General features: G+C 61.5%; 55 protein-coding genes, 1 tRNA gene and 3 pseudogenes. 41 read left to right on the top strand and 18 right to left on the bottom strand.

What is annotated here, in order from left to right; genetic code table 11:
* The 14 genes from A985_RS25960 to tatC form a co-directional block, all read left to right on the top strand.
* Positions 1 to 243: hypothetical protein (locus A985_RS25960; RefSeq protein WP_039830465.1), on the top strand; the 243-nt coding region annotated here is incomplete at its 5' end.
* A gap of 49 nt (positions 244 to 292) precedes the next feature.
* Positions 293 to 1,357: a histidinol-phosphate transaminase gene (hisC, locus tag A985_RS0116975; RefSeq protein ID WP_017234570.1), complete on the top strand. Its 1,065-nt coding sequence runs from the start codon at positions 293 to 295 to the stop codon at positions 1,355 to 1,357.
* Between the two features lie 27 nt (positions 1,358 to 1,384).
* Complete coding sequence (gene hisB, locus A985_RS0116980) at positions 1,385 to 1,972, top strand: imidazoleglycerol-phosphate dehydratase HisB (protein WP_017234571.1); 588 nt, start codon at positions 1,385 to 1,387, stop codon at positions 1,970 to 1,972.
* Between the two features lie 112 nt (positions 1,973 to 2,084).
* The gene (locus A985_RS0116985; protein WP_017234572.1) at positions 2,085 to 2,711 is read left to right on the top strand and encodes a MarC family protein; all 627 of its coding nucleotides are present in this window, start codon (positions 2,085 to 2,087) and stop codon (positions 2,709 to 2,711) included.
* Positions 2,708 to 3,346 (top strand): imidazole glycerol phosphate synthase subunit HisH, encoded by a 639-nt coding sequence (gene hisH / locus A985_RS0116990; RefSeq protein ID WP_017234573.1) that lies wholly within the window; start codon positions 2,708 to 2,710, stop codon positions 3,344 to 3,346. Before A985_RS0116985 ends, hisH begins: the two co-directional genes overlap by 4 nt.
* A gap of 193 nt (positions 3,347 to 3,539) precedes the next feature.
* The gene (hisA, locus tag A985_RS0116995; protein WP_017234574.1) at positions 3,540 to 4,289 is read left to right on the top strand and encodes a 1-(5-phosphoribosyl)-5-[(5-phosphoribosylamino)methylideneamino]imidazole-4-carboxamide isomerase; all 750 of its coding nucleotides are present in this window, start codon (positions 3,540 to 3,542) and stop codon (positions 4,287 to 4,289) included.
* A gap of 38 nt (positions 4,290 to 4,327) precedes the next feature.
* Positions 4,328 to 5,101, top strand: a complete 774-nt coding sequence (gene hisF, locus A985_RS0117000; protein WP_017234575.1) for an imidazole glycerol phosphate synthase subunit HisF — start codon at positions 4,328 to 4,330, stop codon at positions 5,099 to 5,101.
* Between the two features lie 17 nt (positions 5,102 to 5,118).
* A complete protein-coding gene (gene hisI / locus A985_RS0117005) occupies positions 5,119 to 5,517 on the top strand; it encodes a phosphoribosyl-AMP cyclohydrolase (protein ID WP_017234576.1) in 399 nt (132 codons plus the stop codon).
* 5 nt (positions 5,518 to 5,522) lie between these two features.
* Positions 5,523 to 5,879 carry a phosphoribosyl-ATP diphosphatase gene (locus A985_RS0117010; RefSeq protein ID WP_039830469.1) on the top strand — a complete coding sequence of 119 codons (357 nt, stop codon included), beginning with the start codon at positions 5,523 to 5,525 and terminating at the stop codon, positions 5,877 to 5,879.
* Positions 5,880 to 5,944: 65 nt separating this feature from the next.
* Positions 5,945 to 6,367: a hypothetical protein gene (locus tag A985_RS25965; RefSeq protein ID WP_017234578.1), complete on the top strand. Its 423-nt coding sequence runs from the start codon at positions 5,945 to 5,947 to the stop codon at positions 6,365 to 6,367.
* A 55-nt stretch (positions 6,368 to 6,422) separates the two neighbouring features.
* On the top strand, positions 6,423 to 6,797 hold the full coding sequence (locus A985_RS0117020) for a histidine triad nucleotide-binding protein (protein WP_017234579.1): 375 nt from the start codon (positions 6,423 to 6,425) through the stop codon (positions 6,795 to 6,797).
* A 279-nt stretch (positions 6,798 to 7,076) separates the two neighbouring features.
* Positions 7,077 to 7,322, top strand: a complete 246-nt coding sequence (gene tatA, locus A985_RS0117025; protein WP_017234580.1) for a Sec-independent protein translocase subunit TatA — start codon at positions 7,077 to 7,079, stop codon at positions 7,320 to 7,322.
* Positions 7,323 to 7,334: 12 nt separating this feature from the next.
* A complete protein-coding gene (gene tatB, locus A985_RS0117030) occupies positions 7,335 to 7,877 on the top strand; it encodes a Sec-independent protein translocase protein TatB (RefSeq protein ID WP_017234581.1) in 543 nt (180 codons plus the stop codon).
* Positions 7,878 to 7,942: 65 nt separating this feature from the next.
* A complete protein-coding gene (gene tatC / locus A985_RS0117035) occupies positions 7,943 to 8,734 on the top strand; it encodes a twin-arginine translocase subunit TatC (protein ID WP_017234582.1) in 792 nt (263 codons plus the stop codon).
* A gap of 227 nt (positions 8,735 to 8,961) precedes the next feature.
* Here tatC and A985_RS0117040 read toward each other — a convergent pair whose 3' ends face one another.
* A complete protein-coding gene (locus tag A985_RS0117040; RefSeq protein WP_017234583.1) occupies positions 8,962 to 10,206 on the bottom strand; it encodes a Do family serine endopeptidase in 1,245 nt (414 codons plus the stop codon).
* Between the two features lie 18 nt (positions 10,207 to 10,224).
* Between A985_RS0117040 and A985_RS0117045 the strand changes: the two genes are divergently transcribed.
* Positions 10,225 to 10,974 (top strand): Nif3-like dinuclear metal center hexameric protein, encoded by a 750-nt coding sequence (locus A985_RS0117045; protein WP_017234584.1) that lies wholly within the window; start codon positions 10,225 to 10,227, stop codon positions 10,972 to 10,974.
* 45 nt (positions 10,975 to 11,019) lie between these two features.
* On the opposite strand, the gene mscL is transcribed toward A985_RS0117045, so the two are convergent.
* Positions 11,020 to 11,466 (bottom strand): large conductance mechanosensitive channel protein MscL, encoded by a 447-nt coding sequence (gene mscL, locus A985_RS0117050; RefSeq protein ID WP_017234585.1) that lies wholly within the window; start codon positions 11,464 to 11,466, stop codon positions 11,020 to 11,022.
* Positions 11,467 to 11,883: 417 nt separating this feature from the next.
* Between mscL and petA the strand changes: the two genes are divergently transcribed.
* From petA to A985_RS0117080, 6 genes are all read left to right on the top strand, one after another.
* Positions 11,884 to 12,498, top strand: a complete 615-nt coding sequence (petA, locus tag A985_RS0117055; RefSeq protein WP_017234586.1) for a ubiquinol-cytochrome c reductase iron-sulfur subunit — start codon at positions 11,884 to 11,886, stop codon at positions 12,496 to 12,498.
* Between the two features lie 2 nt (positions 12,499 to 12,500).
* The gene (locus tag A985_RS0117060) at positions 12,501 to 13,886 is read left to right on the top strand and encodes a cytochrome bc complex cytochrome b subunit (protein ID WP_017234587.1); all 1,386 of its coding nucleotides are present in this window, start codon (positions 12,501 to 12,503) and stop codon (positions 13,884 to 13,886) included.
* Positions 13,887 to 13,917: 31 nt separating this feature from the next.
* Complete coding sequence (locus tag A985_RS0117065) at positions 13,918 to 14,637, top strand: cytochrome c1 (protein ID WP_026132066.1); 720 nt, start codon at positions 13,918 to 13,920, stop codon at positions 14,635 to 14,637.
* 83 nt (positions 14,638 to 14,720) lie between these two features.
* On the top strand, positions 14,721 to 15,332 hold the full coding sequence (locus A985_RS0117070) for a glutathione S-transferase N-terminal domain-containing protein (RefSeq protein ID WP_023593906.1): 612 nt from the start codon (positions 14,721 to 14,723) through the stop codon (positions 15,330 to 15,332).
* Between the two features lie 76 nt (positions 15,333 to 15,408).
* A complete protein-coding gene (locus A985_RS0117075; protein WP_026132067.1) occupies positions 15,409 to 15,867 on the top strand; it encodes a ClpXP protease specificity-enhancing factor in 459 nt (152 codons plus the stop codon).
* Positions 15,868 to 15,993: 126 nt separating this feature from the next.
* Positions 15,994 to 16,069 (top strand) — tRNA-Thr (locus A985_RS0117080).
* A gap of 218 nt (positions 16,070 to 16,287) precedes the next feature.
* On the opposite strand, the gene A985_RS0117085 is transcribed toward A985_RS0117080, so the two are convergent.
* The 4 genes and pseudogenes from A985_RS0117085 to A985_RS0117090 all read right to left on the bottom strand — a co-directional run bounded on the left by A985_RS0117085 (position 16,288) and on the right by A985_RS0117090 (position 18,113).
* On the bottom strand, positions 16,288 to 17,028 hold the full coding sequence (locus tag A985_RS0117085; RefSeq protein WP_017234591.1) for an IclR family transcriptional regulator: 741 nt from the start codon (positions 17,026 to 17,028) through the stop codon (positions 16,288 to 16,290).
* Positions 17,029 to 17,101: 73 nt separating this feature from the next.
* Complete coding sequence (locus tag A985_RS29415) at positions 17,102 to 17,239, bottom strand: IS4 family transposase (RefSeq protein WP_369751590.1); 138 nt, start codon at positions 17,237 to 17,239, stop codon at positions 17,102 to 17,104.
* A pseudogene (locus A985_RS29865) lies at positions 17,211 to 17,354 on the bottom strand (transposase DNA-binding-containing protein); the annotation flags it as partial. The gene A985_RS29415 and the pseudogene A985_RS29865, both read right to left, overlap by 29 nt.
* Positions 17,355 to 17,549: 195 nt before the next feature.
* Entirely contained in the window at positions 17,550 to 18,113 is a 564-nt protein-coding gene (locus A985_RS0117090; RefSeq protein WP_017234592.1) for a VOC family protein, read from the bottom strand.
* A 481-nt stretch (positions 18,114 to 18,594) separates the two neighbouring features.
* On the opposite strand from A985_RS0117090, the gene A985_RS0117095 reads away from it, so the two are divergent.
* Together A985_RS0117095 and A985_RS0117100 are read left to right on the top strand one after the other, a co-directional pair.
* Entirely contained in the window at positions 18,595 to 20,616 is a 2,022-nt protein-coding gene (locus tag A985_RS0117095) for an NAD(P)/FAD-dependent oxidoreductase (RefSeq protein WP_232424660.1), read from the top strand.
* Between the two features lie 272 nt (positions 20,617 to 20,888).
* On the top strand, positions 20,889 to 21,587 hold the full coding sequence (locus A985_RS0117100) for an alpha/beta hydrolase (protein ID WP_017234594.1): 699 nt from the start codon (positions 20,889 to 20,891) through the stop codon (positions 21,585 to 21,587).
* A gap of 143 nt (positions 21,588 to 21,730) precedes the next feature.
* Here A985_RS0117100 and A985_RS28265 read toward each other — a convergent pair whose 3' ends face one another.
* Positions 21,731 to 21,874 (bottom strand): hypothetical protein, encoded by a 144-nt coding sequence (locus A985_RS28265; protein ID WP_017234595.1) that lies wholly within the window; start codon positions 21,872 to 21,874, stop codon positions 21,731 to 21,733.
* Positions 21,875 to 22,032: 158 nt separating this feature from the next.
* On the opposite strand from A985_RS28265, the gene A985_RS0117110 reads away from it, so the two are divergent.
* Together A985_RS0117110 and A985_RS0117115 are read left to right on the top strand one after the other, a co-directional pair.
* Positions 22,033 to 22,884 (top strand): fumarylacetoacetate hydrolase family protein, encoded by an 852-nt coding sequence (locus A985_RS0117110; protein ID WP_017234596.1) that lies wholly within the window; start codon positions 22,033 to 22,035, stop codon positions 22,882 to 22,884.
* A gap of 275 nt (positions 22,885 to 23,159) precedes the next feature.
* A complete protein-coding gene (locus A985_RS0117115; protein WP_017234597.1) occupies positions 23,160 to 24,626 on the top strand; it encodes a bifunctional 3-(3-hydroxy-phenyl)propionate/3-hydroxycinnamic acid hydroxylase in 1,467 nt (488 codons plus the stop codon).
* A 121-nt stretch (positions 24,627 to 24,747) separates the two neighbouring features.
* Here A985_RS0117115 and A985_RS0117120 read toward each other — a convergent pair whose 3' ends face one another.
* Positions 24,748 to 25,488 carry an SDR family oxidoreductase gene (locus A985_RS0117120; RefSeq protein WP_017234598.1) on the bottom strand — a complete coding sequence of 247 codons (741 nt, stop codon included), beginning with the start codon at positions 25,486 to 25,488 and terminating at the stop codon, positions 24,748 to 24,750.
* A 126-nt stretch (positions 25,489 to 25,614) separates the two neighbouring features.
* On the opposite strand from A985_RS0117120, the gene A985_RS0117125 reads away from it, so the two are divergent.
* The 10 genes and pseudogenes from A985_RS0117125 (at position 25,615) to A985_RS0117170 (ending at position 36,503) form a co-directional block, all read left to right on the top strand.
* Positions 25,615 to 27,000: an MFS transporter gene (locus A985_RS0117125; protein ID WP_017234599.1), complete on the top strand. Its 1,386-nt coding sequence runs from the start codon at positions 25,615 to 25,617 to the stop codon at positions 26,998 to 27,000.
* A gap of 41 nt (positions 27,001 to 27,041) precedes the next feature.
* A complete protein-coding gene (locus A985_RS0117130) occupies positions 27,042 to 27,977 on the top strand; it encodes a 3-carboxyethylcatechol 2,3-dioxygenase (protein ID WP_017234600.1) in 936 nt (311 codons plus the stop codon).
* Positions 27,974 to 28,849, top strand: coding sequence for an alpha/beta fold hydrolase (locus A985_RS0117135; protein WP_026132069.1), 876 nt, complete (start codon positions 27,974 to 27,976; stop codon positions 28,847 to 28,849). Before A985_RS0117130 ends, A985_RS0117135 begins: the two co-directional genes overlap by 4 nt.
* Positions 28,850 to 28,865: 16 nt before the next feature.
* Complete coding sequence (locus tag A985_RS0117140; RefSeq protein WP_232424662.1) at positions 28,866 to 29,660, top strand: 2-keto-4-pentenoate hydratase; 795 nt, start codon at positions 28,866 to 28,868, stop codon at positions 29,658 to 29,660.
* On the top strand, positions 29,657 to 30,145 hold the full coding sequence (locus A985_RS0117145) for a nuclear transport factor 2 family protein (protein WP_017234603.1): 489 nt from the start codon (positions 29,657 to 29,659) through the stop codon (positions 30,143 to 30,145). The genes A985_RS0117140 and A985_RS0117145 overlap by 4 nt, the downstream gene beginning before the upstream one ends.
* Entirely contained in the window at positions 30,142 to 30,912 is a 771-nt protein-coding gene (locus tag A985_RS0117150; protein ID WP_017234604.1) for an HpcH/HpaI aldolase/citrate lyase family protein, read from the top strand. Before A985_RS0117145 ends, A985_RS0117150 begins: the two co-directional genes overlap by 4 nt.
* A complete protein-coding gene (locus A985_RS0117155; protein ID WP_017234605.1) occupies positions 30,909 to 32,534 on the top strand; it encodes a bifunctional 3-(3-hydroxy-phenyl)propionate/3-hydroxycinnamic acid hydroxylase in 1,626 nt (541 codons plus the stop codon). The genes A985_RS0117150 and A985_RS0117155 overlap by 4 nt, the downstream gene beginning before the upstream one ends.
* Positions 32,535 to 32,836: 302 nt before the next feature.
* Positions 32,837 to 33,991: a porin gene (locus tag A985_RS0117160; RefSeq protein WP_017234606.1), complete on the top strand. Its 1,155-nt coding sequence runs from the start codon at positions 32,837 to 32,839 to the stop codon at positions 33,989 to 33,991.
* A 143-nt stretch (positions 33,992 to 34,134) separates the two neighbouring features.
* Positions 34,135 to 34,392, top strand: a pseudogene (locus A985_RS29870) (CoA transferase); the annotation flags it as partial.
* A 101-nt stretch (positions 34,393 to 34,493) separates the two neighbouring features.
* Entirely contained in the window at positions 34,494 to 36,503 is a 2,010-nt protein-coding gene (locus A985_RS0117170; protein ID WP_017234608.1) for a methyl-accepting chemotaxis protein, read from the top strand.
* A gap of 252 nt (positions 36,504 to 36,755) precedes the next feature.
* On the opposite strand, the gene A985_RS0117175 is transcribed toward A985_RS0117170, so the two are convergent.
* From A985_RS0117175 to A985_RS0117190, 4 genes and pseudogenes are all read right to left on the bottom strand, one after another.
* Positions 36,756 to 37,808: a sensor domain-containing diguanylate cyclase gene (locus A985_RS0117175; RefSeq protein WP_017234609.1), complete on the bottom strand. Its 1,053-nt coding sequence runs from the start codon at positions 37,806 to 37,808 to the stop codon at positions 36,756 to 36,758.
* 276 nt (positions 37,809 to 38,084) lie between these two features.
* Positions 38,085 to 38,387, bottom strand: a complete 303-nt coding sequence (locus A985_RS0117185; RefSeq protein WP_017234610.1) for a hypothetical protein — start codon at positions 38,385 to 38,387, stop codon at positions 38,085 to 38,087.
* A gap of 298 nt (positions 38,388 to 38,685) precedes the next feature.
* Positions 38,686 to 38,823: a helix-turn-helix domain-containing protein gene (locus tag A985_RS29875; protein WP_369751594.1), complete on the bottom strand. Its 138-nt coding sequence runs from the start codon at positions 38,821 to 38,823 to the stop codon at positions 38,686 to 38,688.
* Between the two features lie 38 nt (positions 38,824 to 38,861).
* A pseudogene (locus A985_RS0117190) lies at positions 38,862 to 39,996 on the bottom strand (sigma-54 interaction domain-containing protein); the annotation flags it as partial.
* A 216-nt stretch (positions 39,997 to 40,212) separates the two neighbouring features.
* On the opposite strand from A985_RS0117190, the gene A985_RS0117195 reads away from it, so the two are divergent.
* From A985_RS0117195 to A985_RS0117210, 4 genes are all read left to right on the top strand, one after another.
* The gene (locus tag A985_RS0117195; RefSeq protein WP_026132073.1) at positions 40,213 to 41,088 is read left to right on the top strand and encodes an MBL fold metallo-hydrolase; all 876 of its coding nucleotides are present in this window, start codon (positions 40,213 to 40,215) and stop codon (positions 41,086 to 41,088) included.
* Positions 41,089 to 41,105: 17 nt separating this feature from the next.
* Positions 41,106 to 41,300, top strand: coding sequence for a DUF2892 domain-containing protein (locus A985_RS0117200; RefSeq protein ID WP_017234613.1), 195 nt, complete (start codon positions 41,106 to 41,108; stop codon positions 41,298 to 41,300).
* Positions 41,301 to 41,383: 83 nt separating this feature from the next.
* The gene (locus tag A985_RS0117205) at positions 41,384 to 43,051 is read left to right on the top strand and encodes a bifunctional protein tyrosine phosphatase family protein/NAD(P)/FAD-dependent oxidoreductase (protein WP_017234614.1); all 1,668 of its coding nucleotides are present in this window, start codon (positions 41,384 to 41,386) and stop codon (positions 43,049 to 43,051) included.
* Positions 43,052 to 43,091: 40 nt separating this feature from the next.
* On the top strand, positions 43,092 to 43,880 hold the full coding sequence (locus tag A985_RS0117210) for a sulfite exporter TauE/SafE family protein (RefSeq protein WP_017234615.1): 789 nt from the start codon (positions 43,092 to 43,094) through the stop codon (positions 43,878 to 43,880).
* 194 nt (positions 43,881 to 44,074) lie between these two features.
* Here A985_RS0117210 and A985_RS0117215 read toward each other — a convergent pair whose 3' ends face one another.
* Both A985_RS0117215 and A985_RS0117220 read right to left on the bottom strand, forming a co-directional pair.
* Entirely contained in the window at positions 44,075 to 45,391 is a 1,317-nt protein-coding gene (locus A985_RS0117215) for an erythromycin esterase family protein (protein ID WP_026132074.1), read from the bottom strand.
* Positions 45,391 to 46,065 carry a phosphoribosyltransferase gene (locus tag A985_RS0117220; protein ID WP_017234617.1) on the bottom strand — a complete coding sequence of 225 codons (675 nt, stop codon included), beginning with the start codon at positions 46,063 to 46,065 and terminating at the stop codon, positions 45,391 to 45,393. Before A985_RS0117220 ends, A985_RS0117215 begins: the two co-directional genes overlap by 1 nt.
* Before the next feature lie 898 nt (positions 46,066 to 46,963).
* On the opposite strand from A985_RS0117220, the gene A985_RS0117225 reads away from it, so the two are divergent.
* Positions 46,964 to 48,124, top strand: a complete 1,161-nt coding sequence (locus A985_RS0117225) for a methyl-accepting chemotaxis protein (RefSeq protein WP_017234618.1) — start codon at positions 46,964 to 46,966, stop codon at positions 48,122 to 48,124.
* Positions 48,125 to 48,151: 27 nt separating this feature from the next.
* Here A985_RS0117225 and A985_RS0117230 read toward each other — a convergent pair whose 3' ends face one another.
* The 3 genes from A985_RS0117230 to A985_RS0117240 form a co-directional block, all read right to left on the bottom strand.
* Entirely contained in the window at positions 48,152 to 48,568 is a 417-nt protein-coding gene (locus tag A985_RS0117230; RefSeq protein ID WP_017234619.1) for a cupin domain-containing protein, read from the bottom strand.
* Between the two features lie 127 nt (positions 48,569 to 48,695).
* Positions 48,696 to 49,472 (bottom strand): 3-hydroxybutyrate dehydrogenase, encoded by a 777-nt coding sequence (locus A985_RS0117235; protein ID WP_026132076.1) that lies wholly within the window; start codon positions 49,470 to 49,472, stop codon positions 48,696 to 48,698.
* Between the two features lie 12 nt (positions 49,473 to 49,484).
* Positions 49,485 to 50,885 (bottom strand): GntP family permease, encoded by a 1,401-nt coding sequence (locus A985_RS0117240; protein WP_017234621.1) that lies wholly within the window; start codon positions 50,883 to 50,885, stop codon positions 49,485 to 49,487.
* Positions 50,886 to 51,220: 335 nt separating this feature from the next.
* Between A985_RS0117240 and A985_RS0117245 the strand changes: the two genes are divergently transcribed.
* Positions 51,221 to 52,723 carry a sigma-54-dependent Fis family transcriptional regulator gene (locus A985_RS0117245; protein WP_017234622.1) on the top strand — a complete coding sequence of 501 codons (1,503 nt, stop codon included), beginning with the start codon at positions 51,221 to 51,223 and terminating at the stop codon, positions 52,721 to 52,723.
* 109 nt (positions 52,724 to 52,832) lie between these two features.
* On the opposite strand, the gene A985_RS29420 is transcribed toward A985_RS0117245, so the two are convergent.
* Positions 52,833 to 53,528 (bottom strand): porin (locus A985_RS29420; protein WP_232424663.1); only part of this gene is annotated, 696 nt, incomplete at its 5' end.

Here is a 53,528-nt window from a genome sequence, read left to right on the forward strand (position 1 = left end):
ACGGACGACGAAGTGGCCCACGGCGTGTTCGGCCGCGTTGGCAACCGCCTGGTCGCCATGCGTTGCGAGGCCGATGCCGCGCACGCGCGCGTGAGCCCGGCGGTGGCGCAGGCGCTGTCCTGGCAGACCGGCGTGCGGCTGCAGCGCATTACCGATGCGCTCGGCAGTGTGGAAACCGGTCGACGCTGCGTCGTCAAAATCGACGGCGCCGACGCCGGACGGCTGACGTTCGCCTTCAACTGATCCTTTATCAATGATTCCGCGCGATGTCGCGCAACCCGCCTCTACTGCCATGTCCGTCGACTCAGTGATCCGCTCCGATGTGCTCGCCATGAGTTCCTACGCCGTGCCTGACGCGAGCGGTTTCCTCAAGCTCGACGCGATGGAGAATCCGTATGGCCTGCCGCCGGCGTTGCGCAGTGCGCTGGGGCAGCGACTGGCCGACGTGGCGCTCAATCGTTACCCGGCACCGCGTCCTCATGTGCTGCTCGAGACGCTCGCCCGCACGATGGGCGTGCCGGCCGGGGCCAAGCTGCTGCTGGGCAACGGCTCGGACGAGATCATCAGCATGATCGCGATGGCCACCGCTCGGCCGGGGGCCACGGTGATTGCGCCGATGCCGGGCTTCGTCATGTACGAGATGTCGGCGCGCTTGGCGGGCATCGAGTTCGTCGGTGTGCCGCTGCGCGCCGATTTTTCGCTCGACATGCCGGCCATGCTGGGCGCCATTGCGGCGCATCCGGGCGCGGTCGTATACCTGGCCTATCCGAACAATCCGACGGGCAATCTGTTCGCCGACGACGACATCGAGACGCTGGTGCGTGCCGCCAGCCGCGGCCTCGTGGTGATCGACGAGGCGTACCAGCCGTTTGCCGGGAAGACGTGGATGCCGCGTCTGCCGGAGTTCCCTCAACTGCTGGTCATGCGCACCGTCTCGAAGCTCGGGCTGGCGGGCATCCGGCTGGGCTACGTGGCGGGCAGCGCACAATGGCTCGACCAGATCGACAAGGTGCGTCCGCCCTATAACATCAATGTGCTCACGCAGGCATGCGCCGAATTCATGCTCGATCACCTTGGCGTGCTCGACGCCCAGGCGGCCGAATTGCGCGCCGAACGCACGCGGCTGGCCGCCGCCGTGGCGGCGCTGCCCGGGGTGAGTGTGTTCCCGAGCGATGCGAATTTCCTGCTCGTTCGCGTGCCGGATGCCGACAAAACCCACGCGGGTCTGCTCGCACACAAGGTGTTGATCAAAAACGTGGGTAAAATGCACGTATTGCTGGCCAATTGCCTGAGATTGACGGTCGGCACCCCCACGGAGAATGCGGCAATGGTGAAAGCCCTGGCCGCATCACTCTAACAAGCCATACGACGAGAACTCACCACCATGCGCATTGCGGAAGTCGTTCGCGATACCAGCGAAACGCAAATACGCGTCAAGATCGACCTGGACGGCACTGGCCGCAAGGCCCTCGATACCGGCGTGCCGTTCCTGGACCACATGCTCGACCAGATCGCGCGCCATGGCCTTATCGACATGGATGTCGAAGCCCGCGGCGATACCTTCATCGACGATCACCACACGGTGGAAGACGTCGGCATCACGCTGGGCATGGCGGTGGCCAAGGCGATCGGCGATCGTAAGGGCATCGTGCGCTACGGCCACAGCTACGTGCCGCTCGATGAAGCGCTGTCGCGCGTCGTGATCGATTTCTCGGGTCGTCCCGGTCTCGAATTCCATGTGCCGTTCACGCGGGCGCGTGTCGGCAATTTCGACGTGGATCTGACCATCGAGTTTTTCCGTGGCTTCGTCAATCATGCGGGCGTCACGCTGCATATCGACAATCTGCGCGGCATCAACGCCCACCACCAGTGCGAAACGGTGTTCAAGGCGTTCGGTCGCGCGCTGCGCATGGCGGTCGAGATCGATCCGCGCGCAGCGGGTGTCGTGCCGTCCACGAAGGGAAGCCTGTAACGCGAGACGGGTCGGCGCAGCCGGCCCGGTAGCCCGATAGCCCGCCGGCCCGCAAGGCCGGCGCCCCTGCGACGATTCACCGACCGGCCGGCCGCCGGCGCCGCGTGCCCCTATGACGCTCGACGCCTTCAAGTTCTTCATCTCGCTGCTGGCCCTGATCAATCCGCTCGGGGCGATCCCGCTTTTCATCAGCTTGACGTCCTCGCAGACGCGCGAGGAGAAGCGCCGTACGATCAATGTCGCGGCGATTGCGGTCGCCCTGGTGGTCGCGGGCTCGGGGTTGTTCGGTGAAGCCATCATCCGCTTCTTCGGTATTTCGATCGCATCGCTTGAAGTGGGCGGCGGCGTCATCATGTTGCTCATGGCGGTGAACATGATCAACGCACAGACCGGGAACACGCGCTCGACGGCGGAAGAGCGCGACGAAGCGGAGGAGCGGCCGAACATCGCCGTGGTGCCGCTCGCGATTCCGCTGCTCACCGGCCCGGGCACGATCAGTACCGTGATCATCTACTCGGGGCGTGCGCACGGCTGGGCCCAGATTCTGATGCTCCTGGCGATCGGCGTGGGCCTGGGCGCGGTGTGCTGGGTGGCACTGAGCAGCGCCGGGCGCCTCGAAGGCTGGCTCGGGCGTACGGGCATCAATATCGGCACGCGTCTGATGGGGTTGATCCTCTCGGCGCTGGCCGTGGAATTCATTATCGATGGTTTGAAAATACTGCTGCCGGGTTTGAGATGAATAAGATTGCGATTGTCGACTACGGAATGGGCAACCTGCGCTCGGTCTATCAGGCGCTGCGTGCCGCCGCGCCGGAGGCCGATGTGAGCATCAGCAGCGACGCCGCCGAGATTCGCGCCGCCGACCGGGTGGTGCTGCCGGGGCAAGGCGCGATGCGCGACTGCATGGGCTGCCTGAACGAGTCGGGCCTGCGCGACGCGGTCGTCGAGGCCGCCGCGACCAAGCCGATGTTCGGCGTGTGCGTGGGCGAGCAGATGCTGTTCGACATGTCCGACGAGGGCAACACGCCCGCGCTCGGCCTGCTGCCGGGCCGCGTGGTGCGCTTCGACCTCGAGGGCCAGTTGCAGGACGACGGCTCGCGCTTCAAGGTGCCGCAGATGGGCTGGAACCGCGTGCGTGAGACGCGGCCTCACCCGATCTGGGCCGGCGTGCCCGACGACAGCTATTTTTACTTCGTGCACAGCTACTACGTTGTGCCCGCAAGGCCCGAGTTGACCGTCGGCGAGACCGTCTACGGGGTGCCCTTTACCTGTGCGGTGGCCCAAGATAATATCTTTGCCACCCAGTTCCACCCGGAAAAGAGCGCTCAGGCGGGCCTTACCCTTTATCGCAATTTTGCGCAGTGGAAGCCTTGAGCGTGACCCGTCTCGCGTATTCGCGCCCGGATGTCACTCGGAGCATGCCCTGCGTCACGGCTTATACTGTGTGTCATGTTGATGAATCCGATCCCGACGTGCCGATGCCCGGCAAGGCAGGGGTCGGTTTTGTATTGTCCGCGTAATTTGCGAATTTCTTTTACCTCCCTCTAGCGACGTTTCACGATTGCCTATGCTGCTCATTCCGGCCATCGACCTTAAAGACGGTCAGTGTGTTCGCCTCAAACAAGGCGACATGGATCAAGCCACCGTATTCTCGGAGGACCCCGCGGCCATGGCTCGACATTGGGTCGAGCAAGGCGCTCGCCGCCTCCATCTGGTGGACTTGAACGGCGCATTCGTCGGCAAGCCGCGCAACGAAGCGGCCATTCGCGCCATCATTCAGGAAGTCGGGGCCGATATCCCCGTGCAACTGGGCGGCGGCATTCGCGACCTGGCCACCATCGAGCGCTATCTCGACGACGGTTTGTCGTACGTCATCATCGGGACGGCGGCGGTGAAGAATCCCGGGTTCCTCCGGGACGCATGCACCGCATTCGGCGGGCACATCATCGTTGGTCTCGACGCCAAGGATGGCAAGGTCGCCACCGACGGCTGGAGCAAGCTCACCGGCCACGAAGTCGTGGATCTGGCGCGCAAGTTCGAGGACTACGGCGTCGAATCGATCATCTACACCGATATCGGCCGCGACGGCATGCTCCAGGGCATCAATATCGACGCGACCGTGCGCCTCGCGCAGGCCGTGACCGTGCCGGTGATTGCCAGCGGCGGCCTGTCGAACCTGGGCGATATCGACGCGCTGTGCCAGGTTGAGCGGGAAGGCGTCGAAGGCGTCATCTGCGGCCGCGCGATCTACTCGGGCGACTTGAATTTCTCGGCGGCGCAAACGCGTGCGGACGAGCTTTCCGGAGGAGCGGCATAAGCGAGACCACGGCTGCGGCCGCCTCGCCTGCCAACATCATGGCTCTCGCTAAACGCATCATCCCGTGTCTGGACGTAACGGCCGGCCGCGTGGTCAAGGGTGTCAATTTCGTCGAACTTCGCGACGCGGGCGACCCCGTCGAGATCGCCCGCCGCTATGACGAGCAGGGCGCCGACGAATTGACGTTTCTCGACATCACGGCGACCTCCGACGGGCGCGACCTCATTCTGCCGATCATCGAGGCGGTGGCCGCGCAAGTCTTCATTCCGCTGACCGTGGGCGGTGGCGTGCGCGAAGTGGCCGACGTGCGCCGCCTGCTCAACGCCGGTGCCGACAAGGTCAGCATGAACTCGTCGGCCGTGGCCAATCCGCAGTTGGTGGCCGACGCGGCCGCCAAGTACGGCGCGCAGTGCATCGTCGTGGCGATCGACGCCAAGCGCGTCTCCGCCGACGGCGAAACGCCGCGCTGGGAGGTCTTCACGCACGGTGGTCGCAAAGCCACGGGCCTCGACGCCGTGGCCTGGGCCAAGCGGATCGAGGCCTTGGGCGCGGGCGAAATCCTGCTCACCAGCATGGACCGCGACGGCACCAAGAGCGGCTTCGACCTCGCGCTCACGCGCGCAGTGTCCGATGCCGTGAGCATCCCGGTGATCGCCTCGGGCGGCGTGGGGTCGCTGGCCGATCTGGCCAACGGCGTGACTGAAGGCCATGCGGATGCCGTGCTCGCAGCGAGTATCTTCCACTACGGCGAGCACACGGTCGGTGAAGCGAAGCGCTTCATGGCCGACAAGGGCATTTCGGTGCGGCTCTGAACGGAATTCCACGGATCATGACGCAAGATTGGCTGGACAAGGTAGCTTGGGACGCGCAGGGCCTCGTGCCCGTGATTGCGCAGGAACTCGGCAGCAACGATGTGCTGATGTTCGCGTGGATGAACCGCGAGGCGCTCGCGCGTACGGTCGAGACCGGCGAGGCTGTCTATTATTCGCGCTCGCGCAAGCGTCTGTGGCACAAGGGCGAGGAGTCGGGCCACGTGCAGAAGGTGCATGAGATTCGTCTCGATTGCGACGAAGACGTGGTGCTGATCAAGGTCGAGCAGATCGATGGCATTGCCTGCCACACCGGTCGCCATTCCTGTTTCTTCCAGAAGTTCGAGGGCAGCGTCGAGGATGGCCATTGGGCATCCGTCGAACCGGTGCTCAAGGACCCGCACAAGATCTACAAGTGAGCACCATGAACGATACGCTGGAGCGTGTGGCCGAGGTCATCGCCTCGCGCAAGGGAGCCGACCCCGACAAGTCGTACGTTGCCCGTCTGTTCCACAAGGGTGACGACGCCATCTGCAAGAAGATCGGCGAGGAAGCCACCGAAGTGGTGCTCGCGGCGAAGGACATTCGCATTGGCGGGGCCGACAACCTGCGCCAGAAGCTCGTCAACGAGACGGCCGACCTGTGGTTTCATTGCATGGTACTGCTCGCGCATCACGACCTGAGCCCGAACGAAGTGCTCGCCGAACTGGCGCGCCGCGAAGGGTTGTCGGGGCTCGTCGAAAAGGCGCAGCGCGGCGTCCGTGGCGAACACGCGGACTGATTTCCTTTGGCCACGATGGCCGTGATCATCGATATGCCGCGCTGGCTCACGCGAGGAGACGCTTCATGAACGATTCGCAGCCCCCGGGCGCGACCGGATCGCCCGGCAGCCCCGGCAATCCTTACCTCGCGACACCCCCGAATGCGCCGAGCGCCGAGCAGGAGCGCGCGTTGCGCAAGCTCACGCACGTGCTTTATGCGCTCTATGCGCTGTTCTGGCTCACGGGCGGCGTGACCGCCATCGTCGCGATCATCATCAACTACATCAAGCGCGATGACGCCGCCGGCACGCTCTACGCCTCGCATTTCACGTGGCAGATCCGCACGTTCTGGTGGTCGGTGGTCTGGGGGGTACTCGGCGTGGCGCTTGCCATCGTGATGGTCGGCTTCGCGATTCTCTGGGTGCTGGGCATTTGGGCGCTGTATCGGATCGTCAAGGGCTGGCTCTACCTGAACGACAACAAGCCCATGTACGCCGCGCGCGCCTGAACGATACCGAGCGGCACCTAAGCTCCCTACAAGCATTCGAGAGGAAGACACACGCATGACGCACGACAACTGTATCTTCTGCAAGATTATTGCCGGGCAGATCCCGAGCGCGCAGGTCCATGCCGACGACGATGTCGTGGTGTTCAAAGACATCAATCCGGCGGCCGACCTGCACCTGCTCATGGTGCCGCGCAAGCACATCGCCACATTGCAGGACTGCCAGCCGGAAGATCAGGCGCTGTTGGGCAAGATGATGCTGCTCGCGCCGAAGCTGGCCGCCGAGCAAGGCTATCGTTTCGACGGCGATGCGTCGAACATCGAAGGCAACGGATTCCGCGTTGTGATGAACACCGGACCGGGTGGCGGCCAGGAGGTTTATCATCTTCATATGCACATTCTGGCCGGACCGCGGCCGTGGAAGCGCATGTGAGTGTCGCCGGCGGCATGACGCGACGCGTTGCCGCATAGTGCTGTCGGAGCGTGCAAGTGTTCCGCATCGACGACGGTTTCACGAAACATTTATTTCTACCCGGTGTCCGACCCGGTTACGATGCAGGACGTGCCGCGCAATGTGCCACAATGGGGCACGTTGCTGCGGGCACGGCGGCAAACATGGAGCGCTTGTTCCTGGCTGTCACGCCGGGGCAACCGTGCACGACAAGATCCCGTCGCGACGCGGCAGGGGTGGGGAAACGCAAGGAGAGTGGTCATGGGTTCGTTGAGTATTTGGCACTGGCTGATCGTGCTGGTGATCGTGATGATGGTTTTCGGTACCAAGAAGTTGCGCAACATCGGCACCGATCTGGGAGGCGCCGTCAAGGGGTTCAAGGACGGCATGAAGGAGGGCGAAGGTGCCCCGGCCGCCAAGGATGACCCGGCGACTGCCAAGGAACTGCGCGACTCGACCACGATCGACGTGCAGGCCAAGGACACGAGCGATCGCAAGCAAGGCTAAGCCGGCGTCGACATGATCGATCTCGGTCTTTCCAAACTGATGTTGATCGGCGTTGTTGCGCTGGTCGTAATCGGGCCCGAGCGCTTGCCTAAAGTGGCGCGCACGGCGGGCGCGCTCTTTGGCCGCGCACAGCGCTATATCAACGATGTGAAGGCTGAGGTGAGCCGCGAAATGGAACTCGACGAGTTGCGCAATATGCGCACGCAGTTCGAGGACGCGGCCCGCAGCGCACAGAACACCATTCAGAAGCAACTGCACGAGCAGGAGGCGTCGCTCAACGACGCCTGGGCGAGTGCCACGGGCACGTCGTCCGGCGAGATCGCCGGCGGCGGTACGGATGCGGCGACCGGGTATTCCGACAGCTACCTTTCCGAACCCGTCGTGACGTCCGGTATCCGCGCGTCGACCAAGCGCCGCAACTGGCGCGTACGCCGGACTGCTACGCCGATCTGGTTCAAGCAGGCCAGCGCCACGCGCACGCAGGTGCAGTCGGGGGCGGCGCGTGTGGCGCGTCACACACCGGCCAAGTTGCGCCGGCCCGTCAAGTTCTTCTGAGGCGCTTGCGCACCGAACTTCCCGCCATCTGGCACTGTGCCGGCTTCATTCCTGGATAAGTCGACGTGAGCGACGACAAGCAAATCCCCGACGGGGGCTCCGAAGAGACCTTCATCTCGCATCTGATCGAGCTGCGCAATCGCATCATTCGCGCGGGCGCGGCGGTGATCGTGGCGTTCCTCTCGCTGGTCTACTGGGCACCGGACATCTTCCGCCTGCTCTCTCGCCCGCTGATGCAATCGCTGCCCGCGGGCGGCAAGATGATCGTCACCGATATTACCGGCTCGTTCTTCGTGCCGATGAAGGTCACGATGATGGTGGCGTTCGTCATTGCGCTGCCCGTGGTGTTGTACCAGGCCTGGGCGTTCGTGGCGCCAGGGTTGTATCAGCACGAGAAGAAGCTGGTGATGCCGTTGGTCGTGAGCAGCTACACGCTGTTCCTGCTGGGCATGTCGTTCGCCTACTTCCTGGTGTTCCCGACCGTGTTCCACTTCATGGCGCATTACAACGCGCCATTGGGTGCGGAGATGAACACCGATATCGACAATTACCTGAGTTTTGTGCTCACGATGTTCCTATGCTTCGGGGTGACCTTCGAAGTGCCGGTGGTCGTCGTGGTGCTCGCGCGCATGGGCGTGGTGAGCATCGAGAAGCTCAAGCAGATTCGGCCGTACGTGGTGGTGGGTGCCTTTGTGCTGGCTGCCGTCGTGACGCCGCCGGACATGCTCTCGCAACTGATGTTGGCGATCCCGCTCTGTATCCTTTATGAGTTGGGCTTGATCGCGGCGCGGCTGTTCGTCAAACAGGGCCATCGGCAAGACGAAGGCAGCGAGGGGAACGGCGAAGCGACGCCGTAACCTTGGCGTGGCTTGCCGCGGCACAGTCGGCTCGCGACATCGATAATGCCGATACAGAAAAGCACGGGTCTCATGGCCCGTGCTTTTTTTGTAGGCGATCGCCGCAGGCGAGGGCCGAAGATGCACGAGGGCAGGCGTGACAATGGGCGAAGCCCGTCGCGGCGACGCAAATGAAAACGGCCGCGCCCAGGCGCAGCCGTTGTGTCCTTCCGGGCGGTCCGATGCCCTCAGTCGGCGCTGTTCCCGTCGGTGCCATCGCCGCCGTCGGTACCGTCTCCACCGTCCGCACCGTCCTGCGCCGGTCGCTTGGGCGGCGGCGGGCGCTTGCCGATCGTCACGGTAAGATCCATCGCTTTCTTCTTGCGCGTGACGTTCAGCTTGGCCTGCGTGCCCGGCTTGATCTGGGCGATGACGTTGAGCAGTTCGGTGGTGTCGCGAATCGATGCGTCGTTCACCTTTGTCAGGATGTCGCCCGGCTGGACGCCGGCCTTGTCGGCGGGGCCACCCTGCACGACGCCGGCGATGATGACGCCCGAATCCTGCTGCAGGCCAAACGACTCGGCGATATCCGAGGTGATGTCCTGCGGCTCGACCCCGACCCAGCCGCGCGTGACTGAACCGGTGGTGATGATGCTCTCGAGCACCGAGCGCGCCGTCGACACGGGAATCGCGAAGCCGATGCCCATGTTGCCGCCGCTACGCGAGTAGATCGCCGTGTTGATGCCGAGCAGGTTGCCGTTGACGTCGACCAGCGCGCCGCCCGAATTGCCGGGGTTGATGGCGGCGTCCGTCTGGATGAAGTTCTCGAACGTGCTGATATCGAGGTGATTGCGCCCCAGCGCGCTGATGATGCCCATCGTAACCGTCTGGCCGACGCCGAACGGGTTGCCGATGGCGAGGACCACGTCACCCACGCGCACCTGTTCCATGCGGCCCAGCGTGATGGCGGGGAGGTTGTCGAGCGTGATCTTGAGCACCGCGAGGTCGGTTTCGGGGTCGCTGCCGACCAGCTTGGCGCGGGCCTTGCGGCCGTCGGCAAGGGCGACTTCGATCTCGTCGGCCCCGTCCACCACGTGATGATTCGTGAGAATATAGCCTTCGCTGCTCACAATCACGCCCGAGCCGAGGCTCGAGACCGGGTCTTGCCGCATTGTGCCGCCGCCGTCGCCAAAGAAATACCGGAACAACGGATCATCGAGGCGCGGATCGCGATTCTGCTTTTGTTCCTTGCTGGAAAAAATGCTGACGACCGCAGGCATCGCCTTTTGTGCGCCATCGGCGTACGAGCCGGTCGACGGCTTCTCGGACAGACTCGGCGCGACTTCCTGCAGGGCGATGATGGGATTGGCCAGTTGCTTGCCGAACGAACCCTGGCGTTGCAGCCACTGAGGCTTGAGGGTGGCGACGATGAAGAGCAACGCAAGCAGCACGGTGACCGCTTGCGCGAACAGTAGCCAGAAGCGTCTGAGCATGAAAGAGCGAGACCTTATATGAATCGTGTTGAACTCGAATTGTATCTGAACGATACCCTGCAAATCGCGCAATTTCGCGATTACTGCCCGAATGGCCTACAGGTCGAAGGGCGCGGCGAGATTCAGAAAATCGCCAGCGGCGTGACCGCCAGCCTGGCTTTTCTCGAAGCCGCCCGCGACTGGGGCGCCGATGCCGTCCTCGTTCACCATGGTTACTTCTGGAAGAGCGAAGATGCCCGAATTACCGGGATGAAGCGACGTCGTTTGGGGGTGTTGATCGGTCACGACATCAACCTGTTCGCCTACCACCTGCCCCTCGATGCCCATCCCGAACTGGGCAACAACGCGCAACTCGGCAAGTTGCTGGGCTTCTCCGACGACGGCGGCCGTTTTGGCCCGGATCAGCTTGGATGGCTTGGCGCACCCGCCGCGCCGACGACATTGGCGGCGCTTGCGGCCCACGTTGAAGCAAGGCTGGGGCGCGCGCCGCTGTTGTTGGGGGACCCGAATCGCGAGGTGCGCCGTGTTGCGTGGTGCACCGGCGGCGCGCAGGGCTTCTTCGAGGCTGCCATCGGGGCGGGCGCGGATGTGTATATCAGCGGCGAAGTCTCCGAGCCTACCCAGCATCTCGCGCTCGAGAGCGGCGTGGGTTATCTGGCGGCGGGCCATCATGCGACCGAGCGTGGCGGCGCGAAGGCCATTGGCGAGCATGTCGCAGCCCGGTTCGGGCTCACGCATCGATTCTTCGATATGCCGAACCCGGCTTGACCTGAGGCGCCTTTCGGGGGCGGCACGAGGCCGCCCTGCGCAGCTTTACCCGTTCTGCTTCTTGAGGCTGTCGCGGATTTCGCGCAGCAGAACGATGTCTTCCGGCGTGGGCGCGGGGGCTGCCGGGGCTTCCGCCTCCGGACGCTTGAGCCGGTTGATCTGCTTGACCATCAGGAAAATGATCACGGCCAGGATCAGGAAGTTCAGGGCGACGGTGATGAAGTTGCCGTAACCGAAGACGGCCACACCGGCTTTGGTCAGATCGGCGTAGGACGTCGGGTTGCCCTTGAAGTCGGGCGGGATGGTGCCAAGCAGAATGAACTTGCTCGAGAAATCTAGGCCACCGAAGATTGCACCCACGATCGGCATGATCAAGTCTTTGACGACCGAATCAACGATCTTGCCGAAGGCCCCGCCGATGATCACGCCGACGGCCAGATCGATCACATTGCCCTTGACGGCAAATTCCTTGAATTCCGACATGAAGCTCATGCCATTTCTCCCTGTTATGTTGCGTGACCCGGAGGAGCATCGCGCTACACCGGGACTCATGAACTGGCATTGATTGACCGGTAATTCCATGCGGGCCGCACGGCTGCGGCGGGGGGCGCGTCAAATAATGTCACGCGAATGCCACAGGCCGCGCACGATGTCACCGGGACGAGACAGGGAAAATGATGACTAAATGTCGTGCACGCGTCAACGAAAGCGGCGATCATGACGGTTCTCGTGCAGCATCCCAGAAGCGAAACCCCGGGTGAGCGCTGGCCACCCGCAGGGTACGTTAATCCTTTGAAAATACGCGAAAACCACTAGGAGGCTGGGGCGTTTTGCCGTTGTTTCAGGCATTCACGCTCGCGTATGATTTAAGGTTGACGGAAATACCAATTCAACCGTGTGGGGCTTGTGATGAGTGACAATCAAGAAAAGGCCGTCGACAGTAGCCGTCGGAATCTGTTGATTGCAACGTCCGTAGCGGGAGGCGTGGGCGGCGTTGCAACGTTGGTTCCCTTTGTCAGTTCGCTCGAACCCTCGGAGCGCGCCAAGGCAGGCGGGGCGCCCGTCGAGGCAGACATCAGCAATCTCAAGCCAGGCGACAAGATGACCGTGTCCTGGCGCGGCTTGCCCGTGTGGATCGTGCGTCGCACGCCTGACGAGATGGCTTCGCTGTCCAAAGTGACGGCGGAGTTGGCCGATCCGGACTCCAAGGAAACGTTTTCCTACCCGATGCCCGACTATTGCAAGAACGCGTTCCGCGCGCGTGTCGAGCACAAGGATCTGCTCGTGGTCGTCGGCATCTGCACTCACCTTGGTTGCATTCCTTCCGGCCCTTACCAGGCGAACGCCAACGCCGCGCTGGGCCCCGATCCGGGTTTCCTGTGCCCGTGCCACGGGTCGACCTACGATATGTCTGGCCGTGTCTTCAAGAACAAGCCGGCGCCAAAGAATCTCGACGTTCCCCGGTTCATGTTCGTGAACGACACCAAGCTCGTGATCGGTAAAGACGAAAAAGGAGAAGCGTAATCATGGCCGCCGACAAACAGGTCGACACGACGGGCTTGCTGGGCTGGATCGATCGCCGGTTTCCGCTCAGCCAGCTCTGGAGGGAGCACGCGTCCGAGTATTACGCGCCCAAGAATTTCAACTTCTGGTATTTCTTCGGATCGCTGGCCATGCTGGTGCTGGTGATTCAGATTCTCACCGGTATTTTCCTGGTGATGAACTACAAGCCCGACGCCAATCTCGCGTTCGCGTCGGTCGAGTACATCATGCGCGAAGTGCCGTGGGGCTGGCTCATTCGCTATATGCACTCGACGGGCGCATCGATGTTCTTCGTCGTGGTGTATCTGCACATGTTCCGCGGGCTGTTGTACGGTTCCTACCGCAAGCCGCGTGAGCTGGTGTGGGTGTTCGGATGCTTGATCTTTCTGTGCCTGATGGCTGAAGCGTTCATGGGCTATCTGCTGCCGTGGGGGCAGATGTCATACTGGGGCGCGCAGGTGATCGTGAACCTGTTCTCGGCGATTCCGTTCATCGGTCCGGACCTGTCGCTGTGGATTCGCGGCGACTACGTGGTGTCGGATGCCACGCTCAACCGCTTCTTTGCGTTCCACGTGATCGCCGTTCCGCTGGTGCTCATCGGGTTGATCGTCGCGCACATCATCGCGTTGCACGAAGTCGGGTCCAACAACCCTGACGGCATCGAGATCAAGGACAAAAAAGACGCCAACGGCCGGCCGCTCGATGGCATTCCGTTCCATCCGTATTACACGGTGCACGACATCATGGGGGTGGGCGTGTTCCTGATGGTGTTCTCGGCGATCGTGTTCTTTGCGCCGACGATGGGCGGTTACTTCCTGGAAGCGAACAACTTCATTCCGTCCGACTCGCTCAAGACGCCGCCGCACATTGCGCCGGTGTGGTACTTCACGCCGTTCTACTCGATGCTGCGCGCCACGACCGACGACTTCAAGCATTTGTTGATGGGGCTGGCGGTGATCGTTACGGCGATCTGGTGGGTCAAGGGCAAAGCGGCCGCGACCACGAAGGTGGCGGCGTCTGGCGGTGTCGTGTTGCTGCTGCTGGCGATGTATCTGACCGAGGCCAAGTTCTGGGGCGTGGTGGTGATGGGCGGCGCGGTGGTCACGCTGTTCTTCCTGCCGTGGCTGGACCATAGCCCGGTGAAGTCGATTCGTTACCGTCCGGGATTCCACAAAGTGTTGTTGGGTATTCTCGTCGTTGTTTTTGCGGTGCTGGGGTATTTGGGCATTCAGGAACCGACGCCCATGAAGACCGCGATTTCGCAGGTCGGCGCGCTGTACTACTTCGGATTCTTCTGGCTGATGCCGCTGTGGAGCAAACGCGGCACGTTCAAGCCGGTGCCGGATCGCGTGACCTTCGCGGCGCATTGAGCGCACGCCAACGACGACTAGGGATATCACGATGAGAAAACTGTTGCTTGTCCTGGCGCTCCTGAGTGGTTTCGCGGCGCCGGTCTTGGCTGAAGAAAGTATGGCGCTGGATACGGCGCCCAATCGGATCGACGACCTGGCCTCGCTGCAGCGAGGCGCGAAGCTGTTCGTGAACTACTGCCTGAACTGCCATTCGGCGGCGTCGATGCGGTATTCGCGCCTGAAGGATCTGGGATTGTCGGATGCAGAGATCAAGAACAATCTGCTTTTCACGACGGACAAGATTGGCGACACGATGACCGTGGCCATGCGTGCGGCGGATGCCAAGGAGTGGTTTGGTGCACCGCCGCCGGATCTGTCGGTCGAGGCCCGGGCGCGGGGGACGGACTGGCTGTATACCTACTTGCGTACGTTCTATCGCGACGATGCGCGGCCGACGGGGTGGAACAACCTGGTGTTCCCGAATGTGGGCATGCCAAACCCGCTTTGGCAGTTGCAGGGACAGCGGGGATTGAAGCATGGGGAGGGGGCGGAGCATGGTCCGGCCCAGTTCGTGCAGATTACGCAGGGGACGATGAAACCGGTGGAATTCGATGCTGCCGTGGCTGATCTGGTATCTTATCTGGATTGGATGTCGGAACCGGCGCAACGCACACGCCGGCAGTTGGGTGTCTGGGTTTTGTTGTTCTTGGGACTCTTTACGGTACTTGCCTGGCGCCTGAATGCGGCCTATTGGAAGGACGTGAAGTAAAATAACGTCTGTACGACGGGGCCAGGGTATGGGGAGCGTCGATTTCCCGCCCCGGCCCCGTTGGTTTTTAAGGAAGACGCGCTATGATGGTTTTGTACTCGGGCACTACGTGCCCCTTCTCCCAGCGTTGCCGGCTGGTTCTGTTCGAAAAAGGCATGGATTTCGAAATCCGTGACGTCGACCTGTTCAACAAGCCGGAAGACATTGCGGTGATGAATCCGTACGGTCAGGTGCCGATTCTTGTTGAACGCGACTTGATTCTGTACGAATCGAACATCATCAATGAGTACATTGACGAACGATTCCCGCATCCGCAGTTGATGCCGGCCGATCCGGTGCAGCGTGCGCGTGCGCGTTTGTTCCTGTTCAATTTCGAGAAAGAGCTGTTCGTGCATGTGAGCGCGCTCGAGAACGAAAAGGGCAAGGCGGCGGAGAAGACGCATGAGAAGGCGCGTGCGTCGATTCGCGATCGTTTGACGCAGCTTGCGCCGATCTTCGTGAAGAACAAGTACATGTTGGGCGAGGAGTTCTCGATGCTCGACGTGGCGATTGCGCCGTTGTTGTGGCGTCTGGATCACTATGGCATCGAGTTGTCGAAGAATGCCGCGCCGTTGATGAAGTATGCCGAGCGGATTTTCAGCCGTCCGGCCTACATTGAAGCGCTGACGCCGTCCGAAAAGGTCATGCGTCGCTGATGCGTTGATTGAACCGCTGGCGAGGCTGGCCTGCCGAGTGCGGTGGGCGGGTTTCGCGGCGGGATAAGTTGGTCATATGCCTGAAACGTCTACCAAGCCTTACCTTTTGCGCGCGCTGTACGAGTGGTGTACCGACAACGGGTACACACCGTATTTGGCCGTGCATGTCGATGCCAGGACGCGAGTACCGCGCGAGTTTGTGAAAGATGGCGAGATCGTGCTGAACATCAGCTTCGATGCCACGAGCGGATTGCAGATGGGCAACGACTGGATTGAATTCAGCGCCCGCTTCGGCGGCATTTCACAGAAAGTGGAAGTGCAGGTGCCGAACGTGCTGGCGATATATGCTCGCGAGAATGGCCAGGGGATGGCATTCCCGGTCGACAAGCAGGCGTCTGCGGAGGAGGGTGCCGAGTTGGAAGCGGTGCCGTCGGTGCAGGCCGCGAGCGACGACGATTCGGATCCGACGCGCCCAGGTGGCAATGGCGCGGCGGGTGGCAGCACCGGACGGGCTCGCCTGAAGGTGGTGAAGTAATTCGAGAGCGCGGGTGAGCGGGGTGGGCGCTTTGTGCGTGTTTCCCCAAAGGCCTCCGTCGCCGGATGATTTCGCCCTGACAGGGGGTCGTCAGTAACCGATGAATCGGTTACAATACGCGACTTCGCCGGCTTAGCTCATCTGGTAGAGCAGTTGATTTGTAATCATCAGGTGGCGGGTTCGAGTCCTGCAGCCGGCACCAAATACCATGCGGGTCCCAGAAATGGGACCCGTTTTTTTTGTTCTACAAAAGCTTGGTTGTTCTACAATGCGCGCGCTCAGGTCGCTGAGAACGCTAGGTCATTCACAGTAACTCTCTTGCTTCTCGGATGCGCTGAGCGGTCGAAGGAAGGCCACTACGCTCCATCGCTTGAGCAAAATCTTCGACGCTTGATTCAGGTGGCTGGAAAAAATCGAGCGCTACCCCAAGGAAAGACGTATGACGGCGGATGCCTCCTGCAAGCGGCTCAACAGGCGAGCGTTCGAACCGGTATCAAAACGCTGAACGCTGCCTACGAGTGCCAGCGCAGCTACGCAATCACCTTCGGCATTGAAAATTGGAACAGCCACTGCGCCGAGCCCGGATTCCAACTCGCCTTGCGAACGATAAAAGCCATCCTTGCGGATTTTCGTCAGCACGCTCAAAAACTCCCGCCAAGTATCTCCCATGCCATTGAGGCCGATCTCCTTGGCGTGGGTTGCGTAAATCTTCTTGAGCGAGCTGCGCGGCAGGTGCGCTAGCAGAACTTTTGGGGCGGCAGCAAGGAATAAGGGGCGGGGCCGCCCGCGCCCATAAGAAAGTTGAAGATTTTTTTCCGCGCTGACGCGATGGACGTCGATGACCTGCGGCCCGGCAAACATGACACTGAGTGCCGCGTCAAACTTGGTGCTGGCTGCCAGCTTGCGCATGACCGGATCGGCCGCGAACAACACCGGGTCGGTTTGTCGCAACTGATAGTCCAGCGCGATGATGCGCCCGCCGAGAGAGTAGCGCCCCGCCGCGACTTTTTGCAATAACCCCGCCTCGACCAATTCCTTCACATAGCGGTAACCCGTGGGGCGGGAATAGCCCAAAACATCGTTGATTTTGTCCGGTTGCCAGATCGGATTTTCCTCGGTGAATAGATCGAGAATGGCAAGAACCCGGCCGGGGCTGCTCATATTAGATTTAGGTATTGAAGTTCAAAGTGAACATGATAGCGGCCTGTGGCCGCCTCGTTATACACATCTCGGTTCATGCGGCCTCACCCCGAAGCGCACGTAGCGTTTCGGCGGGTATGATAACGCGCTGCAAGCCCTCCCAGATCGTGTTGGCACCAGGCTCGCCTTCGGCCTTGTGCGCAAGGAATGCCCGCCGTCGGCTTCTCTGCAAACCGCATCAGCAGTGTCTTTGCGCGTTCGTTGCGCCTCGCGTCGCCAAGATCCACGCCTTCCAACTCCCTACATGCCCAGCTATCCGATTCTCTCGCGATCTGGTGCCGCCACAATAGGCAAGAGTAAACGCCGATTGGCTTCCGGTTATAACCCCCAAAGCCGGCCTGACATCGCCCGCCATCCCTTGTCCATCAAGGCCTGGCGGACTGCTGTATGACTAGGTGGCGGCTGGTGCGTCGCCCCGCCGTGATTGCGAGACCAGCGAACACTATTCGCGATGAATGGCGCTTGATAGGCCGACTGAGTTCTCATTTCACACCCATGCGCTGCGCCATCTCCGCACGCCAAACCGACCGCGGTCTGAAACCCGGCAGCGTGCGCGCATGCGATTCCAGGCGCTGCATCAGCGTGCTTCGATCCTTTAGATCGATCGCCACGCGCATGGGTTGTGAAACGTACCAAGGCAAATCGAAATAGAGCTCCAGCCGATTGCCCTCTGGGTCGGGAACATAGATGGAAAGTGCATTGCCGTGTGTCACCGGCGTGATATTGGGCAGCTTCTCGGCCAGCAGAGTCTCGTGCATCTCGCACAGCGTATCCAAGCTGTCTGTTTTGAGCGAAATCTGGTTGATGGGATTGAAGGGCATATCGTTGGGGCGCCCCGTCAGAAGCACGATCTGGTGGTGCTCATCCGGGTCTCGACTCAGAAACACGAGGTCCATCACTCCGTTCGGCCCGGGCAACTGGCCTCGGTCCGTCACGGTGAAATCAAGTAGGCGGGTGTAGAAGTCTGTGACCTTCGCAATGTCGGTCACGAACATGCCAAAGTGGCTGAACCTGAAGCCGGGCTGATTCGGGGTTTCCAGTGACATAGGGTTTCTCCGTGGATTGACAGTGATCCATGGTATCAGCTTAAATCTCGATTTATGAGATTTTGTAACTTATAAGGGGGGATTCGATGAATCAGGCGAGCTTCGAGTGGCGCAACATGTGCGCAGTGCCATTTCAGCATTGCGAGCGCGATCGACGGCTACGGATGCCGGCCGTACCCGAAAGCCTTTGCAGTTGTGTTCCCCGGGCTATTCCTTCCTAAGGGGCGCCCGTCTGGTCTGGCGGTCGGGCTGGCACAGTTCTTTGGATCGCCGTGATGGCGATCCTCGCTCCAGCGCCCTGTGCCTGTTCTCCGTGCGCATCAGCGAGACGCTCCCGTTACACATGCGCTGTGAGAGATCGGCCGTAATCAACCAGATATCACGGTCGCAAGTCGCCTTGCTGACCCATTCGGCGACGCGGCCTTCCGCGGCCACTCGCCAGTGTTTGCGAAGTCAATCGGGACAGCAACGAGAAAGAGGCGTGCGCCTGTGCCTCCTGTCCAGCAATGAAAACCTTTCTGCTATGCCTCTAACCACTACTGCCATTGAAACTCCGGGTGTTGACGACGTCTTTTGGCGCGAGGAATACGCGCAGATCGACGAGGACGATGCCTTTCTCGCCGACATCGTGGCGGAAGCCGACCTGCCCACGCTTCTCACTGCGCTTTCCGCCGTCACCGGAGACTTGTCGATGCTCCGTCCGGACCTGCGCGCGCCGTTTCCTCTTGTTGATACGGTTGGGCCTGCCCATGGAGGCATGAGCGAAGCCGCGCAAATCGAAGCCCGCGCACTGGCCCTGGCTGCACTCAAGCGCGTGCGCGACGAAAGCTTGACTCGGCCACGTCCTCTTGAGGATGCCGAGACACGCATCCTGATCGATTTCCTCACGAACGGTGCCGGAGAGGCCGATGCTGAGCTCCTCACCCACGAGATGGATCTCGCCCCGAAAAAGCTCGGCGCGCCTGGTTGGAAATTCGAGAATGTGGCGGGTGATCGCCAGTTCGCTGTCGCGGTCATTGGCACCGGCATGTCGGGCATTGCCGCCATGTATCGGCTCAAGCAGGCAGGCGTGCCCTTCACGGCCTTCGAGAAGAACCCCGACGTTGGCGGCGTGTGGTGGGCGAACACCTACCCGGGCGTGCGGCTCGACACACCGACGTTCGGGTACAGCTTTTCATTTGCTCAGCGCACGGACTGGCCGCATGCGTACGCGACCGGTGGTGAAATTGAAGACTACGCTCGCGAGATCGTAGCGCGTGCCGGGCTTCGCGAGCATATCCATTTCGGAGTCGAGGTTCTCTCGCTCAACTGGGACGAGGCTTCCGGCAATTGGGATGTGATGACTCGCACAGGTAGTGACGAGCCGGTGCACCATCGTTTCAATGCCGTGATTTCGGCGGTGGGCCAGCTCGAGCGACCCAATATCCCTGAGATCGAAGGTCAGAGCGATTTCAAGGGCGTGTGTATGCACTCCGCTCGCTGGAACCACGATGTTGATCTTCACGGAAAGCGCATCGCAGTCGTCGGTACTGGAGCAAGTGCGTACCAGATCGTCCCTAACATCGTTGATAAGGCTGAGCACCTTACTGTGTTCCAGCGCTCTGGTCCGTGGATGGTTCCTGCGCCGAACTACTACGCTGACACTCCGAGGGCGCTGCAGTGGTTAGCTGAGCATGTTCCATGCTACGGTCAATGGTTCCGGCTTTCAGGCTTCTTCCAGTCAGCGACCGGACGTGTGCATACCGTCGTCACCGACCCTGGTTGGACTCGAGAGGATTCGGTATCGGCAAAGAACCTGGAGGTGCGCGAAACGCTGACCGAGATCATTCGCGAACAGTGGAAAAGCCGCCCCGAACTCATCGACAAGATCGTGCCGACATACCCGCCCGGGGGCAAGCGAATGCTGCGCGACAACGGCGTGTGGGCCGCCGCGTTGCAGCGGCCAAATTCCGCGCTTGTCACCAGTCCCATTGCGCGCTTCACGGAAACTGGCCTGGTGACTGAAGATGGCGTCGAGCATCCGGTTGATGTCGTCGTCTATGCAACAGGATTTACCGCTGCCGAGTTTCTCGATCCGATTAAGATTCACGGTGCTTCAGGGCGAACGATCAAGGAGCAATGGCAGGGCAACGCGAAGGCGTGGGGGGGCATTGCCGTGCCTGACTTCCCCAATTTCTTCATGGTGTTGGGCCCGAACACGAATTACGTTGTGCACGGCAGCCAGCACTTCATGATGGAGTGTGCAGCCGAGTTCGCTGTCGAAGCGATCCATCAAGTTCTGCGCCGAGGCATCAAAGGCATCGAAGTAAAGCCAGAGGTTCTTGATGCCTTTGTCGAGCGAGTCGACGCCGAGAATCAGCGCCGCGCTTGGGGCCGGCCGCAGATTCGCTCCTGGTACAAGAATCGCTTTGGTCGGGTTTCTCAGGTGTGGCCGTTCAGTCACCGCGAGTACTGGCAACTTACCCATGACGTCGACTTTGACAGCGACTTCATCTCGCATTGAGCTAACAGGCCTTCGGAGCGTAGAAAACTATGGCTTTGGATAGTGTCTCGCAGGCCCTTTTGCAGTCCTGGGCCGCAGCGGCAGGGGCGAATGCGACTCCACTATGGAAACTCGATGCCGTGCAAGCGCGGGCAGCCGCCGGACGCAGAGTGCTTCAGCGTGACCCAGGGCCAGCGATGGCGCGCAGTGAGGAAGTCGCGATTCCGGTACGAGATGGCTCCTCTATCCCGGCTCGACTGCTGGTGCCTACGGTGCGACCGCGAGGTGTGTTGATGTACGTGCATGGCGGCGGCTGGGTGTTGGGCGAACTGTCCGAATTCGAGGCCATCGGGCGGAAGCTTGCTGCATGCACGGGCGCGGCGGTATTGCTGGTGGGCTACCGCCTTGCGCCGGAACATCGTTTTCCAATCCCGCTGCAAGACACGTGGGACGCTCTGCTATGGGCGAATCAGCACAAAGTGGAGATCGCAGGAGACGACGTCCCGCTGGTCGTCGCTGGGGACAGCGCTGGCGCCAATCTGGCGGCTGTCGTCGCTCGGTGGTCGCGGGAGCGAAACAGCCCAAAGCTGGCGGCGCAAGTGCTGGTGTATCCCGTGACCGATGCAGATTTCACGCGCGCCTCCTATCACGAACCGGAGAACCAGACCTTCCTCTCAACGCCATCCATGGCCTGGTTCTGGGACCAATATGTGGCCGATTCATCTGCACGCATGCATCCCGATGCATCTCCGCTGCGTGCCAAGGACTTGTCGGGCTTGCCTGCGGCATTCGTGGTGACAGGGCAGCACGACATCCTGCGTGATGAAGGACAGGCCTACGCCGCCGCGATGGCTGATGCTGGCGTGGAAGTGGAACAGCATGAAATGGCAGGCCAGATGCACGGATTTTTCACTATGACAGGCATCCTGCCGGCCAGCGATCAGGTGCTGGAAAGAATAGGCGCCTTTCTTGATCGCAAATTGCTCGCATGAAGTCGCGCCATCCAACAGGCTGCCGAGCTACTTTTCAACACGAGTCGTCTACAGGCACTTGATCGAGCGGCGGCCCTAGTTGTTCGGCGTTGCCTGCGCAATCACGTCCCGTGCATAGGCGCGCGTTGATGAGCGCTCTGGCGTCACGGCGCTTGTCCGTACCAGCGTGTGCGGCGCGTGTCGTCGTTGGGTGCCTCGCGCTCGCCATGGCCATCGGCAATGGTGACCGTACTGATGGCGATCTGTCCATCTTCTGAGATCTTGTCTTGCGACTCTCGTGGGATCAACTTACAGCGCCTGTCACGCACCACGCGCCGACCGAAACGAAGTGCTTCGCCAGCTCGCCTAGGGGTGGTTCAGGCTTGCATTCGAATTCTGCATGGCTTGACGATAAAATATAAATCTCGAATAATGAGATATATTAACTTTAATTAAAGGGCATTAAATGAAACTGGTGAGCTTCGAATGGCAAGGCCGTGCAGGTTTTGGTGCGGTGATCGATGCAGGCATCGTGGACTTGGGTCAGGCGTTCAACGGGCGGTATGTCAGCCTGAAGGATTTGCTGGCTGCAGATGCCGTGGGTGAGGCTGCCGAGCTGGTATCGGGGCGCCAGGCAGATTTTCAGATGTCGGACGTGACGCTGCTGCCGGTGATTCCCGACCCCGGCAAGATCTGGTGCTGCGGTCTGAACTACCACGCGCACGTTCAGGAAACCAATCGCGAAGTCACTGAAGAGCCGACCTTCTTCTTGCGCGTGGCAAGTTCACAAGTCGGTCATGAGCAGGCCATCGTGCGGCCCAGGGAATCGACGCAGCTCGACTTTGAGGCGGAAATCGCCGTTGTCATCGGCAAGGGCGGGCGTCGCATCGCCCCAGCAGAGGCGGCCCAGCACATCGCGGGTTATGCCTGCTACAACGATGGCAGCGTGCGCGACTGGCAGCGCCATACCTCGCAGTGGATTCCGGGCAAGAACTTTTGGCGCACCGGCGGATTTGGCCCCTGGATGGTGACCGCAGACGAAATTCCGTTTGACACGCGCCTGAAGATGGTGACGCGCCTCAATGGACAAGAGATGCAGAACACCACCACCGACATGATGATTCATAGCATTGCCAAGCAGATTGCTTACGTGTCCACCATTGCGCCGCTTGAAGCGGGCGACGTCATCGTTACAGGTACGCCGGGTGGCGTCGGTGCACGACGCCACCCACCAGTCTGGATGAAGGCGGGCGACGTGGTGGAGATTGAGGTGGAGCGCATCGGCGTGCTGCGCAATCCGATTGCTGACGAGCAGTGATCCGGCTCCGTACGAATCGCGCATCAGCCTTGGCTTCTTTCATGTTCACGGTCATTCACAGACCGGCATGAAGACCCTATACCGATGCATGGTGGGCTGCGTGCCCATCGCATGGCTTCCTATCCTGAACAGCGCTCAGAACTAGCTGTCCCAAGGTCGCGCAGACCTGATCTGCGGGAGCCTAAATCAACGCAATGGCTTCCAAAAAAGGAAGAGGCGATCCGGGACATCGCCATCAGGCAAACCAGAGCAACGCTCTATCGAAAAAAGAATTTATGCACGACGTTGCGATCATCGGTCTCGGCCCCACGGGGGTAACGCTGGCAACCCTGCTCGCACAGCAAGGCCTTCGGGTGCTGGCGATCGACCGCGAGGCGGGCATCTATCCCCTGCCGCGTGCAGTGCATTTCGATGGTGAGTGCATGCGTGTGTTCCAGAGCATCGGCGTTGCCGATGCCTTGAAATCCCAGGTGCGTCCATCGCCGGGCATGAAGTTCATTGACTCCGACGGGCGGCTGCTGATTGATTGGTCGCGCGATTTGGAAGTCGGGCCCATGGGCTGGTATGCCAGCTACCGTTGTCACCAGCCCTGGCTGGAACAAACGCTGCGGCAAAAACTGGCCGAGCACGCCGGTGCGGACATTCGCGTGAAGCACGAGATGCTCGACTGCACGGTTGCGTCAGACGGCGTTGATCTACGCATTAAGGATCTTTCCACCGGCAAAGCGCTGCAAGAGAAAGCTCGCTACGTCGTCGGTTGCGATGGAGCGCGATCCATCATGCGTGGACTTACCGGAGCGCGCATGGACGATTTGCAGCAGCACGAACAATGGATCGTGGTGGACATCGTTCTGAATCATGAGCGCCCCGATTTAGGCGACTACAGCATCCAGTATTGCGATCCGTCGCGCCCGGGAACTTACGTACGCGGCGTGGGCATGCGCCGGCGCTGGGAGCTGATGTTGGTGCCGGGCGACGATCCAACAATCATTACGCAGCCGGAATCCATCTGGAAACTGCTGTCGCGATGGGTCACGCCACAAGAGGCCACGCTGGAGCGCCCCGCGCTCTATACCTTTCGCGCTGTTGTCGCGCGCGGGTGGCGAAAAGGCCGCTTGCTGCTGGCGGGCGATGCTGCGCATTTGACTCCGCCGTTCATGGGGCAAGGCATGTGTGCGGGTATCCGCGATGCTTCCAACCTCGCATGGAAGTTGGCGGCAGTGATTCGCGGCGAGGCAGGTGAAGACTTGTTGAACACTTATGAATCCGAGCGCGAGCCGCATGTGCGTGAGTTCGTCTCAACGGCGGTGCGCCTGGGACACATCATCCAAACTACCGACCCGGATGTCGTGCGGCGGCGCGACAAGGAGTTTGCACAGCCTGAATTGTTTTCGACTCCGCAACCGTCGCTCGGCCCTGGCGCTCATGTGGGAGGCGCCCTTGGCGGACGCATGATCCCGCAGGCGGTTCGCGCCGACGGATCGCGCACGGACGATGACACGGGCTACGCCTATTCGTTGTTTGTATCGCCCGTCGCGCTAGGTGCGGCGAAGGCCCTGATCAAGGACCGTATGCCCATCGTCGCGGTCACCGAGCCTTCGCTGACGAATTGGATGGAGGCGTCGGGCATCGTTGCCGCGTTGGTACGCCCCGACCGCTATGTCGCGGGGGGCGCCGCGACAGACCGCGAGCTGGAGCAATTGCTACAGGCACGCGGCGCAGATTCCCCGATCTGTGCATGAGCGCCGGCGGCAAGGGCGCCACAAACACTTGAGCAACATTGCGCAGCGCAACCTGCGCAAGTGTTGAAGCGGGCGTGACCCGTAGCGTAGCAGTCTGGACGACCCAATGATCGGTGTTGCGTCAGACCGAGCGGGTTTCCCCGCCGTCGGCGCGCACGTTCTGCCCGGTGATGTACGCGGACTCGTCACTCGCGAGAAAGCGTACGACCCGGGCCAATTCGGCGGTACTTTGCGCGCGGCGCAAGGGGATCTTGCTGGTCCATTCGGGCGGCACTGCAGCGGGATCGTCCTTTGTAAATCCGGGGAGCACGTTGTTCATGCGGATGCCTTGCGGCCCGTACTCATCGGCATAGAGCTTGGTGAACGAACCCAGCGCGGCGCGCAGCGTTGTCGAGATAGAGAACATCCGGTTGGGTTCGAAAGCCCCGGCTGTAGAGATGTTGACGATCGCGCCACCGCCCGACGCAAGAAGGTGCGGGGTAGCGATGCGAGCCATGCGAACTACGCTCAACAAGTACAAATCCACACCGTGCAGCCAGTCGTCATCGCTGATGTCGAGCAGCGTCCCGCGTGCGGCGTGGCCACTGTTGTTGATCACCGCGTCAATGCGACCGAACTTTTCGATTGCGAGATCAACCGTCGCGCGCAGGTCCGCGATGTTGGTGTTGGAGCCATCAACGCCGGCACCGCCTAGTGACTCGGCGAGCATGCGACCGCGGCCGGACGGAGACAAGGCCACGACACGCCAGCCGCAGGCCGCAAGCTCACGCACGCAGGCTGCGCCAATGCCGGAACCTCCGGCGACAACAATGCCGACCTTTTGCTTTTCCGTGCCTCGCGGGCTATCTCCAATCTTGGTCATGCGCTGACTCCTTCGAGTGTGTGGTGTTAACTGCGGCTCCGGGAATGCCCCAATGCCGAAATTGACTTTTTTCTCAATTGTTGAGATAAAATTACAAAATCAATTATACAAAAGAGACAGCGTTTTATGAAAATTTCCGATCACATCGCAGATTCGCCCATGACCGGCTTACAGCTGCGCGTCGTCTTCGTGTCGATCGTGCTCGTCGTGCTCGATGGTTACGACTTGACACTGGCGGCATTCGCCGCGCCGTTCATTGAGCGGGGCTTTGGCGTTTCGAAGACGCAGTTGGGGATGGTGCTGTCGGGCGCCCTCATCGGGATGTTGGTCGGCTCGATCGTCGTCGCACCCATTGCCGACCGAATGGGGCGCCGCCTGACGGGGGTGCTCGCGACGTGCGTGATCGGGATCGGGATGTTGATTGGTCCGTTCGCTTCAGCCGAACGTGGAACCATGCTGTTGGTCATCAGCCGCATCATCACCGGCGTCGGCATTGGTGCCCTTGTCGCCGTGGTCGGCGTGATCCTGTCTGAATACACCGCCAAGCGCGTCTATCCATTGGTGATGGCGATCTACGCGGCCGCGATCAATATCGGCGGATTGCTCGGTGCCATGCTTGTCGGGCCGATGCTGGCCACCCATGGGTGGCAATTCGGCTGGTGGGTCGGGTTTGTCCTCAGCGTGATTGCCGCGATCGGGACCTACTTTTTGCTGCCGGAGTCGCTCGCCTGGTTGGCCGAGGGGCGTCGTCGCGACTCGCTGCTGCAACTGAACAGGATCCTCGCGAAGATGGGGCAGCCCACGTTGACCGCGTTGCCGGAGTCTTCGAATCCCGATGTCAAGGTGACTGGGGCATTGCGCACCATTGCCAGCGCCCCGTTGCTCTGGCAGACGGTGCTGATGATCTTGTCCTACGTTGCCTACATGGTGAGCTTCTACTTCCTGACCACCTGGGCGCCCACCACGGTGGCCAGTATGAACCACAAGCCGTTGCTGGCTCCCCAGCTCGTTGTTGCATTCAGCTTGGGTGGCATCGCCGGGAGCCTCGTCTTCGGCTTCATCGGCAACCGCATCAACTTGCGCATCCTGACGCCCATTTTCCTGGTGATGGCCGCGGCGGCCATGTCGTACTTCGGCATCGCCGGCCCGGCGATGCCCGGTGCGATGTGGACGGTGTTCATCGCGTCGTTCTTCGTCTGTGCCGGAACGGCGGGTTTTTACGGGATCGTTCCGCTCCTGTATCCAACGTTGGCCCGCTCAACGGGCTACGGGGTGGTCATCGGCATGGGTCGCTTTGGCGGCATCGCGGCGCCCATCCTTGGCGGTATGTGCTTCGATGGTGGCATGGACATGGGTACGGCCTTCACACTGTTTTCACTTCCGATGTTGATCGCCGCCGTCGGCCTTTTGGTACTGCACGTTGGACTTAAGTGCTCGGCATCACGTGAGCGCGCAGCCTTGGCTGCGAGATCTGGTGGCACGCAGGCCGACCGCAGTCAGCAAGCCTACTAACAAGAGGGCTGCCCTTCAGGTCGCCTCGAAAAGGAATACACATGTCACTCGCTGTCGCAGCGCTATCCCATGCGCCGTCTTTCGGTAACGTCGATCCAGGCGGTACCACGCTTGCCGAAATCATGGCCGGCATCCAGGAGGTTCGCGCCTTCATTGAGCGTTTCGCCCCCGAGGTCGTCGTCGTTTTCGGGCCCGATCACTTCAATGGCCAGCTGTATTCGTGCATCACGCCGTGGGTGATCGGTGCGCAGGCTGAGGGGGTCGGCGACTACGGCACGACCGAGGGCTTCATCAATGTTGATGGCGAGACCGCGCGGCAGCTGCATGCCGCAGTGCTGGATCAGGGCATAGACATCGCGCGATCGGAGCGAATGATGGTTGATCATGGCGTCATGCAGCCCGTGGACTTCTTGCTTGGCAAGCGTCATACGCGGCCCATCGTCCCGGTGTTCGTCAACGCAATTGCCTTTCCATTGACACCGATGAGGCGTGTGCGCGAGATGGGTGAGGCGTTTGGCAAAGCTGCGCTGCAGCTTGGAAAGCGAGTGCTCTTCATCGCCTCGGGGGGCATTTCGCATTCCCCGCCAATTCCGCGTTGGGAGGGGGCTCCTCCCGAACTGAAAGCACGTTTGGTTTCGTATGCCCCCACGCGCGAAGAGCGCCGCGCACGTGAACAGGCCATCGTGGATGCGATTCAGAGGATCGCGGATGGCAAGGGTTCGAGTGCCCCGCTGAACGAGGCTTGGGATACCTTGCTGCTTGACACCTTCCGATCGGGTGATTTGTCACCGGTTGATACGTGGGACAACGACCAGTTCGTCATTGATGGTGGCTCAGCTGCACATGAGATGCGCAGCTGGATAGCGGCTTATGCCGCGCTCTCAACTGCTGGTAAATACAAGCTGCCTGTCGACCGGTATTGGGCCGTCAAGCGCTGGGGCGCCGGTTTTGCCGTTCAGGCGGGATGTGCAGCATGAACCGTCTTATGACCTTCTGGGAAGCAGTGTCGGATCTTCCGCATCGTCTGCATTACGTTGACGTCGGGCCGTGGCGCACGCGTGTGCTCGACCTCGGCGAAGGTGACAGGGTCGTAGTGCTTGCCAATGGCACCAGTGGCCACATCGAGGCCTGGACGCAGAACGTGCGTGCGCTGGTTCAGGCTGGCTACCGTGTCATTGGTTACGACTATCCAGGTCATGGGTACACAACCCTGACCGATCACGACTTGGAAATCCCCGAGTACGGGTCGCACTTGCTAGGGCTGCTGAATGTGCTCAATCTCGAGCGTGTCCATCTTGCCGGGGAGTCACTCGGGGGATGGATCGCGGTCAAGTTTGCTGCCCACCACTCTAATCGTTTGCTGAGCGTGATTCTGAGTGCGCCGGGCGGCCGCGTGGTTGGCGAGCAGAAGGTAGACAAGGCTCAATCAGTGAGCAAGCAAGCGGTCACCGAGCCGACGTTCGAGAACGTCAAAAAGCGCCTTCAGGTCGTGATCCACGACCCACAGAAGATAACGGAAGAGTTAGTGCGCGTTCGCCAAGCTATATACAGCCGGGATCCGAGCGGGGCAAACATGGCTCATATCTCGGTGTTGCGTCAGCCGGACCAGCGTTGGCGCAACCGTGTCACAGATCAGGATTTCGCGGCCATCCCCGTGCCAGCGCTCTTTGTCTGGACCGACCATGAACCTACGGGCGACGCTTCAGAGGGCCGGCGCTTGGCTGCGCTTATTCCTCAAGGCGAGTTTCTGCTTGTTGAGGGCGCTGCGCACTGGCCCCAGTGGGAAGGTGCGGAGGTGTTCAATGCGGCGGCTATCTCCTTCCTCGACAAACAGCACCGCCAGAGCTAGCCAGAACATGACCCCTATGACGATCCTCTCTGAAGCTATCCCTAGCATCGCTCGTGAGCTCTACGACGCCCGCGTTGGTGTCTATACCGTTCCTTACGTCAGCCCGCGACTGCCTGAGCGCGACCTTGATGCGGCCTATGCAATCTCGGCTGAGTTCGCCGCACTGCGCGAACGGAATCTAGGCGTGCGCAGGGTAGGTCGAAAAGTGGGACTGACGAATCCGAACGTGCAAAAGCGCGTCGGCATTAGTGAACCTGATTACGGAGTTATCCACGACGACATGGTTTTTCAGTCGGGTGTGGTGTTGCCCAAGTCGCGCTACAACCGATTGCTAATCGAAGCCGAAGTTGCATTTGTGCTCAAGAGCGATATTTTCGATGCCACGCTCGAGCGAGTGGCGGCGGCCATTGACTACGTGACACCCGCCTTCGAGGTCGTTGATTTCCGCTACGACGGCAGCGTGGGGCAGATTGTGGACACCATCGCCGACAACGCCGGATGCAGTGGCATCGTGGTCGGCGAGGAAAAGCATCCCTATGGCTCGGTAGACCTCAAAGCGGTCGAAATGGTGATTACCGGCGGCGGCAAGGAGATTACTCGAGGCGTCGGAAGCAATGTACTTGGCGACCCGATCAACGCCGTGCTCTGGCTGGCCGACACAGCCATCCGCACAGGGCAGCCGTTGCGAGCTGGCGAGGTGCTGCTCTCGGGTTCGATCGGCTACATCGAGCCTTGGCCGGTGGATGTCGAGTGTGTTGCCACCATTACAGGTCTCGGCCGTGTGGTCGCGAGTGTCGATTCCAAGGCATGAGTTTCGAGAGAGAGAACTACACCATGAGTAACTATTGCCCCGTTGATGCAGTCACCCGCGTCGAGATTGAGCAGCTCATTTCCGAGATGCTTTACCGCCTGGATCACAACCAGGCCGATACCACGTGGGAGCTCTATACCGAAGACGGTGTCTCAGTCGGGCCCTTGGGCACGATGAATCGCGAGCAGAGCAAGACTTGGGGTGCCAAACGGGTGAAGCAAGCGGACATCGTCAGCCGCCATTTCATTGGTGGAGTCCGGTTGGTCTGGGACGGCGATGAAGTGGCCGGCACCGTGCAGTATCTGACGTTCCGCGACACCAACGAGCCGCAGACACAGCCCGCTTCTGTGGGTGAGTTCCGTGAGCGGTATCGCAAGGTCGATGGTCAGTGGCGATTCGCCCGCCGCGAGATCGTGCCAGTCTTCGGAGGCAACGCTGCTGCTGCGCATGCGGCGCGGCTCACAGAAAGTGAGAGCAAGTCATGAAAGCAGCAGATCTCGTGAGCGGGCCCAAGATATTGGTGCATCAGACGTTGCCTTCGTTCTCCATTCCGGAATGGGTTGAGGTTGCCGGCTACCACGGCGTCATCCTCGATCTTCAGCATGGCGAACTCGGTGTCGACGCCGCGTGTGGCATCCTGCGCTCGATTCCTCGCCACAACGCTTACGCTTGGGCACGTGTCGGCTCGACTGACCCCGGCCAGATCCTGCGCCTGCTTGACAGCGGCGCGCGCGGCATCGTTGCCCCCACGATCGAGTCGCGCGAGCAGGCACAGGCCTTGGTGGCTGCGACCAAATATCTACCCGTTGGTAATCGCAGCATGGGACCGTCGAGGCCAGGGCTCTACATCGGTGATTCGTATGCCGAAGCAGGCAACCTCGCCGTCTCGACCATTGCGCAGATCGAGACCCGGATCGGCGTCGAACGCGCGGAGGAAATCATCTCCACTCCGGGGCTGGACTCGATCTACATCGGTCCTGCAGATCTTGCCGTTTCCTATGGCCTGCCGGGGCGTGGTGACTGGGACGACGGGCCTGTTCGCGACGCGATCGTCCACTTGCGCAAACTCACCCGGGCCCATGGCGTGACCCTCGGCATCTATTCAGGCAAATCTGCATACACCGCGGCGTTGTTGGCCGATGGACTGGTTGACTATGTCGCATTCGGTATTGACCTCGTTCTGTTGAATCGCGCGCTCGGCGACAACATCAACGAACTCAAGACCGCGCTATCTACAAGGAATCGCTCATGAGCAAAACCGCGGACGTTCTCATCATCGGTGCGGGGCCTGTTGGCCTTTTGCTAGCCAACCTGCTTGGACAGCAGGGAGTTAATGTTCTTCTCGTCGAGAAGAGCGAGACCCTGATCGATTACCCACGCGCAGTGGGAATCGACGACGAAGCCCTGCGGGCGATGCAGACTGCTGGCCTTGTGGATGAGGTGTTGCCTCACACCATCCCCGATCAGAAGATCTATATGGTCAACGGTGATCGACAGATCCTTTCTGAAGTCAACCCGACAACTCGCGAGTTTGGGTGGCCCCGCCGCAACGGATTTGTTCAGCCGCTGGTGGATAGGGTGCTGCTTGACGGGCTCAAGCGTTTTCCGAACACAGCGGTGCGGTTCAGTACCGAGGTCGTCGATTTGCTCGACGATGGCGAGGGTGTGGTGGCCACAACTGAGCGTGGCGAGAAGCTGCGCGCACGCTACGTAGTCGCAGCAGAAGGCGGTGCCTCGCGCACTCGCAAGCAACTGGGTATTTCGTTCGACGGCGAAACTCGACCCTCCGATGGCATCGTCATTGACGTTGCCAACGACCCCATTGGAACGCCGCACGCCGTGTTCGGCGGCGACCCGAAACGCAGCTATGCCAGCATCGCACTGCCGCATGGGATCCGTCGTTGGGAATTCACGCTGTTCGAAAGCGAAGATCCTTCGCTGGTGGAAAACGATGACTACATCCACGCGCTGCTGGCACCGCATGTGCCTGACCCAACCAAGTTGGAGATCATTCGTCGTCGCGTCTATCGGCACCACGCGCGCGTGGCCGGACAGTTCAAGGTTGGCTCCATCTTCCTCGCGGGCGATGCCGCGCACGTGATGCCGGTGGTGGGTGGACAGGGATGGAACTCCGGCATCCGCGACGCTTTCAATCTGGCCTGGAAGCTTGGTGCGGTGATCAATGGCGCATGCGGCGATGCTCTGCTCGAAACATACGAGATGGAGCGAATGGGGCACGTCAAGCAGATGGTCGCCGTCTCACTTGGCATGGCCAAGGAAATGACGGATCACGACCCCGCGAAAGCCGCGGAACGAGACCGGATCGCTGCCAACCGCACCCCCGAGGAACGTGAAGCACAGAAGCGGCAGGCCTTCAAGCCTCAACCCAAGTTCGACAAAGGTGTGGTGGTACACACACCGCTGCCGAGCTTCAAGACGGTGCCGGCGCGCGATGTGCCCAGCATGGCTGGTGCCATCTTCCCGCAGCCACGAGTGACCAACGCTGAAGGCGTCGAAATGCTGCTCGACGACGCCACCGGTCAGGGTTGGCGCGTAGTGATGTGGAACAACAATCCGATGGCTTTTATTTCGGCCGAACGTTGCGCTGCGCTAGCGCATCTGCGCGTACGACTTGTTCAGGTGGTGCCTAAAACACAACTGCCGTGGGCGCGTCGCCACGCCCCTGCGGGAGTTACGGTGATCGGTGACTTGGGTGGAGAGCCCAGCTTGCAAGCCTGGTTTGACGCTAGGCCGGTCGGTGCGGTTGTTGTTCGTCCTGACCACGTGGTTGCCGCCGAATGCTTGGCACAGGTGCTGGACGATGTGCTGGCACGTGTATTGGATGCTGCGCATTTCTGTATGCCGCATGAATAACTAAATCAGCCAGAGCGACAAGAAGCTCATCTTCGAGGAAAACGCACGAAGAGTATTCGGGCTCACGTGCTGATGATCCAGTGAAGTCCGGGCGCCCGAAAAAAGCGGCGCCCACCACAAAACCCGTTCAGTCATCCGGCTCCATCCGGATGAGCGGGACGCGCTGTTCGTCGAAAAAGTAACAGCCTGATGCAGCACTTTCCGGAACGGGCCGTTTAAATCAGGCACGTAGCGCGACTGCTTTCGGGCAATCCGCTTTTCGTATTGCAGTCCACTCTTATAACTACGCATTGGAGACGCATATGAATTCGAAGTCACCCAACGCCGTGCTGCGCCGGAGCGCAGCTATGGCGTCCCTCGCCACCTTGCTCTTTGGCGCCCAGGCTGCGCACGCACAGAGTTCGGTCACGCTGTACGGCATTATCTCCACGGGCGTGGGATGGGTCAGTAACGTGGGCGGAAGCTCGTCCGTCCAGATGATTGCAGGCACGATGCAGAATAACCGCTGGGGCCTGCGCGGCGTCGAAGATCTGGGCGGCGGTCTCAACGCGATCTTCACGCTCGAAAACGGCTTCGACATCACCAACGGCCAATTCCAGCAAGGTGGACGCATGTTCGGACGCCAGGCCTACGTCGGCCTGAGCGATAAGTCGTGGGGTACGGTGACGCTCGGTCGCCAGTACGACATCCCGTTCGACTATCTCGACCGTTTCGAAGCGCCGGTTGCCGCGCTGGGCCTCGCCACCCATATCGGCGACAACGACAATCTGTTCGGATCGTATCGCTACAACAACGCGATCAAGTACCAGTCGCCGACGGTAAACGGCTTGCGTGGGTCGGTCATGTACGCGATGAGCAACGCGCCCGGCCAGTGGTCCGTGAATCGCTCGGTGAGCGCGGGCGTGGCCTACGACAACGGGCCGCTCAAGCTGGCGCTGGTCGGCCTGAATACGAATTACCCGGGCGCGACGCTTAATCCGAACGGCGCGGTCACCGACGATTACGTCGGGCCGCCGTTCCTGCTGTTCCATACCAGCCCGATCAACAGGAACGCGGGCGTGAGCCGTCAGCGCGTATTCGGCGGCGGCGCGCAATACACGTTCGGCAAGCTGCGCCTGGGCGGCGTCGTCACGGACGTGCGGTACGACTATCGCGACCACACGTCGCTGCATCTCGACAACTTTGACATCAACGTCACCTACGACATCACGCCGTTCCTCGTGCTCGGCGCGGGCTATGTTTACACGAAGGGGCAATACGGCGGCGGTATCGACGCGGCTCCGCACTGGAACATGGGGCAGATCAGCATCAACTATCTGTTGTCGAAGCGTACCAACGTCTACGTCTTTACCACCTATCAGCGTGCGACCGACGCGAAAGCCGTTACGTACCTGCTGGCGCCGTCGAGCAACGGAAACCAGACGGTGGTCGTGACTGGCATTCGTCACGTGTTCTAAAGCGCGCCCTCAGTCGCATCGCGCCTGACTTCACCCGCTTGAAAAACGACGCCTCCGCAACGTGCCGGAACCGGCGAAACGGAGGCGTCGAAGCGGTGAAATTCGCACAACGCGAATACAGTCGAAATCTAGTCGGGATAGTCATGAGCAGCGTGCGCGTGCTCGATCTGACCAACGTGCTGCCCGGCCCGTTCGCGGGCTATCAGCTCGCGTTGCTCGACGCCGACACCGCGCTGAACCGGCGCGGCATGGGCACCTCCTTTCTCTCGCAGAACGCTGGCAAGCGCTCGCTGAACCAAAAGCGATGACGGCAAGGCGATTTTCCGGCGCCTCGTGCGAGCGCGGACGTCGTGCTTGAAAATTTCCGGTCCGGCGTGATGAGCGTGACCGGCGACGCGTATGCCGGCAAGGATGATGCACTGCCCGCGCCTGGCATCCGCCCTACCCGTTTCGGCGCGCTGGCGCGCGCTGACCGCTTTCGAAACGTCTGCTCTCGGAAATCATGAAATTGTTGATATCGTTTATTGATCGCCTGCCTATCGCCCGAAAGCTTCTCCTGTTGGGAATCCTGATTCTGCCCACCATAGGCGTCCCAACGTACCTCCAGGTCAAGTCATCGTTGAACGCCGTGAGCGCTGACAGCATCGAACAGGCCGGCCTCGAGTCCGCACGCGCGCTCCTGTCATTGATTCAGCTGACGCTGCAGCACCGGGCGCAAGCCGCCACGCTGCTGGGCGGCAACAACGCCGTCGCCGCGAGTCGCGAAGCGACGCGGGCAGCGATGGACCAGGCCATCGCCCGCATCGACCAGGATCTGAAGGCACGAACGCGCCGTCCCGACATGATGCGTGCCTGGGAAAGTGCGGTCGCGAACTGGCGTGAGATTGCAGCGGCAGTCGACGCGCGCAAGCTCAGCGACAAGGAATCCACTATGCGCCACACGGAGATCATTGAACAATACCTCTCCCTTCTTGATCTCCTGCTCGACGACAGCGGCCTCGCGCTCGATCCCGAGGTGGGGACGCACTATCTCGTGCGGGCGGCACTCGTGAGCTTGCCGAAGGCCACCGCAACGCTGAGCCTCACGCGGTCCCGGGGCGCCGGAATACTGGCCAGAGGAGACGCGAGCCCGACGGAACGGGCCATGCTCGCCTCGCTGGCCAACGCTGCATCGGATCAGGCCGACGATCTGAGAAAGGCCTTTGACAAGGCCTTTCACGCGGAGCCCGGACTCAGTGCCGCGCTCGCGGACGAGCTCGATCGCGCCAATACGTCGATTCGCGCGGCCCTTGATCTGGCGACCCGAGAGATCGTCAGTGCCGACGCGATCCACTACGCGGCAATCGACTACATCAAAACCTTCACGGGCGCGTTGGACCCGCTCTTTGCGCTCGAAGCCCGCGCGCTCGACAGCCTTAAGGCACAACTCGACCTGCGCTCGAACCGCGTGCATCGCGCGATGCTGGTCCAGGTCGGACTGCTTGGCATGATGCTGCTCATCGCGATCGTTTTGTCCAGTATTGTGGTACGCCGCATCACGGGGCCGCTCCGTAATGCGCTGGCCTTGGCGAATCGTGTGGCCGACGGGGATCTCACGAGTCATATCGAAGTGGCCACCACGGACGAAACCGGCCAGCTAATGCAGGCGCTGAAAGCGATGAACAGCAGCCTGGCCAGCATGGTTGCCCGGATTCGCACGGGAGCGGAAACCATTTCCACGGGGTCGGCGCAGATCGCTGCCGGCAACGCGGATCTTAGTTCGCGAACGGAAGAACAAGCCGCGTCACTTGAAGAAAGCGCGGCGAACATGATACAGCTGACGTCGACGGTTCGTCACAACACCGAAAGCGCGAGACAGGGCAACACGCTCGCGGCCCACGCATCCGAAATCGCTGCGCGCGGCGGCGAGGTAGTGGGGCGCGTGGTTCACACGATGCGCGATATTTCGAACAGCTCGACGAAAGTCGCCAACATTACCGCCACGATCGAATCCATCGCATTTCAGACCAATATTCTCGCACTCAACGCGGCCGTGGAGGCCGCCCGGGCCGGCGAACAGGGGCGCGGCTTCGCGGTGGTCGCGAACGAAGTGCGCAACCTGGCGCAGCGCGCGGCCACGGCCGCGAAGGAGATCAAGGACCTCATCAACGAGTCGGTGGATCACGTGAGCGCCGGCGCCGAACACGTGGACGAAGCCGGCCGGACGATCAACGAAGTGGTGTCCGCCGTGCGCCGCGTGGCGGATCTGATGGGCGAGATCGCAGCCGCCTCGGACGAACAGCACAAGGGCATCGAGCAGGTAAATTCGGCGGTGGTCCAGATGGACCAGGTCACGCAGCAAAACGCGGCGCTCGTCGAGCAGGCGACGGCGGCCACCCAGTCGATGAGCGAACAGGCCGCGCTGCTCAAGCGCGCGGTGGATGTGTTCAAGGTGTCGGACGGAAGGATGCCTGCGTACCTGTCCTCGCCCTCACACCACCTGGCAAACGCCTCGAGCATGCGGAAGGCGTAGGCGGCGCTGGTGAGACCAACCGGCACCTCGGATTCCAGCCACGAGCTAACCGGTTGTGCCGCAAGGTGGGAAAGCTTGATGGGCATGAGCGAGTCAAGCGGTCCTCGTTCCGTTCTGCTTTTTCCGCGCTTGGTCAATTCGCCCCCGGGTGCGGGGCGCCGCAGGGACGCCCGACGACGCCCAGTCGCGAGGATCAGCCCGGCGGAACACATAACGCCACGCCAAAACAACCGCCGCACCCAATCCAGCGGATCAGCGCGACTGCCGCTTGTATCCTTCGCCGCCGATGCGTGCTCGGTCTACCGCCGCAATTCGGTTGCGTCCCTGGTCTTTTGCCTGATAGAGCTGCGCATCAGCCAGATTGATAAACGCGGTGATATCGATGTCTCCGGTCGGCACGACGGTGGCTACCCCGAAGCTTGCCGTCACTCGCTGACCGTGCGGGGAGCGCAGGTGAGCGATGGCTTCCTCCGCGATCAGCGCGCGGCAACGCTCCGCGACACGCACGGCGTCATCGGCATTCGTGTCGGCGAGCACGAGTATGAATTCTTCCCCGCCAAACCTGCCCAGAAACGCATTCGGCCCAACTGCCTCTTCGAGCACGCGCGCGAGGCGTTTCAGACATTCGTCGCCTTGAAGATGACCGTAATAATCGTTGTACGATTTGAAGAAATCGATGTCGACCATCACGAGCGAAAGCGGGTTGCCCGATGCCGCCGCGCTCGCCCATTCGCGGGCAATGATCGTGTCGAACATGCGACGGTTGCCGACCCCGGTCAAACTGTCTGACAACGAGAGCCGCTCCAATTCGCGCTGGAGTTCCGCGAGCCGGGCCTCGGTGCGCTTACGTTCACTGATGTCGAACATGAAGCCGATTAGCGCGTCAACGTCACCGTTCGCTTTGCGCACGACGTGGACAACGTCGCGAATCCACACATACCCGCCGTCCGCAGTCAGCGCGCGATAGTCCGCCTCATGATCGGCGCCCGCTTGCGACTGTGCGACGCAAAATTCAACAACCGCTTCACGGTCCTCCGGATGCATCCGAGAGGCCCAGTCCTCGACCGTTCTCCACGTCGACGGCGCGTAGCCAAGCAGTTTCTCAATCTGCGGGCCGATATAGGTGAACTGCATTGTCGCCCAGTCGATCTTCCAGGGGATCGCTCGGGTTGACTCGAGCAACGTGCGATAAACCGCGGGGTTGTCCTCGCCGGGCTGGTGTCCGGACGATACCAGGCTGTCCTCGTGGCGCAGGAATGCGGCTTGAAGCGAGCTCGGAGCTAAATCCTTTTCTTCGTGACTCATTGTGGTCTTCCAATACCCTGTAAATCCATTATCGGCAGGTGCGGCAGGGTCCTGAGCACAGCGCGAAGATTGATCGCCTGCAGACCCGCAAGTCATCGGTTGCCAACAACCGCACGTTTCCAATTGTCGCCGAGGTTGAGGCAAACTGGGCTGCTGCCGATTCGGTGCGACGTCGCCCCGAATTTGAGTTGCGCGCGGATATGGCGCCCATCATGTAGTCGGGAAATTGGACATGAAGAAGCGAGACCCGCCGCCGCAGACGGGCCTCCGCTACAGCTACCCCCTCACTTTCGGCGGCAGCCCCTTGCCCGGCGAGTAGAGGATAAGACTCGGGCTAATCAATTTGTCCGACGCGACCACGGCATGTGCCAAGGTGTCGAAATAGATGGCGTGCTCCGGATCGGCAACCGCGGACTTTTTGATTTCCCTTGCCAGTTCGTCCCACTCGAAGCCGAGGTATTTCCTGTGTTCGTAGAACCAGACGACGTGTCCTTCACGTGCTAGCGACTTCGGGATGTCGCGTCCGTCATCTCCTGCATCTGCACAGCCCTTTCCGTCGTCATTCTCTGAAGTACTCATCAAGGTCTCCTGTGATGTGCGCGGGTTCAGCCGAGCTATCGGCCAAGCTCATCATCGCAGCAGTATCGAGCCTTGAGTTTCAGTAACTTCCGAATAACTTCGCCGATGTGTCGACACTCGAAACGTATCGGCTACCGACAAAAACGCTCGCGACGTACGACGGGTTGAAAACACGAGTGCGTCACTCCCTAGCCGCTTCCCGCTTCCCGCTCCCGCCGCCGGTTTCCCGCTTCTCCGCGAAGCCGGACGTCGCGTTCGATTCGAACCCGCGCGGCGTAACCGGCGGGCAATGCCGGTGTCACGCCAATCCTTCGGCTTTCAGGCGCCGATACAGGGTGCGCTCGCTCAACCCCAGATGGGCCGCCAACGCCTTGCGTGTGCCCTGAAAATCGCGAACCACCGTGGCGAGATCGACCTCGCCGCCAGTCGTGCGCATCTCCGTCTGGCGGGTTGTTGCCACGTCAAGTGCGAGGTGCTCGGGCCTGATCACGCCGTCGTCGGCAAACAGACGCGCGCGCTCAAGCACGTTTCGCAATTCCCGGATGTTGCCTGGCCAGTCGTATCGGACGAGTTGCGCCATGGCCTCCGGCGAAGTATGCAGTCGTTGATCGGGTTCTTTGCCGCCTCGCTGCAGCAGCGACTCCACGAGCAGGGGAATATCGTCTCGCCGCTCCCGTAACGCGGGCAGGTGAATGGGGAAAGCGCTGATCCGGTAATAGAGATCCTGTCGAAACGCGCCTTCGGCCACCATCGTTTGCAGCGGCTTGTGGGTGGCGGCGACCAGACGGAAATCCGCCTGTTGCGTGTCGACGGAACCGACCCGGCGGTAGGTGCCCGACTCGATCAGCCGCAACAGCTTGACCTGCATCCCCAGCGGTACGTCACCGATCTCGTCGAGGAAAATGGTGCCGCCTTTTGCCGTCTCGACGAGTCCGGCCTTGCGCGTATGCGCGCCGGTGAATGCCCCCTTCTCGTAGCCGAACAGTTCGCTCTCGAATAGGGTTTCGGTCAGCCCCGAGCAGTCGACCACCACAAACGGGCCGCGCGAGCGCTGGCTCGCCTCGTGCAACGCGCGCGCAAACAACTCCTTGCCACTGCCAGACTCTCCCAGCAGCAGCACCGGCAGTTCGGCAGTCGCCACCCGCTGCAGTTCGCCAAGGGCGCGATTGAACGCGGGCGACTTGCCGACCAGCCCCTGACGACTGGCTTGCACCGACGCGTGTCGTACGGTCTGCAACCGTTCGACGAATCCAACCACTTGATGATGGCTGTCCACGATCGGCCGGAGTTCAACGTCGACATGCTCCGGACCCCGCGGCGTGTGGTGGATGTGGAGAACGCGATCCGGCCCCTTGCTGATCAGCGCGCTTTGCATAGGGCAATGCTCGCCGGCCTGATCGCAGGGCACCGCGTAATGGTGCGACATCGCATAGCACTTGTGGCCGACGTAAGGCTTTCCTGCCGTCGCGAACTGGCGCTTGTAGGCCGTATTGGCCGCCAGGATCTCGTAATCGGTGTTCATCACGATCATGGGCGCGGATTCGTGATCGAGATAGGAAATCAGGGCCTGGACCTGAAAGGCCTGAAGAACTTCGGGAACGGGGTGCATGGCGGATGCTCGCGATAGTCGACCGGCAACGACTGCCAGTACTGCCATTTGGCAGTATGCCACTGCCAAATGGCACTGTCACGAGCGACAGAAATCGCTCGGTCTCATCCGAGAACTAAATTTTTATTATTTAAATCATTGGGTTAATGGAATTTCGTGAGTTGGCACGAATTTTGATAGTTATCAGACATTCGATTGATTCATGAGGCGGAGATCATGGAGAACTTGTACATCGAGGGTCACTTCGACCCGGCGACCAGCACCATCAGCTATATCGTGCTGGATCGCGCCACAAACCAATGCGCATTGCTCGACACTGTGCTTGATTACGACCCGAAGTCCGGCCGGACCTCGACACACAGCGCCGACCACCTTATCGAGCGGGTTCAGGCGCTGGGCGCGACGGTGCAGTGGATTCTGGAGACCCACGCTCACGCCGACCATTTGTCGGCTGCGCCCTATCTCAAGCAGAAGCTGGGCGGTCGTATCGGCATTGGCGAGCATATCCGCCAGGTGCAGGATGTGTTCGGCAAACTGTTCAATGCGGGCAGCGAATTCGCGCACGACGGAAGTCAGTTCGATCACCTGTTCGCGCACGGCGAGCACTTCCAGATCGGCGATCTGAAAGCCCGCGTCATGCATACGCCGGGGCATACCCCCGCGTGCATCACATACGTGGTCGAGGAAGGCGACCAGATCGCCGCCTTCGTGGGCGACACGCTCTTCATGCCCGACTACGGCACGGCGCGTTGCGATTTTCCCGGCGGCAATGCACGCACGCTGTTCCACTCCATCAACGAGGTCCTCAGCCTGCCGGCACATACGCGGCTCTACCTCTGCCACGACTATCAACCCAACGCCCGCAAGCTGGAATTCGTCACCACTGTCGCCGACGAACGCAAGCACAACGTTCACGTGCGTGACGGAATCAGCGAGGAAGAGTTCGTGGCCATGCGCACGACACGCGACGCGACGCTGGACATGCCGACGCTGCTGCTTCCGTCAGTCCAGGTCAACATGCGCGCGGGGCAGTTGCCGCCTGCGGAAGGCAATGGCGTGCGCTACCTGAAGATTCCCCTTAACGCTGTCTGAAAACGCGAGGCGCCATCATGAATATCAATGTGGGCGGTGTGGACCGTGGCCTGCGAATCGTCGCCGGCGCGGTGCTGATGATGCTTGCGGCCACCGGGACCATCGGCTGGTGGGGGTGGCTGGGGCTGATTGCCGCGATCACCGGGCTGGTCCGGTTCTGTCCGCTCTACTCGCTGTTCGGCATCAGCAGTTGCAAGACACGGGGTCGCTGACCCCATCGCTCGGACGGCACCTGCGCGGCTTTGCCCCCGAAATGCCGACGCCGAAGCACCTATAGTCACCGAGGAGACACGCCATGAATACCAAGCAACTGACGGCGCAATTGTCCGTCTGCGCGCAGGTCTCGCCTGCCGACGTTCCGGACATTGCTGCCGCCGGCTTCAAGTCCATCATCTGCAACCGGCCGGACGGCGAAGCCGCCGACCAACCCAGCTTTCGCGAAGTGGAGCAGCAGGCTCAGGCGGCAGGGCTGGAAATCCGCTACTTGCCGGTGACACCCGGCAGGGTTTCCGACGAACAGGCCGCGCAGTTCGATCAACTGCTCGACGTGTTGCCCAAGCCGATCCTTGCGTATTGCCGCAGTGGCATGCGAAGCACGACGCTGTGGGGACTCTCGCGCGCCGATCGCCTGTCCACCGGCGAAATCCTCAAGCGCGCCGAAGCGTGCGGCTACGACCTGAGCGCGGTGGTGCGCCGGATCTCACAGACCGCTGCCACGCCGTTCACTGTCGCTGATTCGACCCACCGGGTCGTCATCGTGGGCGGCGGTGCGGCCGGCATATCCGTGGCGTCGAGTCTGCTGGCCCGCCAGCCGGGCCTCGACATCGCCATCATCGATCCCGCCGACGTGCATTACTACCAGCCTGGATGGACGCTGGTGGGCCGCGGGGTATTCAAGCCCGCACAAACCGCCAGGGTCATGGGCTCGCTGATTCCGCGCGGCGTGCGCTGGATCAAGTCGGCTGTCGCAGGCTTCGAACCGGAGCGCAACGCGGTCTTGCTCGACGGCTGCCGGGTCGTGAAGTACGAGCAGTTGATTGTGTGCCCGGGGTTGAAACTGAACTGGGAGGGTATCGAAGGGCTCACGGATACGCTGGGGCGCAACGGCGTGACGTCGAATTACCGCTACGATCTCGCGCCCTACACGTGGGAGTTGGTCGAGCGCTTCAAAGGCGGCAATGCGCTGTTCACCCAACCGCCGATGCCGATCAAATGCGCCGGCGCGCCTCAGAAAGCGATGTACCTCTCGTGCGACGCGTGGCGACGCGCCGGTGTGCTCGACCAGTCTCACGTGAAGTTCTTCTCGGCCGGTAATGCGCTGTTCGGCGTGCCGGAATACGTACCGGCCCTCATGGAGTATGTGAAGTCCTATGCCATCGATCTCAATTTCGGCCACAACCTGACGGCCGTCGACGGCGTACGCAAGATTGCGACCTTCAGCGTGGCATCCGCCCAGGGCGACGCCGGAAAAATCGAAGTTCCGTTCGACATGATCCACGTGGTGCCGCCACAAACGGCGCCCGACTTCGTCAGCCGCAGTCCGCTGGCCGATCCCGCCGGGTGGATCGACGTCGATCAGGAGACGCTGCAGCACAAGCACTTCAGCAATATCTTCGGACTGGGAGACGCCAGTAATTCGCCCAACGCGAAAACTGCTGCGGCCGCGCGAAAACAGGCGCCGGTGGTGGCGCACAACGTGCTCTTCAACCTTGGCCTCAAACGCGGGCAGGCACGCTACGACGGTTACGGATCGTGCCCGCTGACGGTGGAGCGCGGCAAGATCGTGCTGGCCGAGTTCAAGTACGGTGGAAAGCTCGCGCCCAGCTTTCCTTCCTGGCTGATCGACGGCACGCGCCCCTCGCGTCTGGCGTGGCTGCTCAAGGAGCGCATTCTGCCGCCGCTCTATTGGGAAGGCATGCTCAAAGGCCATGAGTGGATGGCACAGCCGGAAATGGTCGGCTGATGCGCGCTCGTTCCATGACAACCCATCGAGATCCTTTGCCATGACTGTCAGTCTGTTGCTGGGCGCCATCGTCGGCTGCGTCATGGGCCTGACCGGCGCCGGCGGCGGTATCCTCGCGATTCCGCTGCTGGTGTTCGGCCGGCATCTGAGCGTGCCGGAGGCCGGTCCGATCGGCCTGCTGGCCGTGGGCATCGCGTCTGCCATGGGCGCATGGATGGGCGTGCGCGCCGGTATCGTCCGTTATCGCGCGGCAATGCTCATCGCCACCATTGGCATTGTGCTCACGCCGTTGGGTTCATGGTTGGCGCATCACATGAATACCCGCTATCTGACGCTATTGTTCGCGGCAATCATGATTTGGGTGGCGCTCAAAGGATTATGGGAAGCCCGCCGCGGCAAGTCGCTGGCGCCGGTGCAGCCCGATTGCCCTTGTTTGCGCGACAAAAGCGGCCGCTTCGTCTGGACGCCGCGCTGCGCCAGCCGGCTCGCGGTGATGGGCGGCGTGGCGGGGGTGCTCTCCGGCCTGCTCGGTGTGGGCGGCGGATTCGTCATGGTGCCGGCGTTACAACGCTTTACCGATCTGGCGATGCACTCGGTCATCGCGACCTCGCTGGCTGTGATCGCGCTGATCTCGCTGGTGAGTGTCGGAACCAGCATCTACGGCGGCCATTTCGATCTCACGATCGGATTGCCGTTCTCGGCAGGTGCGGTGGCCGGCATGCTGGTCGGCGGCAGACTGCTGACTCGATGGCATCCCTCCCATCTCAAGCAGGCGTTTTCCGTGGTGTGCATGATTGTCTCGATCGGTCTGATCGCCAAGTCGATCTGAGCGTTGCCCCGATGTTCCGCGAAGATCCGTCGGAGCGCCTCTTTCGGAATCCGGAAAACAGTGGTGCGTTCTGCACTGGCGGCCTCAGCGCGACGTGGCGAAGCCGATACGTTGAACGTGGCGGTTATCGGGAGCGTAGCGAGCCAGTCAACTGAACGTCGGGCATCGGGTACCGCTGTATCGCCTCATCGCACTCAGGCCGCCTGCTCCGGCGTCTCACGCCGGTGCCAGTGCGGCGGCGCGTCCAGCGGCTCCAGGGCGCTTGTCTCGTCCAGATGAAACACTGCATCGAACTGGTGGGCGAGTGATGTCCAGAAATAGTGACTTTCACGTTCGCTCTGAGGCAGATAGATCACGCCGATCGCCCGTTCAAGCATGGCTTCGCAAAGCGGCTCCGCCGCAACCTCGTTGAGTGGTAGGAAAAACCGGTCTAGCCCGGTGCTGTGAAACAGGTATTCATAGCTGTCGTGCAATGCCGGACGCACCCACTTGTGCTCGACGTCGCCGTCCCATTGAGACGCGGCCGACACGTGTCCCGTGTAGGTGCTGAAGCCGACCAGCAGCGCTTTCGCACCGGCCGCTTCACGTACCAGTTGACCAAGATTCCACTCGCCGCGCCAATGGGAGTCCGTCGCGCGTGCATCGCCCAGGTGCGAATTGTGTGCCCAGACGACAATTCGCCCCCGTCCACCACGCTGTAGACGATAACGGGAGAGGGCGGATAGCGTGCGGTGCATGTGCGCATCACGCAGATTCCAGGTATTCAGGCGCCGCCCGAACATCGACCGATAGTAATTCTCCGCGTCGACGACAACTTCAGCATTCTGTTGCGCAAAGAACTGCGCATCGAGCGCTGCGAGGCCATCCTGCAAGAGATGGAGGCGCGCGTCGGCCCGCAGTTGCAGTAACTGGGCGACCACGCCTTCGCGGGCATCCGGCCGGGCGCCGACCGCAGTGGCGTACCCATACGCCTGAGGCTCGCGCACGTGATCGAGCGCCGCGTACCGATCGCGCGCCATGGCAGCCTGCTCGGGATCGACCCGCTCAAGATAGCGGATCACCGCATCCGCCGACTGGTACATGCTGTAGAGGTCGAGTCCATAAACGCCGACCCGTGCTTCGGGCGACAGCGAGGCGTTGTGCTCACGTAGCCACAGGATGAAGTCTCGCATCTCACGATTGCGCCACATCCAGGTAGGGAAGCGCTTGAAATCCGCAAGTGCGGCCTCCGCATCGGCATCGCCTTCGCCTTGCACGAAACAGTTCACGCGCCAGGTATCCGGCCAATCGCCTTCGATGGCGACAGCGTCGAATCCCCCCTCCACGATCAAGCGGCGGGTGATCTGTGCTCGCATGCGGTAGAAGTCTTGCGTGCCGTGCGTGGCTTCGCCAAGCAGCACGAATTCGCGATCGTGCGCCATCTCCAGCAACGCATCGTAATCGCCATCGTTGTCATTGAGCCGTTGCGCGAGCTCGCGCACGGCGAGAAAGGGTGTTGTGGCGGGATGCATCATTGAACATCCTGATGTGCGCGGGCGAGGAGCGCGCGTACTTCGGCGTCGCTCGTCTGCCCAAAGTCCCGATAGAACCGGCCAACGCCACCGAACTCGCGCTCGCTGTGCGGGCAAACGAATTCATCGGCGAGCCCATCCAGTCGTTCCGCTGTGCCCTCCGGTGCGACCGGCACGGCAACAACGATCCGCGCCGGCTTGCCAGTACGCAACGCCTCGATGGCGACGCGCATCGAGGCGCCGGTGGCGATGCCATCGTCGACAACGATGACGGTGCGCCCCTCTATTTTCAATGGTGGTCGATGCCCGCGGTATAACGCTTCCCGTCGCGCCAGTTCGCGGCGCTCATCGCTCAGTACGGCGACGATCTCCGGCTGGGTGATGCCGGCGGTCCGGATCGTTCGTTCGTCGAGGTAAAGTACTCCGCCAGACGCGATCGCGCCCATTGCCAACTCGGGATAGTGCGGCACGCCCAGCTTGCGCACGACCAGCACGTCGAGTTCGACCCCCAACGCGTGCGCGACCTCATAGCCAACCGGCACGCCACCGCGCGGCAGTGCCAGTACGATCACGTCGCTGCGTCCCGCATATGGGGCCAGTTGTCGTGCAAGCACGCTTCCGGCCTCGGCGCGATCGCTAAATCGCGGCGCGTTACCCACCCGGTACGAATTCATGAGATCACCGCTTCGGCTGTGGACCTTGCTCCGACGGGAGCGTTCGCCACGTTGGCGCTCCCTTCGAGGTACGCGGTTCGGCACGAAGCGCGATGCGATCGCCGAGAGCGCGATTCCCCATATGCCAATTGTGGGCGTCCGGTCGAGGCAATCGTTGAGGTTGATCAACAAAGTGGTACAACGAGGCGCCCCTGCCGACGCTGATTGCAACCTGGGGCAATCTCGACCCCCGTCGACGATCGTGTGAAACTGGATCGCTAGCGTGCCGCCCAGCAAGCCGTGACACCGGCGACCGGTGGGGCATCGGGAATGGAAGCGGCCCACCGCATCGGATGGGCCTCGACCTGAGCTATCTCACTAATCGGGGTTTCTCGCCCCGTTTGGCCGAGTGAAGAATGACGCAGGGGCGCATTACGCGATTCGCCGCGACCATCGCCTCCGCGAACCCACCAAAGTAAATCGCGTGGTCGGGGCTGGGCACGTGGGCCCGCTGCGCCCGTCGATCCGACCATGAAGCGACCCGCTTCGGGAGATCGGTAGATCGACGTCGTGTGCGCTCTAGGGACCGAGGTGAACTCCAGTGCAGGAACGACGCGAATGGTTTCGGTCAACGTCTCTGTTGTATCCACGCACGCCCCCGACCTTCGACAGGGTTTTCGGGTAAACGCGTATGCAAGATCTTGCATCCCCGCCGTAAACAGCAAGTGCAAGGGGCAATGCCTTGATCGCGTTTCGAAATATCAGGCCTGTATGGACTGATCTGAAGGCCGAACCCCCTGCATTCCGGTAAAACAAGCGCGCGCGACAGCACGTCGAAAAGCATCAGCCTGTGTCGTACGGCCTCCCTTGGCGGTACGTTTCAGGGCGCTGCCGCGTCGCCACTCACGAAGGAAGAGAAGTGCAGCGATTTGTCTTCACGATCCGATTCAAGTTGATGCTTGCCTTCGGCGCCTGGGCAACCCTGATGTTGGTCGTCGGACTGGTGGCGCTCACCTCGCTCTGGGGCCTCGACGCGAACGCGTCGTCGTCATACCGCCTGTCGCTGACGAGCCTGATCGCCGTGGCGTCGATGGGCGGTGCCGTCGCGATCTATTGCGGTGTGCATCTGAACCGCGTGGTATGCGGTGGGTTGAACCGCATGGGCAAAAAATTCGAGGACATCGCGGTCTCCCTTGACCTGTCAAAGCGCTCATCCAGCCCGCGCATGGACGAGTTCGGCCGCGCCGCCGTGGCGTTCGACAAGTTGATGCGTCGTGTCGAAGCGACTGTGTCCGCCGTGAATGTATCGACCGAATCGGTCGCCACCGCGACGCGCGAAATCGCGGCCGGAAATCTCGACCTTTCCGCGCGCACGGAAGAACAGGCCGCGTCGTTGGAGCAGACCGCCGCCAGCATGACGCAACTGACCGAGACGGTGAAGCAGAACGCCGACAATGCACGCCAGGCGAACGTACTGGCTACGAACGCCACGGACATCGCCGGTACCGGCAGCAACGCGGTGCAAACCATGGTGGCCACCATCGAGCGAATCAACGGCAGCTCGAACAAGATTTCCGAAATCACGAGCGTGATCGAGGGGATTGCGTTCCAAACGAATATCCTCGCGCTGAATGCCGCCGTGGAAGCGGCGCGGGCCGGCGAGCAGGGACGTGGCTTCGCGGTGGTGGCCAGTGAGGTGCGTAGCCTGGCCCAGCGATCGGCGTCGGCGGCAAAGGAAATCAAGGACTTGATTTCCTCGTCGGTCGCCACGATTCAGGATGGCTCGCAACAGGCCGTCGAAGTCAGCGCCGCGATGGACGAGATCAAGAGCGCGATCAAGCGGGTGACGGAAATCGTCGGCGAAATCGCCGGGGCGTCGGAAGAGCAAAGCCGGGGCATCGAACAGGTCAGCCAGGCCGTCACGCAGATGGACCAGGTGACGCAGCAGAACGCCGCGCTGGTCGAGCAGGCGGCCGCGGCGACCCACTCGCTCGAAGACCAGGCGGCCAAGCTCAAAACCGCGGTCTCGTCATTCAGGATTACCGAGTCAGCGCACCTCGCGGTTGCCATCGCCGCATAGCCGCGTGTAGCCGCGTCGTCGCGAACGTCACCATTTCGCCGGTGCGGGCACGGCGCACGGCCCCTCGACGCCCACGCTGGTGAATTCCGCAGGGCCCACCACTTCCAGGTACTCCATATCCGGCGAATAGTCGAAAAGGAAGTGGCGGATGCCGGGTCGTTGATGCACGCAATCGCCCGCTTCCACGAGCGTTTCCTTGTCTTCATACATGAACTTGGCCCAGCCTTTGAGCATGTAGACGATATGGAAATCGGCACCGTGGATATGCCACCCCGTACCCGCCTCGGGTGCCTGATTGGCGCGAACCAGATGCGCGATGACTTTGCCGCCGGTGGCGTCGGCAATGCCAAGGTCGCGATACATGAAGAAGTCGCGCAGACCGCCGCTCACAAATGCGGTGTCGCCCGGCTTGACGTGGGAAAAATGGCTTTCGTTGCTGTTCATGATGTCGATGACAAATCAATGAAAACTGCGGGTTAGGAATACGAAGTCGCCGTGCCTTGTACTCACGTCACAGCACGTGGGCCCATCGCGCCTCTCGGTCTGCGAGGGCCCGTACCACCGGCCAAGCCTATTGCGCGGTCCAGCCACCATCCGCGGCCCATGTGGCGCCACGCACCTCAGACGCCAGCGGCGAACAAAGCATCAAGGCAAGGTTGCCAAGCGCCTCGGGCGACACGAATTGGCCGGACGGCTGCTTTTCCCCCAGCAGGCGAGCTCGCGCGTCGTCGGGAGAAAGGCCGTCGCGCAGCGCCAGGTCGTCGATCTGTTTCTGCACCAGCGGCGTCAACACGAATCCCGGGCAGATGGCATTGCATGTCACGCCGGTCCTCGCGGTTTCCAACGCCGTGACTTTCGTCAGCCCCACCAATCCGTGCTTTGCGGCCACATAGGCCGACTTGCCCGCGGAGCCAACGAGGCCATGCACCGACGCAATGTTGATGATGCGCCCCCAGTTGCGAGCGCGCATGCCAGGTAACGCGTGGCGGGTCGTGTGGAACGCCGAACTCAGGTTGATGGCGATGATGTCGTCCCATTTGTCGAGGTCGAACGTCTCGATGGGCGCCACGTGCTGAATGCCGGCATTGTTGACGAGAATGTCCACGGTACCGAAGCGATCCTGCGCCGCAGCGAACATGGCGTCGATGGCTTCGGCGCTACGCATGTCGGCCGGATGGTGCATGACCTCGGCACCCTCCGATGCGATCGTCGAGACGGCGGCATCGACGTCGCCGAAGCCGTTGAGAATGAGGTTGGCACCGGCGTGTGCCAGTACCTGTGCGATACCCAGGCCAATGCCGCTGGTCGAGCCAGTGACAAGCGCGGTTTTTCCGTTCAGCGTCGTCATGGAATCCATCGTTCACACCAATCCAGTCGTGTAATAGAGCGCGATCACGAAGAACACCGCCATCGTCTTGATACACGTCACCGCGAAGATGTCGCGGTACGATTCGCGGTGCGTCAGTCCGGTGACGGCGAGCAGGGTGATGACGGCGCCGTTGTGCGGCAGCGTGTCCATGCCGCCGCTGGCCATCGCCACCACGCGATGCAGCACTTCGAGCGGGATGTGCATCGTTTGCGCCGCCTTGATGAACGTGTCGGACATGGCGGCGAGCGCAATGCTCATGCCACCGGAGGCCGAGCCCGTAATCCCCGCGAGCGTCGAGACGGACACCGCTGCGTTCACGAGCGGGTTGGGAATTCCCTTGAGCGCATTGGCGACCACGAGGAAGCCGGGCAGGGCGGCAATGACGCCCCCGAATCCATACTCGGAAGCCGTATTGAGCGTGGCGAGCAAGGCGCCGGACACGGCGGCTTTGGTGCCGTTCGCGAAGCGGTGGCGCACCTTGCCGAAGGCCGTCAGCAGCACGAGCAGAATGCCGGTGAGCAGCGCGCCTTCGACAGCCCAGATCGCCACCACGCCATTGATCGATATCGTCAGCGGGGCATGAATGCCGGGAAGAATGTCCGGGGTCACGTCAAAGCGATCGCCATACCAATGCGGAATCGCCTTGGTGAGCGCGTAATTGACCACGCCCACCAGGACCAGCGGCGTAATGGCCAGAATGGGATTGGGCAGGTTCTCGGTGTTCACGCGCTCGGGCTCGTTGTGCAGCGAATCGCCGTAGCCTTCGCCGTTGGCCGCAGCAATGCGGCGACGCCACTCGAGGTAGCTCAGGCCAACCACAACGATGAAGACCGCCCCGGCAACCCCCAGCACAGGCGCTGCCCAGGCCGTGGTCTTGAAGAACGTGGTCGGGATGATGTTCTGGATCTGCGGCGTGCCCGGCAGCGAATCCATCGTGAAGCTGAATGCCCCCAGCGCAATGGCACCGGGCATCAGGCGCTTGGGGATATTGCTCTGTCGGTAGAGTTCCGCTGCAAACGGATAGACGGCAAATACCACCACGAACAAGGAGACGCCGCCATAGGTGAGCAGCGCACACACCGCGACGATCACGGCGTTTGCCCGTGTGCGGCCAATGTACTTGATCGCAGCGGCAACAATGGACTCGGAGAAGCCGGACAGTTCGATGACCTTGCCGAATACGGCCCCGAGCAGGAATACCGGCAGGTAGAGCTTGACGAAACCGACCAGCTTTTCCATGAAGATACCGGAAAAGACGGGTGCAACGGCGTCGGGCTGGATCAGCAGCACAGCACCCAGCGCCGCGATCGGGGCAAAAAGAATCACGCTATAGCCGCGATACGCAACAAACATCAGAAACGCCAATGCGGCGAGCACGATGAGAAACGACATTTTGTCTCCAGTATGTTTGCCTGCACGTTGCTGTGCTGGCTGAAGTTCTTACGACCGGCAGCCGCTTACGCAATAACCGTGCCTTCGTTGCTTAAGTCCTTGATCGGGAAGGACTCCGGCAGTTCTCGCCCCGCAGTGACCGACGAAACGAACAGCGAAGCGCGGCAGAAAGGAGTTGGATTGTCTCGATTTGGAGACGGCCGGCGCGCGTTGCTTGGGCTGCAATACCCAAAATTCCCAACAAATCAGTGTTGAGAAGGCGTTTTCACGGATAGAGCCGGCGTCTCAGTTTGTGGAATAATCGTCTCGAAATATGGACAAATGGCGATTTCGAGATGACTGATGACAAAACGCCGGACACCGTCACGCTAGGCAAGGCGAGAGGCTTGCTTTCCGATTACGGATTCGTTCGCAAGCACGCCATGCAGTCGCTGTTCGAGACGCTGGACAATTCCAGTGAGGGCACCGTGGTCGTCGACGGCGATGCGCGGATTGTCTGGATCAATCGCAGTTACGCCGCTCGCTTCGGATTCACCAATCCCGATGAAGTGATCGGTCTGGATTGCGAAACCGTGATTCCCAATAGTTTGATGCGCGAAGTTGTGGCGACGGGCCGACCAATCCTGCTCGATATTCTTGAGACAGGGCAGGAGCCGCTGGTGGTCACGCGGCTTCCGATTCGGGATTCGCGCGGTGGAACCATTGGCGCCGTGGGATTCGCGTTATTCGACGAGCTGAAGGCGTTGACGCCGATGTTCAGCAAATACTCGCGACTGCAGTCGGAGCTCCTTGCGACGCGCCAGTCGTTGGCGCAGGCGCGGCGGGCGAAATACAGCTTTTCGAGTTTTGTCGGCACCAGTGCGGCAAGCCTGGAGACCAAGCGCCTCGGGCGTCGCGCCGCTCAGCTCGATTCGCCGGTGTTGCTGCTTGGGGAAACCGGGACCGGCAAGGAGTTGCTGGCCCATGCGATTCATGGCGAATCCATGCGCGCAGACAAGCCGCTGGTCACGGTCAATGTCGCCGCGATTCCCGATGCGCTGCTCGAAGTGGAGTTCTTCGGCGCAGCGGCCGGTGCCTATACCGGAGCGGACCGTAAAGGCCGAACGGGCAAGTTTGAACTGGCACACGGCGGAACACTCTTCCTTGACGAAATTGGCGACATGCCGCTATCCCTGCAAGGCAAACTGTTGCGGGTCTTGCAAGAGCGCGAATTCGAGCCGATAGGGTCGAACCGTGTCGTCCAGACGGACGTGCGCATCATCGCCGCCACGTCGGCGGATTTGCCGAACCTGGTCGCGCAAGGGAAGTTCCGGGCCGATCTGTACTATCGCCTCAACGTGTTGATGATTCGGGTTCCGCCGCTGCGCGAGCGTGCGTCGGACATCGAGGCCATGTCATATGCGATTCTGGATAAATTGAGTTCGCGCCGTGATGCGGGGCATCTGGAATTGAACGAAGACGCCATCGGCCGACTCAGGGCCTATCGCTGGCCGGGGAATGTGCGTGAATTGCACAACACGCTCGAGCGCGTGGCATTGCTCTCGGAGAGCGGGCGCATCGACGCGCGTTCATTGGCTCGCTTCATTGGCGACGGCGTCGGCGCGCAAAGCGAACCCGATGGGGCGGCGGATGCGGAGGCGGTCGTCGGTCAGGCGAGCGGCGATCCGGGCGCGGCTGACGTGCCGCGATACGACGAGGCGATGAAAGCGTTCGAGCGACAGTTGCTGATCGACGCGTTGCGTGCCGCAGGCGGGCGGGTCGCGGAGGCTGCCGCGCGATTGGGTATCGGGCGCGCCACATTGTACAAAAAGATGGCACTCCTTGAGATCGGCGCGTAGCCGCGCCAGCCGAACCACGATCGTTCGATGCCGGAACGTGCGAAAGCCCCGCCGGCAGCCATGCCGGCGAGGCTGCTTCCAACGTATCGCAGGGGACGTTGCAATACGATCAGAAAATGACGGCCATGCCCAGCATGCCGACGAACTGGCCGGACGTGCTCGACCCGGTCAGGTTCTGCGAGTCGCCGACGGCCGGCGAGGCGGCGATGATGTTCCCCGCCCCGTTCTTGCCCAGCGTCTGCCCGCTCGCGTGCTGATAGGCCTGAAGCGCATACAGCACCGTGCGCTTCGACAACCGGTAGTACTCACGCAGCGAAAACTGATGATAACGCGCGCTGTCGGTCACGCCGTTCGCACTCGTCGCGGCGGTGTACGAATAGCCCGCGCCGACGTCGAAGGCCGGCGTGAGCTTGTACACGCCCAGCACGCCCACCGTATTGAAGATCGCCGAGTCGGTGAAGATCGAACGGCTGCCCGGCAGATATGTGACGTGCGAGATGTTCGCGCCGAGAACGAAGTTGCCGAACGAATAGTTGCCCGCCGCCGCCCACTGCTCCAATGCCCGCGCGCTGACATATCCCTGGTTCAACACGGACGTGCCGAAAGAGCCCGTCGACGCACTGTCGAACCCGGTCGTCGTGGCCGCATTGTTCAGGCGCAAATACCCCGCACCGACGGACACCGGCCCATTGTCGTAACGCAAGGCCGCGCTGATCGTGCTGCCCTTGCCTGTGCTGCCCGCCTGGCCGCCGAACGCATACATCACGCTGGCTTGCAGGCCCGCATACGTTGGCGTCGTGTAGAC

The organism is Pandoraea sp. B-6, from assembly GCF_000282835.1.
GTDB lineage: Bacteria > Pseudomonadota > Gammaproteobacteria > Burkholderiales > Burkholderiaceae > Pandoraea > Pandoraea cepalis.

Coding starts and splice junctions, on each gene's coding strand:
- hisC (WP_017234570.1), top strand. CDS start 293: ATGTCCGTCGACTCAGTGATCCGCTCCGATGTGCTCGCCATGAGTTCC.
- hisB (WP_017234571.1), top strand. CDS start 1,385: ATGCGCATTGCGGAAGTCGTTCGCGATACCAGCGAAACGCAAATACGC.
- A985_RS0116985 (WP_017234572.1), top strand. CDS start 2,085: ATGACGCTCGACGCCTTCAAGTTCTTCATCTCGCTGCTGGCCCTGATC.
- hisH (WP_017234573.1), top strand. CDS start 2,708: ATGAATAAGATTGCGATTGTCGACTACGGAATGGGCAACCTGCGCTCG.
- hisA (WP_017234574.1), top strand. CDS start 3,540: ATGCTGCTCATTCCGGCCATCGACCTTAAAGACGGTCAGTGTGTTCGC.
- hisF (WP_017234575.1), top strand. CDS start 4,328: ATGGCTCTCGCTAAACGCATCATCCCGTGTCTGGACGTAACGGCCGGC.
- hisI (WP_017234576.1), top strand. CDS start 5,119: ATGACGCAAGATTGGCTGGACAAGGTAGCTTGGGACGCGCAGGGCCTC.
- A985_RS0117010 (WP_039830469.1), top strand. CDS start 5,523: ATGAACGATACGCTGGAGCGTGTGGCCGAGGTCATCGCCTCGCGCAAG.
- A985_RS25965 (WP_017234578.1), top strand. CDS start 5,945: ATGAACGATTCGCAGCCCCCGGGCGCGACCGGATCGCCCGGCAGCCCC.
- A985_RS0117020 (WP_017234579.1), top strand. CDS start 6,423: ATGACGCACGACAACTGTATCTTCTGCAAGATTATTGCCGGGCAGATC.
- tatA (WP_017234580.1), top strand. CDS start 7,077: ATGGGTTCGTTGAGTATTTGGCACTGGCTGATCGTGCTGGTGATCGTG.
- tatB (WP_017234581.1), top strand. CDS start 7,335: ATGATCGATCTCGGTCTTTCCAAACTGATGTTGATCGGCGTTGTTGCG.
- A985_RS0117040 (WP_017234583.1), bottom strand. CDS start 10,206: ATGCTCAGACGCTTCTGGCTACTGTTCGCGCAAGCGGTCACCGTGCTG.
- A985_RS0117045 (WP_017234584.1), top strand. CDS start 10,225: ATGAATCGTGTTGAACTCGAATTGTATCTGAACGATACCCTGCAAATC.
- mscL (WP_017234585.1), bottom strand. CDS start 11,466: ATGAGCTTCATGTCGGAATTCAAGGAATTTGCCGTCAAGGGCAATGTG.
- petA (WP_017234586.1), top strand. CDS start 11,884: ATGAGTGACAATCAAGAAAAGGCCGTCGACAGTAGCCGTCGGAATCTG.
- A985_RS0117060 (WP_017234587.1), top strand. CDS start 12,501: ATGGCCGCCGACAAACAGGTCGACACGACGGGCTTGCTGGGCTGGATC.
- A985_RS0117065 (WP_026132066.1), top strand. CDS start 13,918: ATGAGAAAACTGTTGCTTGTCCTGGCGCTCCTGAGTGGTTTCGCGGCG.
- A985_RS0117070 (WP_023593906.1), top strand. CDS start 14,721: ATGATGGTTTTGTACTCGGGCACTACGTGCCCCTTCTCCCAGCGTTGC.
- A985_RS0117075 (WP_026132067.1), top strand. CDS start 15,409: ATGCCTGAAACGTCTACCAAGCCTTACCTTTTGCGCGCGCTGTACGAG.
- A985_RS0117085 (WP_017234591.1), bottom strand. CDS start 17,028: ATGAGCAGCCCCGGCCGGGTTCTTGCCATTCTCGATCTATTCACCGAG.
- A985_RS0117090 (WP_017234592.1), bottom strand. CDS start 18,113: ATGTCACTGGAAACCCCGAATCAGCCCGGCTTCAGGTTCAGCCACTTT.
- A985_RS0117100 (WP_017234594.1), top strand. CDS start 20,889: ATGTACGTGCATGGCGGCGGCTGGGTGTTGGGCGAACTGTCCGAATTC.
- A985_RS0117110 (WP_017234596.1), top strand. CDS start 22,033: ATGAAACTGGTGAGCTTCGAATGGCAAGGCCGTGCAGGTTTTGGTGCG.
- A985_RS0117115 (WP_017234597.1), top strand. CDS start 23,160: ATGCACGACGTTGCGATCATCGGTCTCGGCCCCACGGGGGTAACGCTG.
- A985_RS0117120 (WP_017234598.1), bottom strand. CDS start 25,488: ATGACCAAGATTGGAGATAGCCCGCGAGGCACGGAAAAGCAAAAGGTC.
- A985_RS0117125 (WP_017234599.1), top strand. CDS start 25,615: ATGAAAATTTCCGATCACATCGCAGATTCGCCCATGACCGGCTTACAG.
- A985_RS0117130 (WP_017234600.1), top strand. CDS start 27,042: ATGTCACTCGCTGTCGCAGCGCTATCCCATGCGCCGTCTTTCGGTAAC.
- A985_RS0117135 (WP_026132069.1), top strand. CDS start 27,974: ATGAACCGTCTTATGACCTTCTGGGAAGCAGTGTCGGATCTTCCGCAT.
- A985_RS0117140 (WP_232424662.1), top strand. CDS start 28,866: ATGACGATCCTCTCTGAAGCTATCCCTAGCATCGCTCGTGAGCTCTAC.
- A985_RS0117145 (WP_017234603.1), top strand. CDS start 29,657: ATGAGTTTCGAGAGAGAGAACTACACCATGAGTAACTATTGCCCCGTT.
- A985_RS0117150 (WP_017234604.1), top strand. CDS start 30,142: ATGAAAGCAGCAGATCTCGTGAGCGGGCCCAAGATATTGGTGCATCAG.
- A985_RS0117155 (WP_017234605.1), top strand. CDS start 30,909: ATGAGCAAAACCGCGGACGTTCTCATCATCGGTGCGGGGCCTGTTGGC.
- A985_RS0117160 (WP_017234606.1), top strand. CDS start 32,837: ATGAATTCGAAGTCACCCAACGCCGTGCTGCGCCGGAGCGCAGCTATG.
- A985_RS0117170 (WP_017234608.1), top strand. CDS start 34,494: ATGAAATTGTTGATATCGTTTATTGATCGCCTGCCTATCGCCCGAAAG.
- A985_RS0117175 (WP_017234609.1), bottom strand. CDS start 37,808: ATGAGTCACGAAGAAAAGGATTTAGCTCCGAGCTCGCTTCAAGCCGCA.
- A985_RS0117185 (WP_017234610.1), bottom strand. CDS start 38,387: ATGAGTACTTCAGAGAATGACGACGGAAAGGGCTGTGCAGATGCAGGA.
- A985_RS29875 (WP_369751594.1), bottom strand. CDS start 38,823: ATGCGCACGACTGGCGGCGAGGTCGATCTCGCCACGGTGGTTCGCGAT.
- A985_RS0117195 (WP_026132073.1), top strand. CDS start 40,213: ATGGAGAACTTGTACATCGAGGGTCACTTCGACCCGGCGACCAGCACC.
- A985_RS0117200 (WP_017234613.1), top strand. CDS start 41,106: ATGAATATCAATGTGGGCGGTGTGGACCGTGGCCTGCGAATCGTCGCC.
- A985_RS0117205 (WP_017234614.1), top strand. CDS start 41,384: ATGAATACCAAGCAACTGACGGCGCAATTGTCCGTCTGCGCGCAGGTC.
- A985_RS0117210 (WP_017234615.1), top strand. CDS start 43,092: ATGACTGTCAGTCTGTTGCTGGGCGCCATCGTCGGCTGCGTCATGGGC.
- A985_RS0117215 (WP_026132074.1), bottom strand. CDS start 45,391: ATGCATCCCGCCACAACACCCTTTCTCGCCGTGCGCGAGCTCGCGCAA.
- A985_RS0117220 (WP_017234617.1), bottom strand. CDS start 46,065: ATGAATTCGTACCGGGTGGGTAACGCGCCGCGATTTAGCGATCGCGCC.
- A985_RS0117230 (WP_017234619.1), bottom strand. CDS start 48,568: ATGAACAGCAACGAAAGCCATTTTTCCCACGTCAAGCCGGGCGACACC.
- A985_RS0117235 (WP_026132076.1), bottom strand. CDS start 49,472: ATGACGACGCTGAACGGAAAAACCGCGCTTGTCACTGGCTCGACCAGC.
- A985_RS0117240 (WP_017234621.1), bottom strand. CDS start 50,885: ATGTCGTTTCTCATCGTGCTCGCCGCATTGGCGTTTCTGATGTTTGTT.
- A985_RS0117245 (WP_017234622.1), top strand. CDS start 51,221: ATGACTGATGACAAAACGCCGGACACCGTCACGCTAGGCAAGGCGAGA.